36 protein-coding genes and 1 pseudogene are annotated in these 41795 nt (G+C 67.9%); 22 read left to right on the top strand and 15 right to left on the bottom strand.

Features of this window, described 5'->3' with window-relative positions; genetic code table 11:
* From F3J10_RS15230 to F3J10_RS15210, 5 genes are all read right to left on the bottom strand, one after another.
* On the bottom strand, window positions 1–1506 hold a 1506-nt coding region (locus F3J10_RS15230; protein ID WP_167242403.1), incomplete at its 3' end, for an efflux transporter outer membrane subunit.
* Between the two features lie 126 nt (window positions 1507–1632).
* Window positions 1633–2115: a MarR family winged helix-turn-helix transcriptional regulator gene (locus F3J10_RS15225; RefSeq protein WP_013699385.1), complete on the bottom strand. Its 483-nt coding sequence runs from the start codon at window positions 2113–2115 to the stop codon at window positions 1633–1635.
* On the bottom strand, window positions 2112–2558 hold the full coding sequence (locus F3J10_RS15220; RefSeq protein ID WP_167233360.1) for a MarR family winged helix-turn-helix transcriptional regulator: 447 nt from the start codon (window positions 2556–2558) through the stop codon (window positions 2112–2114). The genes F3J10_RS15225 and F3J10_RS15220 overlap by 4 nt, the downstream gene beginning before the upstream one ends.
* 181 nt (window positions 2559–2739) lie before the next feature.
* Window positions 2740–3654 (bottom strand): LysR family transcriptional regulator, encoded by a 915-nt coding sequence (locus F3J10_RS15215; RefSeq protein WP_025096976.1) that lies wholly within the window; start codon window positions 3652–3654, stop codon window positions 2740–2742.
* A gap of 411 nt (window positions 3655–4065) precedes the next feature.
* On the bottom strand, window positions 4066–4839 hold the full coding sequence (locus F3J10_RS15210) for an SDR family oxidoreductase (protein WP_036036172.1): 774 nt from the start codon (window positions 4837–4839) through the stop codon (window positions 4066–4068).
* A 267-nt stretch (window positions 4840–5106) separates the two neighbouring features.
* On the opposite strand from F3J10_RS15210, the gene F3J10_RS15205 reads away from it, so the two are divergent.
* The 7 genes and pseudogenes from F3J10_RS15205 (at window position 5107) to F3J10_RS15175 (ending at window position 13829) form a co-directional block, all read left to right on the top strand.
* Window positions 5107–6429, top strand: a complete 1323-nt coding sequence (locus F3J10_RS15205; protein WP_167242402.1) for a helix-turn-helix domain-containing protein — start codon at window positions 5107–5109, stop codon at window positions 6427–6429.
* A 314-nt stretch (window positions 6430–6743) separates the two neighbouring features.
* Window positions 6744–7503, top strand: a pseudogene (locus F3J10_RS15200) (lytic polysaccharide monooxygenase); the annotation flags it as partial.
* Between the two features lie 236 nt (window positions 7504–7739).
* Window positions 7740–8654 carry a LysR family transcriptional regulator gene (locus tag F3J10_RS15195; RefSeq protein WP_205194270.1) on the top strand — a complete coding sequence of 305 codons (915 nt, stop codon included), beginning with the start codon at window positions 7740–7742 and terminating at the stop codon, window positions 8652–8654.
* Between the two features lie 197 nt (window positions 8655–8851).
* Window positions 8852–9508, top strand: a complete 657-nt coding sequence (locus F3J10_RS15190) for a hydrolase (protein WP_167242401.1) — start codon at window positions 8852–8854, stop codon at window positions 9506–9508.
* Window positions 9509–9591: 83 nt separating this feature from the next.
* Window positions 9592–9837, top strand: coding sequence for a DUF1427 family protein (locus F3J10_RS15185; protein ID WP_167242400.1), 246 nt, complete (start codon window positions 9592–9594; stop codon window positions 9835–9837).
* A 560-nt stretch (window positions 9838–10397) separates the two neighbouring features.
* Complete coding sequence (aspT, locus tag F3J10_RS15180; RefSeq protein ID WP_025096982.1) at window positions 10398–12083, top strand: aspartate-alanine antiporter; 1686 nt, start codon at window positions 10398–10400, stop codon at window positions 12081–12083.
* A 93-nt stretch (window positions 12084–12176) separates the two neighbouring features.
* Window positions 12177–13829: a bifunctional aspartate transaminase/aspartate 4-decarboxylase gene (locus F3J10_RS15175; protein WP_167242399.1), complete on the top strand. Its 1653-nt coding sequence runs from the start codon at window positions 12177–12179 to the stop codon at window positions 13827–13829.
* Between the two features lie 54 nt (window positions 13830–13883).
* Here F3J10_RS15175 and F3J10_RS15170 read toward each other — a convergent pair whose 3' ends face one another.
* Window positions 13884–15431 carry an acetolactate synthase large subunit gene (locus F3J10_RS15170; protein ID WP_167242398.1) on the bottom strand — a complete coding sequence of 516 codons (1548 nt, stop codon included), beginning with the start codon at window positions 15429–15431 and terminating at the stop codon, window positions 13884–13886.
* A gap of 122 nt (window positions 15432–15553) precedes the next feature.
* Between F3J10_RS15170 and F3J10_RS15165 the strand changes: the two genes are divergently transcribed.
* Entirely contained in the window at window positions 15554–16525 is a 972-nt protein-coding gene (locus F3J10_RS15165) for a LysR family transcriptional regulator (RefSeq protein WP_167233365.1), read from the top strand.
* A gap of 168 nt (window positions 16526–16693) precedes the next feature.
* On the opposite strand, the gene F3J10_RS15160 is transcribed toward F3J10_RS15165, so the two are convergent.
* Both F3J10_RS15160 and F3J10_RS15155 read right to left on the bottom strand, forming a co-directional pair.
* Window positions 16694–17296, bottom strand: a complete 603-nt coding sequence (locus tag F3J10_RS15160; RefSeq protein ID WP_167242397.1) for a single-stranded DNA-binding protein — start codon at window positions 17294–17296, stop codon at window positions 16694–16696.
* Between the two features lie 79 nt (window positions 17297–17375).
* Window positions 17376–18563 (bottom strand): MFS transporter, encoded by a 1188-nt coding sequence (locus tag F3J10_RS15155; protein WP_025096987.1) that lies wholly within the window; start codon window positions 18561–18563, stop codon window positions 17376–17378.
* 230 nt (window positions 18564–18793) lie between these two features.
* Here F3J10_RS15155 and uvrA point away from each other — a divergent pair, with 230 nt between their 5' ends.
* Together uvrA and F3J10_RS15145 are read left to right on the top strand one after the other, a co-directional pair.
* Window positions 18794–21667 (top strand): excinuclease ABC subunit UvrA, encoded by a 2874-nt coding sequence (uvrA, locus tag F3J10_RS15150; RefSeq protein ID WP_167242396.1) that lies wholly within the window; start codon window positions 18794–18796, stop codon window positions 21665–21667.
* Between the two features lie 208 nt (window positions 21668–21875).
* The gene (locus F3J10_RS15145; RefSeq protein ID WP_025096989.1) at window positions 21876–22964 is read left to right on the top strand and encodes an AI-2E family transporter; all 1089 of its coding nucleotides are present in this window, start codon (window positions 21876–21878) and stop codon (window positions 22962–22964) included.
* 30 nt (window positions 22965–22994) lie between these two features.
* On the opposite strand, the gene purU is transcribed toward F3J10_RS15145, so the two are convergent.
* The 5 genes from purU to F3J10_RS15120 form a co-directional block, all read right to left on the bottom strand.
* Window positions 22995–23876, bottom strand: a complete 882-nt coding sequence (gene purU / locus F3J10_RS15140; protein WP_166911831.1) for a formyltetrahydrofolate deformylase — start codon at window positions 23874–23876, stop codon at window positions 22995–22997.
* Between the two features lie 78 nt (window positions 23877–23954).
* Window positions 23955–24812 carry a DUF4743 domain-containing protein gene (locus tag F3J10_RS15135; RefSeq protein ID WP_167242395.1) on the bottom strand — a complete coding sequence of 286 codons (858 nt, stop codon included), beginning with the start codon at window positions 24810–24812 and terminating at the stop codon, window positions 23955–23957.
* An 8-nt stretch (window positions 24813–24820) separates the two neighbouring features.
* Window positions 24821–25435 (bottom strand): LysE family translocator, encoded by a 615-nt coding sequence (locus F3J10_RS15130; protein WP_123036050.1) that lies wholly within the window; start codon window positions 25433–25435, stop codon window positions 24821–24823.
* Between the two features lie 110 nt (window positions 25436–25545).
* Window positions 25546–26112, bottom strand: a complete 567-nt coding sequence (locus tag F3J10_RS15125; RefSeq protein ID WP_025096993.1) for an adenine phosphoribosyltransferase — start codon at window positions 26110–26112, stop codon at window positions 25546–25548.
* Window positions 26113–26235: 123 nt separating this feature from the next.
* The gene (locus F3J10_RS15120; protein WP_166911835.1) at window positions 26236–28236 is read right to left on the bottom strand and encodes a monovalent cation:proton antiporter family protein; all 2001 of its coding nucleotides are present in this window, start codon (window positions 28234–28236) and stop codon (window positions 26236–26238) included.
* A 153-nt stretch (window positions 28237–28389) separates the two neighbouring features.
* Here F3J10_RS15120 and kdsD point away from each other — a divergent pair, with 153 nt between their 5' ends.
* The 11 genes from kdsD (at window position 28390) to F3J10_RS15065 (ending at window position 37694) form a co-directional block, all read left to right on the top strand.
* Window positions 28390–29373 (top strand): arabinose 5-phosphate isomerase KdsD, encoded by a 984-nt coding sequence (gene kdsD / locus F3J10_RS15115; RefSeq protein WP_025096995.1) that lies wholly within the window; start codon window positions 28390–28392, stop codon window positions 29371–29373.
* Window positions 29373–29912 (top strand): HAD family hydrolase, encoded by a 540-nt coding sequence (locus tag F3J10_RS15110; RefSeq protein WP_167231217.1) that lies wholly within the window; start codon window positions 29373–29375, stop codon window positions 29910–29912. Before kdsD ends, F3J10_RS15110 begins: the two co-directional genes overlap by 1 nt.
* 3 nt (window positions 29913–29915) lie before the next feature.
* Entirely contained in the window at window positions 29916–30530 is a 615-nt protein-coding gene (lptC, locus tag F3J10_RS15105) for an LPS export ABC transporter periplasmic protein LptC (RefSeq protein ID WP_025096997.1), read from the top strand.
* A gap of 18 nt (window positions 30531–30548) precedes the next feature.
* On the top strand, window positions 30549–31217 hold the full coding sequence (lptA, locus tag F3J10_RS15100; RefSeq protein WP_167242394.1) for a lipopolysaccharide transport periplasmic protein LptA: 669 nt from the start codon (window positions 30549–30551) through the stop codon (window positions 31215–31217).
* Entirely contained in the window at window positions 31214–31990 is a 777-nt protein-coding gene (lptB, locus tag F3J10_RS15095; protein WP_036036197.1) for an LPS export ABC transporter ATP-binding protein, read from the top strand. The genes lptA and lptB overlap by 4 nt, the downstream gene beginning before the upstream one ends.
* Before the next feature lie 190 nt (window positions 31991–32180).
* On the top strand, window positions 32181–33686 hold the full coding sequence (locus F3J10_RS15090; protein WP_025097000.1) for an RNA polymerase factor sigma-54: 1506 nt from the start codon (window positions 32181–32183) through the stop codon (window positions 33684–33686).
* Window positions 33687–33836: 150 nt separating this feature from the next.
* A complete protein-coding gene (raiA, locus tag F3J10_RS15085) occupies window positions 33837–34202 on the top strand; it encodes a ribosome-associated translation inhibitor RaiA (protein WP_013699408.1) in 366 nt (121 codons plus the stop codon).
* A gap of 213 nt (window positions 34203–34415) precedes the next feature.
* Window positions 34416–34928 carry a PTS sugar transporter subunit IIA gene (locus tag F3J10_RS15080; protein WP_025097001.1) on the top strand — a complete coding sequence of 171 codons (513 nt, stop codon included), beginning with the start codon at window positions 34416–34418 and terminating at the stop codon, window positions 34926–34928.
* A gap of 125 nt (window positions 34929–35053) precedes the next feature.
* Entirely contained in the window at window positions 35054–36022 is a 969-nt protein-coding gene (hprK, locus tag F3J10_RS15075; RefSeq protein WP_013699410.1) for an HPr(Ser) kinase/phosphatase, read from the top strand.
* A 110-nt stretch (window positions 36023–36132) separates the two neighbouring features.
* Window positions 36133–37026, top strand: coding sequence for an RNase adapter RapZ (rapZ, locus tag F3J10_RS15070; protein WP_167242393.1), 894 nt, complete (start codon window positions 36133–36135; stop codon window positions 37024–37026).
* A gap of 32 nt (window positions 37027–37058) precedes the next feature.
* Window positions 37059–37694: an LON peptidase substrate-binding domain-containing protein gene (locus tag F3J10_RS15065; protein WP_025097002.1), complete on the top strand. Its 636-nt coding sequence runs from the start codon at window positions 37059–37061 to the stop codon at window positions 37692–37694.
* A gap of 81 nt (window positions 37695–37775) precedes the next feature.
* Here F3J10_RS15065 and mutY read toward each other — a convergent pair whose 3' ends face one another.
* Together mutY and mutM are read right to left on the bottom strand one after the other, a co-directional pair.
* On the bottom strand, window positions 37776–38891 hold the full coding sequence (mutY, locus tag F3J10_RS15060; RefSeq protein WP_167242392.1) for an A/G-specific adenine glycosylase: 1116 nt from the start codon (window positions 38889–38891) through the stop codon (window positions 37776–37778).
* 7 nt (window positions 38892–38898) lie between these two features.
* Complete coding sequence (mutM, locus tag F3J10_RS15055; RefSeq protein WP_013699414.1) at window positions 38899–39726, bottom strand: bifunctional DNA-formamidopyrimidine glycosylase/DNA-(apurinic or apyrimidinic site) lyase; 828 nt, start codon at window positions 39724–39726, stop codon at window positions 38899–38901.
* Window positions 39727–39814: 88 nt separating this feature from the next.
* On the opposite strand from mutM, the gene F3J10_RS15050 reads away from it, so the two are divergent.
* Window positions 39815–41677, top strand: coding sequence for a tetratricopeptide repeat protein (locus F3J10_RS15050; RefSeq protein ID WP_025097005.1), 1863 nt, complete (start codon window positions 39815–39817; stop codon window positions 41675–41677).
* The last annotated feature ends 118 nt before the right edge of the window (window positions 41678–41795 follow it).

Genomic DNA, 41795 nt, shown 5'->3' with positions numbered 1-41795 from the left:
GCCCGGCACGTCCGCGGTGGCGGGCGCAGCCCGCGGTTTCGCGTCGGGTGCCGCGAGCGGCGTGCCGCTTGCGTCGAAGCCGCCGCCCAGCGCGCTGATCAGGCCGATCTGCAGGTCGCGGCGACGCATCACCAGGTTGGTGACGGTCTGCTCCGCGCCCAGGCGGTTGATGTCGGCGCTGAGCACCTGCAACTGCGGCGCGAGACCCGCCTTGTAGCGGATCACGGCGAGATCGTAGGCGCGCGTCTGGGCGTCGAGCGCGCGCTGCGCGTCGCCCATCTGCTTGTCCAGCGCGCGGATCGAGGCGACCTGGGTGGCCACGTCGTTGAGCGCGCCGATCAGCGTTTGGTTGTAGTTCGCCACGTCCAGGTCGAAGTCGGCGTAGCGCCCCTTCAGTTGCGCGCGCAAGGCGCCGGCGTCGAAGATCGGCAGGTGCACGGCCGGGCCGAACTGCGCCTGGCGGCTCGCGAACTTCAGGAACTGGCCCCAGCCGAAGGCATCGAAGCCGAAACCGGCGGCGAGGTTCACGTCCGGGAAGAATTCGGCCTTCGCCTCCTTCACGTCGTGCATCGCGCCCTCGACCTGCCAGCGCGCGGCGATCAGGTCGGGGCGGCGCGCCACCAGGTCGGCGGGAATATTGCCGGGCAGCTCGACCGCGCCGCCGGGCTTGAGCACCGGCGTGGCGATCGACAGCCCCCGGTCGGGGCCCTTGCCGAGCAGGGCCGCGAGCTGGTAGCGCGTGGTGGTGATCTGCCCGTCCAGTTCCGACAGCGAGGATTCGCTGCTGGCCACGTTGCCGCGCGCGGTCTGGCGCTCGACATTGGTGTCGAGCCCGGCGCCCACGCGGCCCTCGGTGATCCTGCCGACCGTCTCGCGATTGCCGATCTCGCGCTGGGCGATGTCGCGCAGCGCGTAGAGCTGGGCCAGCTGGTTGTAGGTACGCGCCACCGAGACCGCCAGCGTCACGCGCGCCTGCTGCACCTCGGCCTGGGCGGCCTTCTGCTGCGAGACCGCCGAGCGCAGCCGCTCGCGGTTCTTGCCCCACAGATCGAGTTCCCAGGAGGCGCTGGCCAGCACGTTGTTCTCGCTGTACCAGTTGCCGCCATAGGGCGGCGGATACAGGCCGTTGCCCGAGTAGAGCTCGCGCGTCCAGGAATAGCTGGCGTCGACCTTCGGCATCAGCGCGGCGCGCGAGGATTCGATGTAGGACGAAGCCTTCGCGAGGCGCGCCTGCGCCTGGGCGATGCTCGGGTTGCCCGCGATCGCCTCGTCGATCAGCTTCGGCAACTGCGGATCGCCGAACTGGCTCGCCCAGTCGAGCGTCGGCCAGTGGCCGCCCTCGGCGGGCAGGCTCTGGCTGGTCTCGAGCTGGGTGGCCGACGTGATCTGCTTGTCGCTGTGGATGCCGATGTAGTTGGCGCAGCCGGCCAGCGCGAAGGCCGCCAGCGCCGCCATCGACGCCGCGCGGATCGCGCGCAGCGAGATCGGAACGGGCTGCGCGATCATCGTGAGACTCCGCGGCGCACCATCCTGCCTGTGACGGTATTCATAGGAAAACGACTCCCTGCATTGATGGACTAGACAACTATTAAAAGACAATAAGAGCGCCCGAAACCGCCCCACACGCCGAACTCAGCCGCCGTTCGCGAGAATCCGCTTCAGCATCCGGACCAGCGCCTCGGCTTCCTCCGCGACCAGCCCGTCGAGGCCCTCGTCGCGCACCGCCTCGAACAGCGCCGGCATGGCCGCCGCGAGTTCGCAGCCCGCCGCGGTGAGCGCCAGCCGCACCACCCGGCGATCCTCCAGCGCGCGCACCCGCTGCAACAGCCCGCGCGACTCGACGCGATCGAGCACGCGCGTGATCGCGCTGGCATCGACGCAGCATTCGCGCGCGAGATCGGCCGCGGTCTCGCAATGGCCGGCCGCCAGCAGGAACAGCACCTTGCCCTGCACGCCCGTCACGCCAAGCTCGGCCAGCGCGCGATGGGTGATCCGCTGCATCATCCGCGCGTGCGTCTGCGTCAGCAGGTAGCCGAGGCTCGCGCCATGCTCGTCGCTGGGCACCGTCAGTGCCTGCGCGGGCAGGTGCAGCGGCTTGCCGGGCGCGCCGCTCATGCCGGCGCGCCGTCCGGCGCGAACTCGCGTGCCAGCTCGGCCAGCGCCTGGTCGAGCGCCTGCGCGCGCGGCGCGCCGAAGCGGCCCTCGAAGGCGGCCTGCGCGGCATGCCAGTGCCGCATCGCCTCCGCCAGGCGGCACTGGCCGGCCGGCGTCAAGGTGAAATGCTGCCGCCGGCCGCCGCCTTCGTCCTGCGTCTGCAACACCAGCGCCTCGCGCAGCAAGGGCTTGAGCGTGCGCACCAGGGTCGTGCGATCGGTCGAGGTGGCGCGCGCCAGTTCGAGCATGGTCGCGCTGGCCTGCGCGCTCAGGAAACGCAGAATGCTGAATTGCGACGGCGTCACGCCGGCTTGCGACAGATACAACTCGTAGAACCGGGAGACATGACGCGCGGCCTGGCGAATCGCAAAACAGTGGTCCGTATCGGGGGGCTCTCTGTGCATGCGCACAGACTAGAGATGGAGGGCCGGGTCATCAACGCCGCCAGACGCAACCCATTATCACTGTCACGACAAGAATCGACACGGCAAGGATTTTAAGCGTCTGCCGGGAATGCCGCGGCGCAACCGGCGAAATGAAAATGAAAGGAGAAGCCGGCGCGAGCGCGCGCCTGGGCGAGCCCGCTCAGCGCGGCAGCGGTGCGTTCGCGCTTTCGAAGAAGCCGACCGTGTGGTCGATGAAGCTGCGCACCTTGGCCGGCAGCAGGGTGCGGGAGCTATAGGCCAGGCGGATCTCGGCGCCCATGTCGACCAGCGGGAAGCCCGCCAGCACCGAGACCAGTTGCCCGCTCTCGAGGTATTCCTCGACCACCGAGGTCGGCAGCATGCCGAGCCCGAAGCCCTTCAGCACCATGCCGAGATTGAAGGGCGCGTTGTTCGATTCGATCTCGTAGCGGAACGGCACCGTGAGCGTCTCGTCGTCGACGCGAAAGCGCATCTCGGGCTTGCGGATCGAGGTCGAGAAGGCCACCACCATGTGGTCGGCGATCTGCGAGGGATGCGTGGGCGTGCCGGCGCGCGCCAGGTACTCGGGCGAGCCCACCAGCTCGAACGGGATCATCTCCATCAGCCGCGTGACCACCGTGTCCGAGGTCAGCATGAAGGGCAGCAGCAGGCCGATGTCGTAGCCTTCGGCCACCAGGTCGACGGGGCGCTCGGCCAGCGTCACGTCGATGCTGACCTTCGGGTACTTGCGCTTGTAGCTGGCGATCAGCGGCAGCAGGCGATGGGTGGTGGCGGTGGCATGCGAGATCACGCGCAGCACGCCGCTGGGCTCGCGCGCCTGGGTCGAGGCGCCCTCCTCGAGCGCGTCGAGATCGGCGATCACGCGCACGCAGCCTTCGTAGAACTGCTCGGCGGCCTCGGTCAGCGAGATCTGCCGCGTGGTGCGATGGAACAGGCGCACGCCGAGCCGCTTCTCCAGCGATGCGACCGCGCGCGAGACGACCGGCGTGGACAGGCCCAGCATGTCGGCCGCACGCGTGAAGCCGCGAGCTTCGACGACCGAACAGAAGATACGCAAGCTATCGATATATTCCATGACGACTTTTCCGGGTAGCGTGCGCGATTCGACACGGATGGCGCGGGATGGCCGCGCGGCCGCCACATCGCCGTCGGTCGGGTTTCGTTCGTGGCGAAACGCATCGTCGCTTGCGGCGACGAGGAACCGTTCGAAAAGGAGGGCGGCGGCGGTATTTTATCGTGTCCGATGGGAGCTCGCCGGGCTTGGCGGCACTGCTTCATCGCGCGATCGAGTGTAACGCCGTGAAGACGTGACTCGCGTGCGAATATTGTGAATCGTCTGGCGAATCATGCACGCGCGACGCGTGCCGATCGAGCCGCGGACGATGCGCGGAAGCGGCGTGGAGGATGCGGGAAGAGACGGCAACGGCCCGGCGGCGGCGCGCGGGCCCTGCCGAGGCAGGCGGCCGGGCCGCCTGCCCGAGCGCACTTACTTGGTGGTGTAGCCGCCGTTGATCAGGATCGTCTGCCCCGTGATCCACCAGCCGTCGCTGACCAGATGCCGGATGAAGGGCACCACGTCCTCGATGTCGGTCAGGCCGGTCTTCGAGAACGGCGAGAGCGCCGCCGCCGTGCGGTGATAGGCGACCGCATCGGCACCTTCGGCGGGATAGAAGAACGGCGTATCCATCGGGCCGGGGCCCACCGCCGTGACCGAGATACCGCGTGCGCCGAACTCCTTGGCCGCCGCGCGCGTGAAGTGCTCGACCGGCGCCTTGGTGCCCGCGTAGGCCGCGTAGAACGGCGTGAAGGCGCCCAGCAGCGAGGTCACCAGGGTGCAGACCTTGCCGTTGTCGCGCACGTGCTTGCCCGCTTCGCGCAGGAACAGGAAGGCCGTCTTGGCGTTGACCGCCGTCATCTCGTCGTACTCGGCCTCGCTGATTTCCGTGAATGCTTTCTTCAGGACCTTGCCGACCGTGTTGATCGCGATGTCGGGCTGGCCGATCGCCGCCACGGTATCGGCGAACAGCTTCTCGACCGCCGCGCCGGTGGTCAGGTCGGCCTGGAAGGCGACCGCCTCGGCGCCGGCCGCGCGGATCGCGGCGACGGTCTCGTCGGCCGCCGCGCGCGAGCTCGCGCTGTTGTAGTGGATCGCCACCGCCCGCGCGCCCTGTTCGGCCAGGTCGCGCGCGATCAGCCCGCCCAGGTTCTTCGCGCCGCCGGCGATCAGCGCCGTCTTGCCCTTGATTCCGTGATCCGCCATCGCTGTTCTCCTCGTGTCCGCAAGGTTCGGGGTCCGGATCAATACCGGGCGCGCCGCGGGACGCGTCGCGCCGGCCGGACCCAGCCAGACCCGCCAGTATAGGAATGAATCGCGGCGGGATTTGTCGGGAATTTCACGCCGGAATCCGATAACGCGGCGGTCGTGGCGCGGCGACGCCGATCTCACCATGCTTGACATTCGTTCCTGCCATTTGCGACTAGCATCGCGCGAAGCGTGGTCGTCCCCCCGCGCCGCACGAGGCATACGATGCAGCCAGCTCCTGTCGAACACCATCGATTCCAGAGCGCCGACCCCGACGAAGTCTCGGCATTCATCAGTCAAATCTACGCGGACAACCGCTTCGCCGCGCATCGCGCCGGCGCGCGCGAGATCAGCATCGCCGGGCAGGCCTGGAACGGCCTCAGCATCTGCGACGTCGACTACGACATTCCGTTTCGCTTCGATTCCGAACTGGCGCGACCGAATTACCTGATCCTGTCCTGCACCCGCGGCGGCGCCCGTTATTCGCGCGGGCGCCTGGCCACCGATTGCGCGCCCGGCGACGTGATCCCGATCTCGTCGACCGGCAATTCCACCTGCATCGCGCACGACGACGGGCTTGCGCATCTGTCGGTCCATGTCGATGCCGGGCAGTTGAACCGCTTCGCCGCGCAATGGCTGGGCGAGCCGCTCGACGCCCCCATCCTGTTCGACCTGAAACCGCTGCGTGCCGATGTTGCCGCGCAATGGAACCTCGCCGCCGGCTGCCTGCGGCAGATGCTGCTCATGGCGCCGGTGCCCGAGGCCGCCGCGCAGGGAATCGTCGAGCACATGATGAAGATGCTGCTCGAAGGCCAGCCTCACGAACATCGCCAGCGTTTCACCAGCCCGCATCCCGTCGACGAGGCGCTGGCGCGCAGCGCCATCGACCTGATCCGCGCCGATCCGCTGCGCTGGAAGTCGATCACCACCCTCGCCCACGCGCTCGGCTGCGCGACCGGAATGCTCGAACACGCGATCCGTCGCCATGCCGGCCGGACCTCGGCCGAGCTGCTCGTCGAGGCGCGGCTCGACCGGCTGCATCGCGCCCTGCTCTCGGCCGGCGGCGCCCAGGGTTTCGTCGAGACCCTGCGCGAACACGGCTTCGCCATCTCGAACCGCTTCCTGCTGGCCTATGAGCGGCGTTTCGGCGAGGCGCCGAGTTCGACCTGGCGGCGCAATCCCAACCGGCCGCTCGATGCGACGCGCGTCGACGCGGGCACGCGAGATCTGTGCGAAGCCAGCATCGATCGCTACATCGACGCCAACCTCTCGCGTCCGATCAGCGTCGGCGATCTCGCCGGACTGGTGGGGCTCAGCGAATACGACACGATCGAGGCCTTCAAGGCCGCCTTCTCGCGCACGCCGAAGCAATACCTGATCGAGCGACGGCTGGCGCACGCGCGGGCCATGCTGCGCGACAGCTCGGCGACCATCCTCGCGATCGCGATGGCCTGCGGCTTCGGCACCCAGAGCCACCTGACCGCGACCATGCGCATGCATTTCGGCGAGACGCCGGGCCAGATCCGCAAGCGCGGCACCGGGGCATGATCGAGGGCGAGAATACCGCCTTCGATCTCGCTCGAAAAACAAAAAGAAAATCGCGGAAAAATATCCTGGTTCATTGACGAGAAATCGTCATTCTCAATGGCTTGATACGAGCCACGTCAATGATCTTCCGGTTTATAAACCAAAGTAAAAATCCCGGATAAATCCATTCCGGCAACAACGCTTTCATATCGCGATCAAAAGCTTGCATCGCGTAATGTTGTTGTGCATATTCCCGAAAGGAGTGCAGGCCGCGTCAAGGCCGTCGATTGATGTCGACACGGTTTCTCACTACGCACTCCTGATCAAAAACACGAATAATTTCCGAGAGAATCCATCATGTCGATCCAATCGTTTTCCAAGGAAGCGAAACACGCCAAATTCGCCCGGATGTTTGCACTGCTGCCGATCTGCGCGGCCGCGCTCACGGCCGGCATGCAGGAAGCCGGCGCGCACGGCGCGATCGGTACGCCGATCGCGCGCCAGTATCAATGCCGGCTCGAGGGCGGCTACTGGGATCCGGCCGACGGCAGCGGCATCCCGCATACCGATTGCCGCGCCGCCTACCAGAACGGCGGCAACTCGGCCTATCCGTTCACGCAGTGGAACGAGTTCTCGGCCAACCCGATCGGCCAGGGCGACGACCTGGAGAAGCTGCAGCAAGCCGTGCCCGACGGCCTGCTCTGCGCGGGCGGCGACAAGAAGAAATCCGGCATCGACGTGCCGGCCGTGGCCTGGCGCAAGACCCGCGTGACGCCGGTGGGCGGCAAGATCGACGTGACCTGGGAAAACACCCAGAGCCACACCCCGTCGGTGATGCGCATCTACCTGAGCAAGCCCGGCTACAACCCGCAGCAGCCGCTGCGCTGGGCCGATCTCGACAAGATCTACGACGCGCCGGCACCGGCTCCGCAGCCGGCCAACGGCGGCGGCCACCTGCCCGGCACCGTCACCTCGTTCTACAAGCTGAGCGTGCCGCTGCCGGCCGGACGCACCGGCGACGCCGTGCTGTACAGCTACTGGCAGCGCCGCGATGCGGGCAACGAGGGCTTCTTCAACTGCAGCGACATCACGATCCTGCCGGGGCGCTGAGCCGCGTCGCCGCTCGCCCGCGCCGAAGCCGGCATGACGCCGGCTTCGGCGCGGCGCGCGCGGTGCATCGCGGCGCAATGATTTCCGCGAGGATGCGGACCACGGCGCAACGGGCGCGTGCTATTGATGAGCGCGCCCGGCCGCGACCCCATGCGACCCTCCTGTCCCGGCGGGCGGCTCGACCTATCATGGTCAACCCCTGTCGCGCTTCGAGGAGCATCATGACGGACCTGTTTCAAAAACCCTCCTGGGACGACCTGAGGATCGTCAAGGCGATCGCCGATCACGGCAGCATCGTCGCGGCGGCCGCCGCGCTCGGCCTCAATCATTCGACCATTTCGCGGCGCCTGGCCGCCATCGAGCAGGCACTCGGCACCGTGCTGTTCGACCGGCGCCGCAACGCCTATGCGACGACCGCCGCCGGCAGCGAGGTGGTCGCGCTGGCCTCGCGCATCGAACTCGACGTGCTGAGCCTGGTGCGGCGCGTCTCGGGGCACGTCCACAGCCACAAAGGCATCCTGCGCGTCACCACCAGCGATGCCCTGGTGCTCGACTTCGTCACGCCGATCATCGCCGACTTCCGGGCCCGCCATCCCGGCGTGCAGATCGAGATGCGGGTCGGCAACAAGGCGCTGAACCTCGCGCGCGGCGATTCCGATATCGCGTTTCGCGCCACCCTGACGCCGCCCGAGAACCTGCTCGGCCGCAAGGTCGCGACCGTGGCCTGGGCGATCTATGGTCGCCGCCTCGACCATGTCGGCGAGCCGCTCGAGGTCGAGGCGCTCTACCAGCGTCAATGGGTGTCCTACGGCAAGGAGCTGGCCGGGCTCAAGGCCTTCGACTACGTCAACGCGCGCGTGCCGCGCGAGCAGATCGTGTTCCGCAGCGATTCGGTGGCGGGCGTGGTCGCCGCCATCCATGCCGGACTCGGCATCGGCTTCCTGCCCTGCATGCACGGCGACCTGGTCAGCGGCCTGGTGCGCATCAGCCCCGTGATTCCCGAGGTCCATGACGAGCTGTGGCTGCTCACGCATCCCGACATCCGCAAGTCGGGGCGCGTCAGCGCCTTCATGCGCCATTGCGCCGACGCGATCCTGCGGCAACGCGATTTCATCGAGGGCAAGGGACGCGCCTAGCACGCGTCGAAGGCGAACGCATGACGCGGCTCCGTGCATTCGCGCGGAGCCGGATGCGCGCAATCGCACCCTCGGGGACGAGGCGGCTCCCTAGAATTTTCGCGAGATCGATGACACGCCGACAGCGCGACGCGTCACCGGTATTTCGCAGGCCATCGGCCGCATTCAACCGCCCCACCGTTTCCAAGAGGTATGCAATGAGCATTCACGCGATCGCCAAGCCCGCCAGCTCGCTGTTGAGCCCGCACGACCACGCCCTGCTCCTGGTCGACCACCAGTCGCAGATGGCCTTCAACACCAAGTCGATCGACATCACCAACCTGCGCGCGAACGCGGGCATCCTCGCCCACGCGGCGAAGGGCTTCGGGGTGCCCACCATCATCTCGACGATCTCGCGCGACAGCTTCGCCGGCCCGCTCTTCAGCGAGATCACCGAAGCCTTTCCGGACGCCGAGGTCACCGATCGCACGACCTCCAATGCCTGGGAAGACGAGAACTTCATCGCGCGCATCAACGCGGTCGGCAAGAACCGGCTGGTGATCGCCGGCCTGTGGACTTCCGTGTGCTGCAATGGCCCGGTGGTATCCGCGCTCGAACAGGGCTTCGAGGTCTACGTGGTCACCGATGCCTGCGGCGACTGCTCGCTGGAGGCGCACGAGCGCGCGGTCGAGCGCATGATCCAGGCCGGCGCGCGGCCGATCACGTCGCTCACCTATCTGCTCGAACTGCAGCGCGACTGGGCACGCGCGGAAACCTACGACATCACCACCGGCATCGCGATGCGACTGGGCGGCGCGTTCGGCGTCGGCATCAGCTACGTCAAGACCATGTTCGATTCGCAAGCCGCGCGTTGAGCGGCCGTGGCCCACCTCGCCGCAAACCCCGCGGCCTGGCGGGCCGACGTTGAAGATCGTCGCTCCATGGCAAGGCAAGCCGCATGAAACCTTATCTGCTCTCGCTCGCCGCCGGCCTGCTGGTCGGCGGCATCTACTCGCTGCTGCAGGTGCGCTCGCCGGCTCCGCCGGCCATCGCGCTGGCGGGTTTGTTGGGAATCCTGATCGGCGAGCAGGCGCTGCCGTGTGCGCAGCGCCTGCTGCACGACGGCAGCCGCACCACGGCCGCCGCTGCCGAACCCGCTCGCGGCACCTCCACGGCCGACCTGCGCCGACACGACAAACGCTGACTCGCGCGCCGATCCCCTCCCGCGTCCCACCATCTCATCACCGGCGGAATCCCGGTCAAACCCTCGCCGATTCGCCGGTTGACAACGCAATTAGCCCGCGATCATTATCTCGAAAATGCCGGCGCGAGAGGCGATGCATCGCCCAGGCCAGGCATGACTGCACGAGGCATGGCCGGCAGCGTCGGCCATGAAGCATGCGGCGGGGATCAGGGCCGTCCCGATCAAGGCACGCCTGCGCGACAGGCATCGAGGCAATGAACATCGAGACGCGAGGATCGCGCGGGCTCGATGCAGCCGGTATCGGATCACGACGGAATGTTGTTCGGCATTTCCGTGGAATCGTTTTTCTTACCGAGCCATTGTTCATCCGTGACGAGCATTCCGCTGCCTGTCCGCCTGTCGCCGTTCGCGCCGGATATCTCCCGATCCCGCGCGGCGGCCATCCGTGGCCGACACCGCGGCCTACTCATCAGGGAGACCCCACCTTACGACTGCCTTCTCGCCACCGAGCGACCCGCCGAGGTCGACGCGGCGCCTTCTCCATTTCGCACGAGGACACCATGAACTGGATTCACGACATCCTTCAGAAGTCCCCCGATATCGCGCTGTTCCTGTCGCTGGCGGCCGGCTACTTCATCGGCCAGATCAACTTCGGCAAGTTCCAGCTCGGCGGCGTCGGCGGCTCGCTGCTCGCGGCCGTGGTGATCAGCCAGGCCGGCGTGACCATCGACGACGGCGTGAAGACCGTGATGTTCGCGGTCTTCATCTATGCCGTCGGTTACGACTCGGGTCCCGGCTTCTTCAATTCCCTGAATCGCAATTCGCTGCGCGAGATCGCCATGGCGGTGTTCCTGGCCGTCTCCGCGCTGGTCACGGTGATCGTCTGCGCGAAGCTGTTCCACCTGAACAAGGGACTCGCGGCAGGCCTCGCGGGCGGCGCGCTGACCCAGTCGGCCATCATCGGCACGGCCGGCGACGCGATCGCCAGGCTCGGCCTGCCGGCCGACCAGGTCAAGTCGATGCAGGCCGATGTCGCCATCGCCTACGCGGTCACCTATGTGTTCGGCTCGCTCGGCGCGATCATCGTCTGCGTGAACGTGCTGCCGAAGTTCATGGGCCAGGGGCTGCGCGAGGCCGCGCTCGATGCCGAGCAGGCGCTGGCCGGCGGCAGGCCCGCGCCGGCCGCGGGACAGGTCGCCGTGCTGCCGGAACTGATCGGGCGCATGTACCGCGTGCGCGGCGGCGCCGGGCGCACCGTGAAGGAGATCGAGGTCGCGCACCAGGACTTCCTGACGATCGAGAAGATCCGGCGCGCCGGCAAGGCGGTCGAGCCGCGTCCCGACGTGATGCTGCGAGCCGACGACGTGGTGCTGCTGGTCGGCCGTCGCGAAGGCATCATCGATGCGGCCGCCACCATCGGCGACGAACTGCCCGGCGGCGACGGCTTCGGCGCGGTGATGCAGACGCGCCAGGCCGTGTTCACGCGCAAGGGCATGAACCACACGACGATCGCGGCGGTACGCGCCAATGTCGATCGCGACCTGCGCCACGGCGTGTTCATCCAGGGCGTGACGCGCGCGGGCCAGCCGCTGCCGATCTTGCCCGAGACCGAGCTGATGCACGGCGACGTGGTGACCTTCTACGGATCGCCGCAGGACACCAGGCGGGCTGCCGACGAAACCGGCTACGAACTGCCCTATACCAACAAGACCGACTTCATCTACATGGGCGTCGGGCTGGTGGTCGGGCTGCTGCTCGGCCTGATCGTGGTGAACCTGGCGGGCATACCGCTCACGCTCGGCTCCGGCGGCGGCTGCCTGCTCGCGGGCCTGCTGTTCGGCTGGATGCGCGGCAAGCATCCGATGTACGGCGTGATGCCCTCGGCCGCCTCGCGGCTGCTGCAGGACTTCGGGCTCGCCGTGTTCGTCGCCGTGGTCGGCCTGAACTCCGGGCTGCAGGCGGTGGCCACGGTCAAGCAGAGCGGCCTGACGATCTTCCTGCTCGGCGTGTTCGTCACCCTGTTCCCCTTGATCCTGACCATGCTGTTCGGCCGCTACGTGCTGCGCTACCGCAACGCGGCGATCCTGGCCGGCGCGCTGAGCGGCTCGCGCAGCGCCAATCCCGCCTTCGGCGGCGTGCTCGACAAGGCAGAGAGCGCCGTGCCGACCGTGCCGTTCGCGATCACCTATGCGATCGCCAACGTGCTGCTGACCCTGCTGGGACCGCTGGTCGTCGGCCTGGTCTGAGCGAGGACGCTTCGATTTTCGTTTTCCACTGTGCCGGCGGCACCGGCCACCAGAGGGCGTGCCCAGGCAGTCACCTAGGATGGAGTCCGTATCATGGCGAAACGCAGGAACAAGCAGGACGACCGGGCCAAATTCGCGGCGCTCAGCCCGTTCGAGCTGAAGGACGAACTGATCAAGGCGGCCGGCGGCGCGGCGGTGGCGCGCCCGGCCAATGCGACCATGCTCAATGCCGGGCGCGGCAACCCGAACTTCCTCGCCACCATCCCGCGCCACGGCTTCTGGCAGCTCGGCCTGTTCGCGATGCGCGAGGCCGAGCGCTCGTTCGCCTACATGCCGGAAGGCATCGGCGGCTTTCCCAAGCACGAGGGCATCGTCGAGCGCTTCGAGCTGTTCCTGCGCGAGGAGAAGGACAAGCCCGGCATCGGCTTCCTGCGCGGCGCCGTGTCCTACGTGCGCGACCAGCTCGGCCTGTCGGCCGGCGATTTCCTCTACGAGATGTGCGAGGGCATCCTCGGCGCCAACTACCCGGTTCCCGATCGCATGCTGACGCTCTCCGAGCAGATCGTCGGCCAGTACCTGCGCCGCGAAATGATCGGCAAGCATCCCTTCGTCGGCGAGTTCGACGTGTTCGCGGTCGAGGGCGGCACCGCCGCGATGACCTACATCTTCAACACGATGCGCGAGAACCGGCTGATCCAGCCGGGCGACACGATCGCGCTGGGCATGCCGATCTTCACGCCCTACATCGAGATCCCCAAGCTCAACGACTACCAGCTGAACGTCGTCAACCTGAACGCCTCGGTCGAGAACAACTGGCAGTACTCGAACGAGGAGCTCGACAAGCTGCGCGACCCGAAGGTCAAGGCCTTCTTCCTGGTCAACCCGAGCAACCCGCCCTCGGTGAAGATCAGCGACGAGAGCCTGCGCTATATCGCCAGCATCGTCGAGGAGCGCCCCGACCTGGTGCTGCTGACCGACGACGTCTACGGCACCTTCGCCGACGATTTCGTCTCCCTGTTCGCGCTCGCGCCGAAGAACACCATCCTGGTCTATTCGTACTCCAAGTATTTCGGCGCGACGGGCTGGCGCCTGGGCACCATCGCGACGCATCGCGACAACGTGCTCGACCGCCTGATCGGCGAGCTGCCGAAGGCGGTGAAGCGCGAACTGCATACGCGCTACGAGTCGATCACCACCGACCCCGACTCGCTGAAGTTCATCGATCGCCTGGTAGCCGACAGCCGCACCGTGGCGCTCAATCACACGGCCGGCCTCTCGACGCCGCAGCAGGTGCAGATGGTGCTGTTCTCGTTGTTCTCGCTGATGGACACGCCCGATGCCTACAAGAACGCGCTCAAGCGGCTGATTCGCAGCCGCAAGCGCGCGCTCTACGAGGAAGTGGGCATCTCGTTCGAGGACGACGATCCGAACCAGGTCGACTACTACACGATCCTCGATCTGGAATTCCTCGGCGAACGGGCCTTCGGACGCGAGTTCGTCGACTGGTTGTTCGAGAACACCGAGCCTTCGGAGCTGCTGTTCCGGCTGGCCAGCGATGCGCGCGTGGTGCTGCTGCCGGGCCGCGGATTCGGCACCGCGCATCCCTCGGGGCGCGTGTCGCTGGCGAACCTCAACGAATCGGATTACCGCAAGATCGGCAAGGCGCTGCGCAGGCTGATCGAGGAATACGTCGAGCGCTTCAATGCCGATACGGGCAGGAAGCTCGATACCGAAACCGTGAAGTAATCCTCATCGCCTTCCAAGGCGGGCGGCCACGACCCATGGGAAGCCGCCCGCGTCTCAGATCACGCATTCGATCAGGCGCGGCCCGCGCTGCTTCATCGCATCGGCGAAGGCCGCCTCGAAGGCGGCCGGCGTCTCCACGCTGAGCGCTTCCACGCCCATGCCTTTCGCCAGCGCCACCCAGTCCAGCGCGGGGTTGTCGAGATCGAACATCGAGGCCGCCAGCGCGCCGTCCGGAGATGCGCCCACGCGCGCGAGCTCGTTGTCGAGGATCCGATAAGCGCGGTTCGCGTAGATCACGGTGGTGACGTCGACATGCTCGCGCGCCTGCGTCCACAGCGACTGGAGAATGTACATCGCGCTGCCGTCGCCCTGCAGGTTGACCACCTTGCGCTCGGGACAGGCGATGCCCGCGCCGGTGGAGACCGCCATCATGCTGCCGATCGCGCCGCCGGTGAGATTGAGGAAATCGTGCGGCGCCGCGGGCTCGGTCAGCGGATAGTGCGCGAAGCCCGACGAGATCGATTCGTCGGCGACGATGGCCTGCTCCGGCAGATGCCTGGCCACCACCTGCATGATCGAGACCGCGTCGAGCGGGCCGTCGCGCCGGACCTCGAAGGGCCGCGTGGCAACCGTGGCGCCGACCGCGGCCTGGGCACCGAGCGCATCGACCAGCGACTCGAGCGCGGCGACGCCGTCCTCGTGCGGATGCGACAGCACCGCGAGACGGCACTGCTCCGGGGTCAGCCAGCTCGGCTTGTCGGGATAGGCGAAGAAGCTCACCGGTGCCTGCGCGCCGACCAGCACGATCAGGTCGGTGCCGGCGAGCGTCTGCGCGACCTGCTCGGCGAAATACGGCATGCGCTCGACCGCGACGCGGCCGGCGCCTCGCTGCATGCGCGGGAAGAAGGTATCGCACATGAGGCGAACCCCCGCCCGGGCCGCGATCTTGCCGGCCGCGCGCAGGCCGCGCTCCTGCAGGCCCTCGCCGCGGATCAGCATCACCGGGCGTCTGGCGCCGCGAATCATCCTGGCGATGCGCTCGACATTCTGCGGCGAGGCCTGGGCGCGCACCGGCTTCGGCAGGGCCGGCGCGACCGCGTCGGCCGGATCCCAGGCGGTATCGGCGGGCAGCACCAGGGTCGCGATCCGGCCCGGCGCTTCGAGCGAGGCCTGCACGGCCCGGGCCGCGTCGGCGCCCACCGTCAGCGCGCTGGTCGAGGTGTGGATCCAGGCCGAAACCGGCCGCGCGAAACCGACCAGGTCCGACGACAAGGGCGCGTCGTAGCGCATGTGCGAAGCGGCGTGGTCGCCGACGATGTTTACGATCGGCGTCTGGGCCTTGCGCGCGTTGTGGAGGTTCGCCAGCCCGTTCGCCAGGCCCGGGCCGAGGTGCAGCAGCGTGCAGGCCGGCCGGCCCGTCATCCGGCCGTAGCCGTCGGCGGCACCGGTCACCACGCCCTCGAACAGCCCGAGTATCGGCCGCATGCCCTCGACCTGGTCGAGCGCGGCCACGAAATGCATCTCCGAGGTGCCCGGGTTCGCGAAACACACCTTCACATCGCTCGCGATCAGCGAGCGCAACAGACTTTCTGCGCCATTCATGATGAGTCGACTCCTAGCCGTGGAACCGGAGCCGCGCGGGACCGCCGCGACTCCACATGGCTGAATCCTATGAGGGCGCGTAATATCGAAATAGATTCAACTATCGCTATCTTTGTTACGTCATGCGCAAGAATCTCGACAATGGCCTGCTGCACGCGATGTCCGCGCTGGTCCGCGTGGTCGACGCCGGCAGCTTCACGGCCGCCGGCGAACAGATGCACCTGACCACCGCGCAGATCTCGCGGCTGGTGTCGGAGCTGGAGAACCGGCTGCAGAGCAAGCTGCTGCACCGGACCACGCGCAAGCTGGCGCTCACCAGCGTCGGCGAGCAATACGTGAAGGAGGCGAGGACCATCCTCGATCTGGTCGCGCAGGCCGAGAACAACGTGGCGGGGATCTCGACGCAGCCGGCAGGGCGGCTGCGGGTGATGTGCATGACCAGCTTCGGCAACCGCTACGTGGTGCCGCTGGTGCCGAAGTTCTGTGCGCGGTTTCCGCGCGTCAACCTGGAATACAGCGCGTCGCAATACGTGCCCGACCTGCTGGCGGGCGGCGTCGACGTCAGCGTCTATCTCTCCCAGCACCTGCCCGATTCGGGCATGATCGCGCAGCGCCTGGGCGTCACCTCGGCGGTGCTCTGCGCGGCGCCGAAATACCTGGCGGCCCACGGCGTTCCGAAGACGCCGCGGGAGCTTGCCGGGCATGCCTGCCTGAGGCTGCTGAATCCTTCGATCTCGTCGAACTGGGAACTGTCGGACGGCAAGACGCTCGAGATCCTGTCGCCGATCGGCCCGGTGCTGGGCGATATCCCGGAAGTCGTCCTGCAAGGCGCGCTCGGCGGCCTGGGCATCGCCCTGCTGCCGCGCTACAACGTGGTCGACGCGCTCAAGCGCGGCACCCTGGTGCGCGTGCTGCCGCGCTGGCAGTCGCCCGAGATCGGCGTGTTCCTGCTGACGCCTTCACGGCATTTCGTCGATGTGAAGACGCGCGAATGGGTGGAATTGCTGAAGCAGGAGATTCCGGCCGCGCTGGCCAGGGATGCGGAGTATTTCGAGGATGCGCAGCCGAAGGCGAGAAGCAGGATCAAGGCTTGAGTCGGCGCAGCCGCCCGGCGGTTCGGCGTGGATTTTGCCTGCTGTCTCGGCAGACGTCGTCAACGACATCCTCGCGTCGATTTCCCAGACAGGCCGAATCCCGCGGATAAAAAGAAACCCCGCACGAAGGCGGGGTTCATCTTTTCTGGCGTTTCCGCTCGGGGAGACTCAGAACGGAATATCGTCGTCCATCTCGTCGAAGCCGCCGCCGCTGGCCGGCTGGCTCGGACGGCTGGAACCGCCACCGCCGCCACCGCTGCGCGCGCCGCCACCGCCCGAGGCACGGCCACCGCCGCCACCGCCGCGCGCCATGTCGCCGCCGCGGCCGCCGCCGTACCCACCACCCCCACCGCCGGGGCCGCCGCCGTAACCACCGCCGCCGCCACCACCGTAGCCATCGTCACCACCACCACCACCACCGCCGCCGCCCGCGCCGCCGCGGCCGCCGAGCATCTGCATCTGGTCGGCGACGATTTCCGTCGAATAACGATCCTGGCCGTCCTGGCCTTGCCACTTGCGCGTGCGCAGGCGCCCTTCGATGTACACCGCCGAGCCCTTCTTCAGGTACTCGTTGACGATCTCGGCCAGCCGGCCGAAGAACGCCACGCGGTGCCACTCGGTCACTTCCTTGAACTCGTTGCTGGCCTTGTCCTTGTAACGATCGGTCGTCGCGAGGCGGATGTTCGCCACCGCGTCGCCGCTCGGCAGGTAGCGCACTTCGGGGTCGGCGCCCAGGTTGCCGACGAGAATGACCTTGTTGACGGATGCCATGTATTTCTCCAAAAGATTCGATGCCGGCCGGGCGGAACCGCCGCGGCGGCCGGCCTGAAACAGCAGCGGCGCGGCGCCCTCAGGCCTTGCGCGGCGGCGGCTTCATGCTGGCGGCGATTATAAGCCACACGGCCACCAGGGCCGAGCACGCATAGAACACCTCGTTGGCGCCGCCCGTCTTGAGCAGCCAGCCGCCCACCACGCCGCCCAGCGCCAGGCCGATCGACTGCGTGGTGTTGTAGACGCCGGTGGCCGCGCCCTTGCGCGAACCCGGCGCGAGCTTCGATACCAGCGAGGGCTGCGAGGCCTCGAGGATGTTGAAACCGAGGAAGTAGACGAACAGCACGGCCGCGACGATCACAATCGTATGCGGGGTGGAGCCGAGCAGCAATTGGCCGATCAGGATAGCCGCCACGCCGCCGAGCAGCACCGGCTTCATCTTGCCGCGCTTCTCGGCCACGATGATGGCCGGCACCATCGCCACGAAGGACAGGCCCATCACCGGCAGGTACACCTGCCAGTGCGAGGCCACCGGCAGGCCGGCATCCACCAGCAGGCGCGGCACCACCAGGAACAGCGCCGTCTGGGTGGCATGCAGCACCAGCACGCCGAAGTTCAGGCGCAGCAGCTCGACGTTGTGCAGCACCTCCGAGAACGGCGCCTTCACGTGCACCGGCTTCGGCGCGTCGGGCACCACCCACAGCACCACGCCGATCGCCAGCAGCGACAACACGCCGACGATGGTGAACAGGCCGCTCATGCCCACCCAGTGGAACACGATCGGCGCGCCGACGATCGCCACCGCGAACGACACGCCGATCGAGCCGCCCACCATCGCCATCGCCTTGGTGCGGTTCTGCTCCGAGGTCAGGTCGGCGATGAAGGCCAGCACGGCCGAGGATACGGCCCCCATTCCCTGCACGACGCGCCCGACGATGATCCAGGTGATGTCGTGGGCGAAGGCGGCGATGAAGGCGCCCAGCGCGAACACCAGCAGGCCGAAGGCGATCACCGGCTTGCGGCCGAACCGGTCGGAAGCCCAGCCGTAGAAGATATAGAGCAGCGATTGCGTGACGCCGTAGGCGCCCAGCGCGATGCCGACCAGCAGGACGTTGTCGCCGCCGGGGATGGTTTTCGCATAGACCGAAAACACCGGCATGATCATGAACAGCCCCAGCATGCGCAGCGCGAAGATCGCCGCGAGCGAGGTAGTCGCGCGCAGTTCGGGCGCGCTCATGCGAACGGGGGAAGCTGACGGATTGGACATCGGGGGAAGCTTGTCGGTATTGAGCGGCATCCGCCCGGCTCGCGGGCGGCGGGAATCCAGCCGGCTCCGAGCGCCGCCGCCGGCTCGCCGCGAACGCACCGGCAAGGTGCGTCTCACGTGCCCCGAACCCGCTGCGCTGCAGGCGGAATCGCGGCCTGGGGGGCCTGAAACGACGGTCTCGAAAAGCCGTTATAGTAGCAGGTTTGGTTTCCTCCTCTTTCGCCAGGTTCATGGAACAGATCCGTATCCGTGGGGCCCGCACCCACAACCTGAAGAACGTCAATCTCGACCTGCCGCGCCACAAACTGGTCGTCATTACGGGCCTGTCGGGATCCGGCAAATCCTCGCTCGCGTTCGACACCCTTTATGCAGAAGGGCAGCGGCGCTACGTCGAGAGCCTGTCCGCCTACGCGCGGCAGTTCCTCCAGCTGATGGAGAAACCCGACGTCGACCTGATCGAGGGGCTCTCCCCGGCGATCTCGATCGAGCAGAAGGCGACCTCGCACAACCCGCGTTCGACCGTCGGCACCGTGACGGAAATCCACGACTACCTGCGACTTTTGTACGCACGCGTCGGCACGCCCTATTGCCCCGACCACGAGATCCCGCTCGAGGCGCAGAGCGTGTCGCAGATGGTGGACGCGGCGCTGGCGCTGCCGGAGGAAACCAAGCTGATGATCCTCGCCCCGGTGGTCGCGAACCGCAAGGGCGAGCATGCCGAGCTGTTCGAGGAGATGCAGGCGCAGGGTTTCGTGCGCTTCCGGGTGCGCTCGGGCGGCGGCACGGCCAACGAGGGCGTGGCGAAGATCTACGAGGTCGAGTCGCTGCCCAAGCTGAAGAAGAACGACAAGCACACCATCGACGTGGTGGTGGACCGCCTGAAAGTGCGCGCCGACATGAAGCAGCGCCTGGCGGAATCGTTCGAGACGGCGCTGCGCCTGGCCGACGGCCGCGCCATCGCGCTCGAGATGGATACCGACCAGGAGCACCTGTTCAGCTCGAAGTTCGCCTGCCCGATCTGCTCCTATTCGCTGCAGGAGCTCGAGCCGCGCCTGTTCTCGTTCAACAACCCGATGGGCGCCTGCCCGGAATGCGACGGCCTGGGCCAGATCACCTTCTTCGATCCGAAGCGGGTGGTGGCCCATCCCTCGCTGTCGCTGGCGGCCGGCGCGGTGAAGGGCTGGGACCGGCGCAACCAGTTCTACTTCCAGATGCTGCAGAGCCTGGCGGCGTTCTACGAGTTCGACATCGACGCGGCCTTCGAGGACCTGCCGGAAAAGGTCCGCAAGATCCTGCTCTACGGCTCGGGCAAGCAGACCATCCCCTTCTCGTACATCAACGAGCGCGGCCGCACCTCGATTCGCGAGCACGTGTTCGAGGGGATCATCCCGAACCTGGAGCGCCGCTACCGCGAGACCGATTCGGCCGCGGTGCGCGAGGAACTGGCCAAATACCAGAACAACCAGCCCTGCCCGTCCTGCGACGGCACGCGCCTGCGCCGCGAGGCGCGCTTCGTGCGCGTGGGCAGCGGCGAGCAGGCGCGCGCCATCTATGAAGTCAGCGGCTGGCCGCTGCGCGACACGCTCGGCTACTTCGACGGCCTGACGCTGGACGGCGCCAAGCGCGAGATCGCCGACAAGGTGATCCAGGAGATCGTCGCGCGGCTCACCTTCCTCAACAACGTCGGCCTCGACTACCTCTCGCTCGAACGCAGCGCCGAAACCCTGTCGGGCGGCGAGGCGCAGCGCATCCGGCTCGCCTCGCAGATCGGCTCGGGCCTGACCGGCGTGATGTACGTGCTCGACGAGCCCTCGATCGGCCTGCACCAGCGCGACAACGACCGCCTGATCGCCACCCTCAAGCACCTGCGCGACCTCGGCAACTCGGTGATCGTGGTCGAGCACGACGAGGACATGATCCGCACCGCCGACTACGTGGTCGACATGGGCCCCGGCGCCGGCGAGCACGGCGGGGTGGTGATCGCCGAGGGCACGCCCAAGCAGGTGCAGGCCAGCAGCGCCTCGCTGACGGGCCAGTACCTGGCCGGCAAGAAGATCATCGAATACCCGGACGAGCGCATCGCGCCCGACGAGGACCGCATGCTGCGGATCGGCGACGCGCACGGTAACAACCTCAAGCACGTCGACCTGGAACTGCCGGTCGGCCTGCTGACCTGCATCACCGGCGTTTCCGGCTCGGGCAAGTCGACCCTGATCAACGACACGCTCTACCAGGCGGTGGCGCGCCACCTGTATGGTTCCTCGGCGGAGCCCGCGCCTTACGAGTCGCTCGAGGGCCTGGAGCACTTCGACAAGGTGATCAACGTCGATCAATCGCCGATCGGCCGCACGCCGCGCTCGAACCCGGCCACCTACACGGGCCTGTTCACGCCGATCCGCGAGCTGTTCGCGGGCGTGCCGTCCTCCAAGGAGCGCGGCTACGATCCGGGCCGCTTCTCGTTCAACGTCAAGGGCGGGCGCTGCGAGTCCTGCCAGGGCGACGGCATGCTGAAGGTCGAGATGCACTTCCTGCCCGACGTCTACGTGCCCTGCGACGTCTGCCACGGCAAGCGCTACAACCGCGAGACGCTGGAGGTGCTGTACAAGGGCAAGAACATCAGCGAAGTGCTGGACATGACGGTCGAGCACGCCTACGAGTTCTTCAGCGCGGTGCCGGTGGTGGCGCGCAAGCTCAAGACCCTGCTCGACGTCGGGCTCGGCTACATCCGCCTGGGCCAGTCGGCCACCACGCTGTCGGGCGGCGAGGCGCAGCGCGTCAAGCTCTCGCTGGAACTGTCCAAGCGCGATACCGGCCGCACCCTCTACATCCTCGACGAGCCGACCACCGGCCTGCACTTCCACGACATCGCCCTGCTGCTGGAGGTGATCCACCGGCTGCGCGACCAGGGCAATACGGTGGTGATCATCGAGCACAACCTCGACGTCATCAAGACGGCCGACTGGGTCATCGACCTGGGCCCGGAAGGCGGCGCCGGCGGCGGCCAGATCATCGCCCAGGGCACGCCCGAGCAGGTCGCCAAGACCAAGGCCAGCTTCACCGGCCGCTATCTCGCCCCGCTGCTCAAGCGCGACAAGAAGAAGTAAGCCACCTCTGCATCCGCCGCGCGATCCGGTCCGGCCGGAATCGCGTCGGCCGGCCCCGCCACCGCCGCCGCGCGCGGCGCGTTCCGCCCCCGTCACTCGGTATCCGCACCGGCTTTTTCGGTCACCAATCGTTGCTATACTCGCGCGATGCGGGCGACGCGCGCCTGTCCACAGCGCGCGAACCGGCCTGCCGGAAACAGGAAACCTCATGGAGAAGCAAACCGAGACGACACGCGACGCCAACCCGTCGCGCGAGCCTCATCTGCGCAGTGTCAGGCTGACCAGCGATTTCAGCCTGCCCAAGCTGTCGGCGATCGAGATCGGCAGCTACCTCCTCGCCCTCGCCGGCCTGTTCCTGGTGCTCCATCTTCATCTGCTGTCCGGCCTGCTGGCCGGGCTGCTCGTCTACCAGCTGGTCCATGCCATCGCCCCCGTCATCGAGCGTCACATGTCGAGCGGGCGCGCGCGCTGGCTGGCGGTGGTGCTGCTCTCGGTGGTGATCGTGGGCGGCCTGGCCGGGCTCACGGCCGCCGTGATCGATCACGTCGAGCACACCGTGCCGAATCTCCAGGGCCTGATGGGCCAGGTCATGCAGCTGGTCGACCAGGCGCGCGGGCGCGTGCCGGGCTGGGTGGCCAACGTGCTGCCGGTGGACGCCGCGCAGATGAAGCTGAAGGCCACCGGCCTGATGTCCAAGCACATGGACCAGCTCCAGCAGGGCGGCAAGAGCGCCGCGCGGATCTTCGGCCATGTGCTGTTCGGGATGATCATCGGCGCGATGATCGCGATCGGCGTCGATCGCAACAAGGCGCGCCGCCCGCTCACCACGGCGCTGCTGGGGCGGGTCGGGGCCTTCGCGGAAGCGTTCCGCCGCATCGTGTTCGCGCAGATCAAGATCTCGGCGATCAACGCCACCTTCACCGCCATCTACCTGCTCGCGGTGCTGCCGGTGGTGCACGTGAAGATGCCGCTCGCCAAGACCCTGGTGCTGGTGACCTTCATCGTCGGGCTGCTGCCGGTGATCGGCAACCTGATCTCGAACACGCTGATCGTGGCGGTGTCGCTGTCGGTGGGGGTGGGCACCGCGATCGCCTCGCTGACCTTCCTGATCCTGATCCACAAGCTCGAATACTTCCTGAACGCGCGCATCATCGGCGGCCAGATCGAGTCGCGGGCCTGGGAATTGCTGCTCGCCATGCTGGTGATGGAAGCGGCCTTCGGCGTGCCGGGCGTGATCGCCGCGCCGATCTTCTATGCCTACATCAAGCGCGAGCTGGCCACGCTGCGCCTGATCTGAGGGCGGCCATCGCGGCCGCCCGCCTCACGCTCAACGGAACACGACCGTCTTCGTGCCGTTCAACAGGATGCGATGCTCGACGTGCCATTTCACGGCGCGCGCGAGCGTCACGCATTCGACGTCGCGGCCGATCGCGGTGAGCTGCTCCGGCGTCATGCTGTGGTCCACGCGTTCCACTTCCTGCTCGATGATCGGACCTTCGTCGAGGTCGGTCGTCACGTAGTGCGCGGTCGCGCCGATCAGCTTCACGCCGCGGTCGAAGGCCTGGTAGTAGGGCTTGGCGCCCTTGAAGCTGGGCAGGAACGAGTGATGGATGTTGATCGCGCGGCCGGCCAGTTGCTCGCAGAGCTGCGGCGAGAGGATCTGCATGTAGCGCGCCAGCACCACCAGGTCGGTCGCATGCTCGCCGATCACCTCCAGCACGCGCGCTTCCTGCGCGGCCTTGGCTTCGGCCGAGGCGCCCGCGGCCAGCGGGAAGTGGTGGAAGGGCACGTCGTAGCTGGCCGCCAACTGGTAGAAGTCCTTGTGGTTCGAGACGATCGCGGCGATCTCGATCGGCAGCTGGCCGGTGCGATAGCGGAACAGCAGGTCGTTCAGGCAGTGGCCGATCTTCGAGACCAGGATCACCACGCGCGGCTTCTTCAGTGCGTCGTGCATCTCCCAATGCATCGCGAAACGCTCGGCGAGCGGCGCGAATTCGTTGCGCAGGGTCTCGAGCGTCGACTCGGCGTCGCTGTTGGTGGTCTGGTCGAAATGCACGCGCATGAAGAATTCGCCGGTGCGGCTGTCGCCGAACTGGGCCGAATCGACGATGTTGGTATCGCGTTCGAACAGGAAACCCGAGACGGCATGCACGATGCCGTGCTTGTCGGGGCAGGACAGTTTCAGGATAAAGCTATGGTCGGTCGACATGACCGCACCTCCATCATTCCAATCGATTGAATCCGTTCGGCGCTCGCGCGGCAGGCCGGCGAGCGTCGCTTGAAGCGTTCAGGCCGCCGCGCCTGGCGGCGCCGCGAACAGCGCGTCGATGCCGGGTACCGCGCCGGGCGCCAGGGCGCGATGGCGCAGCAGGCTGTCGAGGATCGCCAGGCTCGCGTCCATGGTGGCCTGGCCGGCCTCGAGCCAGCGGATCACCTCATCGGCGCCGGCCAGCCGGTGCTCGGCCACCTCGCCGTCCTGGTTGCGCGGCACGAAATCGGCCGGCAGCGGCAGGTCGTAGACGAAGATCTGCTCGGCCTGGGTGCCTTCCGGGATCTCGCAGAGCACGTGCACGGTGCGTCCCGCGATCGCGCGCGCGGCCAGCGCGGCCGGGATGCCGGCTTCTTCCCAGCATTCCTTGGCGAGCGTGTCCTCGATGCCGAGGCCCCAGCCGATCCCGCCCGCCACCACGTTGTCGAGCATGCCCGGGTCGGTGGCCTTGCTCTCGCTGCGCCGGCCGATCCACATCCGCAGCGGCTGCGCGGCCGCGTATTCTACGATGCCGTTCAGGTGCACCGCGTAGGTCATGGTGCCGAACAAGCGCGAGGCGGCGCGCTCGATATAGGCCAGCGGCGGCGCGTCGAATTCGTTGCGGATCGCGTAGATCTCGTTGCGCCAGCCCGGAATCCGCCCCTCGGCGGCCAGCGCGCCGATCACGCTGGCCAGCGCCATGCTGCGCGTATCGGGCGTGTCGAGCGTCTCGGCCAGCATCACACGCCGCGCATCGATCTCGAACACGTCAGGCCAGCGGGCCAGCGCGGCGACGTCGCCGCGCCGAATCCAGCCGACCTGCTGGCCGGCGATCACGAAGGGCAGATGGGCGCCGGCATCGAAGCGGCGCGCGGCGGCAAGGCAGGGGAAGCGCATCGCCGGCCTCAGTCCTTGAGGGCGATGCGCAGGCCCAGGCCGATGAAGGTCGCGCCCGCCAGCCGGTCCAGCCAGACGCCGGCGCGCGGCCGGCGCTTGAGCCAGGCGCCCAGCACGCCCGCGCCCAGGCCGAAGATCGAGAACACCACGGCCGACTGCAGCATGAACAGCACGCCGAGCTCGAACATCTGCAGCGAAACCGCCTGGCCGCCGTGCACGTCGACGAACTGCGGCAGGAACACCACGAAGAACAGCGTCACCTTGGGATTGAGCATGTTGCCGATCACGCTCTGGCGGAAGATCGTGGCGAGCGGCTGCGCAGGACGCGTGTCGGCGGTGGCCAGCCCCTGGCTGCGCAGCGCCTTGATGCCGATCCAGATCAGGTAGGCCGCGCCCGCGAACTTCAGGATATGGAAGGCCACCGGCGAGGACCGCAGCAGCGCGGCCACGCCGAACGCGGCCAGCGTGGTGTGGAACAGCACCCCGGCCGAGAAGCCGAGCGCGGCCACCAGACCCGCGGCGCGGCCCTGCGAGATGCCGCGCGCGAGCACCTGGAGGTTGTCGGGACCGGGCGCGACCGTGATCGCGATCGAGGCGGCGAGGAACAGCAGGAAGTTCGGCATGGCAAGGGCTCGCTGGAACGAGAGGGAGAAACGAATCGATGACGCATCGCGCGGGCGGCACGCGAGCGCGACGCGATCCCGGCAAGCCTGCGGGCCTGCCGGGCGCGGGCTCAGTGGCCCGAGAACTCGGTGACCGTATAGAGCGGCAGGCCGGCGCCGCGCAGCAGCGCCGAGCCGCCCAGCTCCGGCAGGTCGATGATCGCCGCGCCTTCCACCACGGTCGCGCCGAGCCGTTCGAGCAGCTTCTTGCCGGCCATCATGGTGCCGCCGGTGGCGATCAGGTCGTCGACGATGATCACGCGGTCGCCGGGCTTGCAGGCATCCTCGTGGATCTCGACGGTCGCGTTGCCGTATTCGAGCTCGTAGGATTCGGACTGGGTCTTGTAGGGCAGCTTGCCGAGCTTGCGGATCGGCACGAAGCCGACGCCGAGCTCGTAGGCCACGATCGGCGCGATGATGAAGCCGCGCGCGTCGAGCCCCGCCACGTAGTCGAGCTTGGCCTCCACATAGCGCTCGACCAGCAGGTCGACCAGCACGCGCAGCGCCTTCGCGCTCTGCAGGATCGGGGTGATGTCGCGGAACTGCACGCCCGGCTGCGGCCAGTCCGGCACCGTGCGCACGTGGCGGCGGACGAACTCGGCGGGATCGGGCGACACGCCCGATGGCTGGTGGCTCATGAACTTCTCCGAAAAAACGGCGCACGTGGGCCCGCGCGCCGTTCATGACAAGCAAATTGAAAGAAATGACGGGGTCGAAACCGTCGATCCCGCCTGCGCCGCGGGTGGCGGCCGGCGGGACGATCAGGCGGCGGAACCCTCGCGGCGATGGCGCGACAGCCGTTCCTCGGCCATCGACAGCGCCTCCGGCAAGCCGCGCAGCACCAGGATGTCGGCCGCGCGCAGCTTGGTTTCCGGGTCCGGCTCGACGCCACGGATGCCATGGCGGCGGATCGCCGTGACCTCGAGACCGAGCGCGTAGAGCCCGACTTCCTCGAGGGAGCGGCCGACCGCGTCCGAGCGCGCGTCGACCGGCATCGATTGTAGCCGCACCTGCTCGTGGTCGTCGTCGTCCGCGTCGTCGGCGCCGCGGAAATAGCCGCGCAGCAGGCTGTAGCGCTCGTCGCGCATCTCCTCCACGCGGCGCACCACGCGCCGCATCGGCACGCCCATCAGCACCAGCGTGTGCGAGGCCAGCATCAGGCTGCCCTCGACGATTTCCGGGATCACCTCGGTGGCGCCGGCCGCCAGCAGCTTTTCCAGGTCGGCGTCGTCGACCGTGCGCACGATCGCCGGCAGGCTGGGCTCGAGCTCGTGGACGTTGTGCAGCACGCGCAGCGCCGAAGGCGTGTTCGCGTAGGTGACGGCGACCGCCGCGGCGCGGTGGATACCGGCGGCCAGCAGCGATTCGCGGCGCGCCGCGTCGCCGAACACCACCGATTCGCCGGCCGCGGCCGCGGCCGTCACGCGATCCGGGTCGAGATCGAGCGCGACATAGGCGATGCCTTCCTGTTCGAGCATGCGCGCCAGGTTCTGGCCCGCGCGGCCGTAGCCGCAGATGATCACGTGGCCTTGCTGCTTGAGGCTCTGGGTGGCGATGCGCGTCATCTGCAGCGACTGCTGCATCCATTCGGTCGAGGACAGGCGCATCACGATCCGGTCGGCGTTCTGGATCAGGAACGGCGCGGCCAGCATCGACAGCAGCATCGAGGCCAGGATCGCCTGCAGCAGGGTGCTGTCGACCAGGTGGCGGTCGAGGATCAGGTTCAGCATCACGAAGCCGAACTCGCCGGCCTGCGCGAGGCCCAGCCCGGTGCGCATCGCCACGCCCGGCGCGGCGCCGAACAGGCGCGCCAGGCCGGTGATGGTGGCCGCCTTCAGGCCGACCTGGCCGACGAAGAAGCCGATCACCAGGAACGGGTGGGTCCAGATCACGCGCGGGTCCAGCAGCATCCCGGTGGTGACGAAGAACAGGCCGAGCAGCACGTCGCGGAACGGCTTGATGTCCTCCTCCACCTGGTGCCGGTAAGGCGTCTCCGAGATCAGCATGCCGGCGATGAAGGCGCCCAGCGCCAGCGACAGCCCGAAGCGGTCGGTGATGAAGGCCGCGCCGAGCGTGACCAGCAGCAGGTTGAGCACGAACAGTTCCTGGGAGCGGCGCCGCGCCACCACGTTGAACCAGCGCGTCATGAACTTCTGGCCGACGAACAGCAGCAGCGCCAGCGCGATCACGATCTTCACCGCCGCCAGGCCCAGGGTGACCATCAGGTCCTTCGAGGATTCGCCGCCGAAGGCCGAGATCACGATCAGCAGCGGCACCACGGCCAGGTCCTGGAACAGCAGCACGCCGAAGATGTTGCGCCCGTGCGCGGTCTCGATCTCGAGCCGCTCGGCCAGCATCTTCGAGACGATCGCGGTCGAGGACATCGCCAGCGCGCCGCCCAGCGCGACGCTGCCCTGCCAGGTGATGTGCACCCAGCGCTCGAAGACGAAACCGAGCAGCACCGCCACCGCCAGCGTGACCACCACCTGCATCAGCCCGAGCCCGAACACCAGCCTCTGCATCGCCCGCAGCTTGGCCAGCGAGAACTCCAGGCCGATCGAGAACATCAGGAACACCACGCCGAACTCGGCCAGGTGCTCGGCGCGTTCGAGGTCGCCCGCGAAACCGAGCGCGTGCGGGCCGACCACGATGCCGACGGTCAGGTAGCCGAGCATCGGCGGCAGGTTCAGCGAGCGGAACACGACCACGCCCACCACTGAAGCCAGCAGCAGCAGGAGCGTCATTTCGAGCGGGGAAATCACGTGCAAAAGAGTCCTCGTTCGTCAGGGCGTCGCGGCAGGCGGACGCGGGTGGTGCCGCCCCGGGGGCGGCGCGGTGGGCGAGGACATGACTCCGTCGGGAGCGCGGTCCTGGCGCCCGGCGCGGCGAACAAACGCCTTTGCTATACTCCGCGCATGATAGCGAAAATCAATGATGACCGGGCGCTCGCGCTCGCCCGCGACGTGCTCGACATCGAGGCGGACGCCGTACGCGCACTGCGTGACCAGCTCGATGGCGGCTTCGTCGGCGCGGTCGGCCTGCTGCTGAACTGCCGCGGGCGCGTGGTGGTTTCCGGCATCGGCAAGTCCGGCCATATCGCGCGCAAGATCGCCGCGACGCTGGCCAGCACCGGCACCCCCGCCTTCTTCGTGCATCCGGCCGAGGCCAGCCATGGCGACCTGGGCATGGTAACGGCCGATGATGTCTTCATCGCGATCTCCAATTCGGGCGAATCCGAGGAGCTGGTCGCGATCCTGCCGCTGATCAAGCGGCTCGGCGCCAAGCTGATCGCCATGACTGGCCGGCCGCAGTCGAGCCTCGCGCAATTGTCCGATGTTCACCTGTATGCCGGCGTCGAGAAGGAAGCCTGCTCGCTGAACCTCGCGCCGACCGCCAGCACCACCGCCGCGCTCGCGCTGGGCGACGCGCTGGCGGTGGTGGTGCTTGACGCGCGCGGCTTCGGTCCCAACGATTTCGCGCGCTCGCATCCGGGCGGCTCGCTGGGCCGGCGCCTGCTGACCCACGTGCGCGACGTGATGCGCACCGGCGACGAGGTGCCGACCGTGCGCCTCACCGCCACGCTCTCCGACGCGCTGTTCCAGATCACCGCCAAGCGCATGGGCATGACCGTGGTGATCGACGAGCAGGACCGCGTGGCCGGCATCTTCACCGACGGCGACCTGCGCCGCGTGCTGGAGCGCGACGGCGATTTCCGCCGCCTGCCGATCGCCGACGTGATGACGCGCCACCCGCGCAGCATCGCCCCCGATCACCTGGCCGTCGAGGCCGTGGAACTGATGGAACGCTATCGGATCAACCAGATGCTGGTGACCGATGCCGACGGCGTGCTGATCGGCGCGCTCAACATGCACGACCTGTTCTCGAAAAAGGTGATCTGATGTCCGCTGCTCCCGCCACGGCCGCCGAACGCGCGAGCCGCGTCAAGCTGATGATTTTCGATGTCGACGGCGTGCTGACCGACGGCGGCCTGCACTTCACGGCCGCCGGCGACACCATGAAGTCGTTCAACTCCCAGGATGGCCACGGCCTCAAGCTGCTGCGCGAGGCCGGCATCGACACCGCGATCATCACCGGGCGCCGCTCGGAGATCGTCGCGGTGCGCGCCAAGGAACTGAGGATCAGCCATCTGTACCAGGGCGTCGAGCACAAGCTCAGCGCCTTCGCCGAATTGCTGCAGGCCACCGGCCTCAAGTCCGACGAATGCGGCTACATGGGCGACGACTGGCCCGACCTCGGCGTGATGGCGCGCTGCGGCTTCGTGGCCGCGCCGGCCAACGCGCATCCCGACGTGATCGCGCGCGCCCACTGGGTGTCCGAGGCACGCGGCGGCCATGGCGCCGCGCGCGAGGTGGTCGACACCATCCTGCGCGCCCAGGGCCGCTACGAGGCCCTGCTGGCCGCCGCGCTCGGAGCCTGACGCATGTTCCCCCGCCTCCACCTGAGCTCGCTGCTGCCGATCCTCGCGCTGGCCGCGCTGGCCGGCGTCACCTACTGGCTGCTGCAGGCCACCCTGCCGCCGCCGGGCGAGGCGGTGGCGCGCCCGAAGACGCATTCGCCCGACTATTTCGCCGACAACTTCTCGGTCACCGAGCTCGACCAGTCGGGCGCGACCCAGTACCGGCTGACGGCCGCCAAGCTGATCCACTACGAGGACGACGAGACCAGCCAGCTCACCCAGCCGGCGATGCGCGCGTTCCAGCCCGGCAAGCCGGTGGTCACGGCCACCTCCAGGCGCGGCACCGTCAACGGCGACGTGTCGATCGTCGATCTCTACGACGACGCCAGGATCCTGCGCGCGGCCGGCGCCGGCGATCCGCCGATGGAAGCCGATTCCGAACATTTCCGCGTGCTCGTCAACGACGATGTGATCGAGACCGAAAAGCCGGTTAAACTTCAGCGCGGTTTGTCGATCGCCAATGCGACCAACGGCATGAAGTACAACAATGTCACCCGGGTCATCGACCTGTACGGCAACGTCCGCGGCACGATCGCCGCGTCCGACGTGTCCGGCGGCCCTTCCGGCCAATCCAAGTAACCCAGCTTGCGTGACTGCATGAACGAATCGTTCCCTAGTTTTTTCATCGGCGGCGCGCGGCGCGCTGTCCGCGCCGGGCTTGCCGCGGCCTTCGTCGCGCTGGCGCTGCCCGGCGCCGTGTCGCTCGCGCATGCGGAAAAGGCGGACCAGAACAAGCCGATCAACGTCGAAGCCGACAACCTGACCTATGACGACCTGAAGCAGGTCACGGTCGCGACCGGCAATGTCGTGATCACGAAGGGCACGATCCTGATCAAGGGCGACCGCGTCGAGGTGCGCCAGGATCCGCAGGGCTACCAGTACGCGACCGCCACCATGGCGCCGGGCAGCAAGAAGCACGCCTCGTTCCGCCAGAAGCGCGAGGGCCTCGACGAGTACATCGACGGCGATGCCGAGCGCATCGACTACGACGGCAAGCAGGATCTCACCACGCTCACGCGCGATGCCACGGTGCGCCGCCTGCAGGGCCTCACGACGGTGTCCGACACGGTGCACGGCAGCGTGATCACCTACGACGGCCAGCGTGACTTCTACACCGCCAAGGGCGGCAACGACGTGGCCGCGCCGGGCAATCCGACCGGCCGCGTGCGCGCCATGCTGTCGCCCAAGAACGGCGGCCCGGCCCCGCTCAACGGCGCGAGCGCCACGCTCGCGCCGTCGAACTCGATCCAGGAGCCGAACCCGTGAACGCCCTGCCGAACCGCCAGCCAGCCGGCACCACCAGTTCGCTGGTGGTCCGCAACCTGAAGAAGCGCTACGGCTCGCGCACCGTCGTCAAGGACGTGTCCCTCGACGTGAAGAGCGGCGAGGTGGTCGGCCTGCTCGGCCCGAACGGCGCGGGCAAGACCACCTCCTTCTACATGATCGTCGGCCTGGTGCCGCTCGATGCCGGCGACATCTCGCTGAACGGCAGCCCGATCAGCCTGCTGCCGATCCACAAGCGCGCCTCGCTGGGCCTGTCCTACCTGCCGCAGGAAGCCTCGGTGTTCCGCAAGCTGACCGTCGAGGAAAACATCCGCGCCGTGCTCGAGCTGCAGCACGGCGACAACGGCAAGCTGCTCGGCAAGGACGAGATCACCTCGCGCGCCGAGGCCCTGCTCGACGAGCTGCAGATCGGTCATCTGCGCGACAACCCGGCGCTGTCGCTGTCGGGCGGCGAGCGCCGCCGCGTCGAGATCGCCCGCGCGCTGGCCAGCAACCCCAGCTTCATCCTGCTCGACGAGCCCTTCGCCGGCGTCGATCCGATCGCGGTGCTGGAGATCCAGAAGATCGTCAAGTTCCTGAAGCAACGGAACATCGGTGTGCTGATCACCGACCACAACGTGCGCGAGACGCTCGGCATCTGCGACCACGCCTACATCATCAGCGACGGCTCGGTGCTAGCCGCCGGCGCCCCGCAGGACATCATCGAGAACGAAAGCGTCCGCCGCGTCTATCTCGGCGAACATTTCCGCATGTAAGCCGGCGCGTGGCGCCGCGTGCCCGGCGCCGCCCCGCCTGCCGGCCCGCCGGGCATCCGCGCCCGGTCGCAAGCTCCGTGCGCCGTCCCGGCGACCACGCACGGGCCGGCGCATCGCGCGCTTCGTATCATCCCGCCTCCCGCAACGCGCCGCCTACGTGGCAAACTTCAGGTAACGATTCCTTTTTGCCATGAAAGCCAGCCTCCAACTTCGCCTGTCGCAGCACCTCGCGCTCACGCCCCAGCTCCAGCAGTCGATCCGGCTGCTGCAGCTGTCGACGCTCGAACTGCAGCAGGAAGTCGCGATGGCCGTCGCCCAGAATCCGCTGCTCGAGAACGACGAATGGATCGCGAGCCCGCTGCGCGTGGCCGCCGACGGCTCGCTGATCGCGCAGAGCCCGCCTTCCTCGACGCCCGAGCCGATGCACGGCGGCGGCTCGAACGGCAGCGAGGCTTCCGGCGAGCGCGGCGAACGCGACGACTCGCGCAATGGCGACGACTACGACTACAACGCCGACAGCGGCGATTCGGGCCAGTGGAATCTCGACGACTACGGCCGCTCCTCGGGCGCCTCCGACGACGACGACCTCCCGCCGCTGCAGGTGCACGAGGCCTCGACCTCGCTGCGCGAGCATCTGTCCGCGCAATTGCGCGTGACCCAGGCGGGCCCGCGCGACCGCGCGCTGGTGATGTTCCTGATCGAATCGCTCGACGACGACGGTTATCTCGGCGCGGGGCTCGACGAGGTCCTGACCGACCTGCCCGAGGAACTGGAGGTCGAGCTCGACGAACTGGGCGCCGCGCTGGCGCTGCTGCACAGCTTCGACCCGGCCGGCGTGGGCGCGCGCTCGGCATCCGAATGCCTGCGCCTGCAATTGTTGCGGCTCGATCCGTCCCCCACGCGCACGCTGTCGCTCGACATCGTCTCGCAGCATCTCGAGCTGCTGGCCGCGCGCGACTTCACGCGGCTGCGCAAGCAGTTGAAGGCCAACGACGACGAACTGCGCGACGCCCATGCGCTGATCCGCTCGCTGGAGCCCTTCCCGGGCGCCGCCTACGGCAAGACCGAGGCGGACTACGTGGTGCCCGACATCATGGTCAGGAAGAGCGGCCAGAACTGGCTCGCCGAGCTCAATCCCGAGGTGGTGCCGAAGCTGCGCATCAACCACCTGTACGCCAATATCCTGCGCAACAGCCGGGGCGATCCGGGCGCCGGTTCGCTCAAGCAGCAGCTCCAGGAAGCGCGCTGGCTGATCAAGAATATCCAGCAGCGATTCGAGACCATCCTGCGTGTCGCGCAGGCCATCGTGGAGCGTCAGAAGAACTTTTTCGCGCATGGTGAAATTGCCATGCGCCCCTTGGTTTTGCGGGAAATAGCTGATACGCTGGGCCTACACGAGTCGACTGTCTCCCGTGTGACAACCGGCAAGTACATGCTGACCCCGTTCGGCACTCTTGAATTTAAGTACTTCTTCGGATCACACGTGTCGACGGATACCGGGGGCGCTGCCTCTTCCACGGCAATCCGCGCCCTCATCAAGCAACTGATAGGAGCCGAAGACCAGAAATCTCCTCTTTCGGACAGCCGAATAGCCGAGCTGCTGGCGGAACAAGGCTTCGTGGTCGCGCGCCGCACCGTTGCGAAGTATCGCGAAGCCCTCAAGATCCCCGCGGTGAATCTGCGCAAGTCTCTGTAGCCCGCTGCTTGCGGCGGGCGTTTTCCGGCCACCGCGCTGTCGAAGGCATAGTCCGCCCCCGGGGCCCGCTCCGCATCGATCAACGGAGATCGCTCCCGCCGGCAGACGCCGCCTGTAGATACGCCGGGGTCACCTGCATGGAGAAGCACTATGAACCTGAAGATCAGTGGACACCATCTCGAAGTGACGCCTGCCATTCGCGAACACGTGATCACCAAGCTCGATAGGGTGCTACGGCATAGCGACCAGGTGATTGATGGCACTGTGATCCTCTCGGTCGACAACCATAAGGAAAAGGACAAGCGGCAGCGTGCGGAAATCAACCTGCACCTGAAGGGCAAGAAAGAGATTTTCGTCGAAAGCATCAACGGCGATCTGTACGCGGCGATCGATCTGCTGATCGACAAGCTCGACCGCCAAGTGGTCAAGCACATGGAACGTCTGCAGACGCACGCGCACGATCCGATCAAGCATCAACCGGCCATCGTCGACCAGGCCGAACAGCCGCCGCAATGAGCCCGGCGCCTCGCGCGCCCGCCAAACCGCCCGTTCCGACGGGCGGTTTTTCGTTCCACGTCGGCATGGCGTGGCGTACGAACCAGGTCGCTCACGCCGCACCATGCGAACGTCCGTGCTCTATAATGTGCGGGTTATTACCGGGTGGCGTCGGCGCTCCGGCTTGACGTGCACACAAGCCTGCCTCGATCGACGCCTCGCATCCTGCCCGACATGGAAACTTCGTCCAACGCCGCGAGGAGACCCCAGGCCACCCCCTTGCCTGCCAACATGAATCGCCTAGCCAAAATCCTGCCACTGGAGAATGTCGTCATCGACCTCTCCGTCACCAGCAAGAAACGCGTGTTCGAACAAGCCGGCCTGATTTTCGAGAATCAGAACGGCATCGCGCGCAGCATCGTCACCGACAACCTGTTCGCGCGCGAGCGTCTCGGCTCGACAGGTCTCGGCGAAGGCGTCGCCATTCCGCATGGCCGCATCAAGGGCCTCAAGCATCCGCTGGCCGGCTTCGTGCGCCTCGCCGAGGCGATCCCCTTCGAAGCCCCAGACGGCCAGCCCGTCTCGCTGCTCATCTTCCTGCTGGTGCCCGAACAGGCCACCCAGCAGCACCTCGAGATCCTGTCCGAAATCGCGCAACTGCTGTCCGACCGCGACGCGCGCGAACGCCTGCATACCGAACCGGATCGCCACGAGTTGCATCGACTCCTCACTCAATGGCAACCTTGAGCTGATTCGGGCGGAAGCTGCCCCACGACGGGCGGCGTCCACCGCCCGGCCTGCCCGCCCGCAGCCGGTCCCGGCGCCGCAGCGCTGACGCCTCGCCGCACCGGCCATTTGGAGTGACGCAGTCCATGGATACGTCCAGCATCAACGCCCAGAGCATCTTCGACGACAACGCAGCCATGCTGAAATTGAGCTGGCTGACGGGGCATGAAGGCTGGGAACGCGGCTTTTCCGCCGAGACGGTCGGCAATGCGACCTCCAGCGCCGACCTGGTCGGCCACCTGAACCTGATCCACCCGAACCGGATCCAGGTGCTCGGCGAGGCCGAGATCGAGTACTACCAGCGCCAGACCGACGAGGATCGCTCGCGTCACATGGCCGAGCTGATCGCCCTCGAACCGCCGTTCCTGGTGGTTGCCGGCGGCGCCGCCGCCCCGCCCGAGCTGGTGCTGCGCTGCACGCGCTCGTCCACGCCGCTGTTCACCACGCCGATGTCGGCCGCCGCCGTGATCGACAGCCTGCGCCTGTACATGTCGCGCATCCTCGCGCCGCGCGCCACGCTGCACGGCGTGTTCCTCGACATCCTCGGCATGGGCGTGCTGCTGACCGGCGATTCCGGCCTCGGCAAGAGCGAGCTGGGCCTCGAGCTGATCAGCCGCGGCCACGGCCTGGTGGCCGACGACGCGGTCGACTTCGTGCGACTTGGCCCCGATTTCGTCGAGGGCCGCTGCCCGCCGCTGCTGCAGAACCTGCTCGAGGTGCGCGGCCTGGGCCTGCTCGACATCAAGACCATCTTCGGGGAAACCGCGGTGCGCCGGAAGATGAAGCTCAAGCTGATCGTCCAGCTGGTGCGGCGCCCCGACGGCGAATTCCAGCGCCTGCCGCTGGAAAGCCAGACCGTCGACGTGCTGGGCCTGCCGATCAGCAAGGTGACCATCCAGGTGGCGGCCGGCCGCAACCTCGCGGTACTGGTCGAGGCGGCCGTGCGCAACACGATCCTGCAACTGCGCGGCATCGACACGCTGCGCGACTTCATGGACCGCCAGCGGCTGGCCATGCAGGACCCGGACAGCCAGTTTCCCGGCAAGCTGGTCTAGCGCCGAACCGGCGCGCCGGGCGCGCGCCGTCACACCATGCCACGCCCCGCCCTGTCATACAGGGGCGGTAAGCCGGTGCTATGATGAACCGTCTGGATTCCAGCCTTCCCATGCGCATCGTCCTCATCACCGGCATCTCCGGCTCCGGCAAGTCCGTCGCGCTCAACGCGCTCGAGGACTCCGGCTATTACTGCGTCGACAATCTCCCGCCACGCGTGCTGCCCGAGCTCGTCCGCTATATCGCCGACGAAGGCCAACGCCGCCTGGCGGTGGCAATCGACGCGCGCTCGAGCGGCTCGCTCGACGAGATGCCCGGCCTGATCCGCGAGCTGTCGCAGCATCACGACGTGCGCGTGCTGTTCCTCAATGCCAGCACCCAGGCGCTGATCCAGCGCTTCTCGGAAACGCGCCGCCGTCACCCGCTGTCGGGCTCGCCCTCGCATGACGCCGATGTCGGCCTGCTGTCCTCGCTGGAGGAGGCGATCGAGCGCGAACGCGAGCTGGTCGCGCCGCTGGCCGGCTTCGGCCACGAGATCGACACCAGCAACCTGCGCGCGAACGTGCTGCGTACCTGGGTGAAACGCTTCATCGAGCAGCAGAACGACGCCCTGGTGCTGATGTTCGAATCCTTCGGCTTCAAGCGCGGCGTGCCGCTCGACGCCGACTTCATGTTCGACGTGCGCGCGCTGCCGAATCCCTATTACGACCGCGAACTGCGGCCGCTGACCGGGCTCGACCAGCCCGTCATCGCTTTCCTCGATGCGCTGCCGATCGTCCACCAGATGATCGACGACATCGAGAGCTTCCTCGTCAAATGGCTGCCGCATTTCCGCGACGACAACCGCAGCTATCTGACGGTCGCGATCGGCTGCACGGGCGGCCAGCATCGCTCGGTGTTCATTGCGGAGACGCTCGCCGCGCGTCTGTCGCAGCAGGCGAACGTGATTGTGCGGCATCGTGACGCACCGGTGAATGCCGAGGCGTCATCGCGGCTCGTCAGCTAAGGCCCGAGCCGCACCTCTCCAGGAGGCTGCGCATGTCCTCGCTTTCGACGCGGCTCGTCGATCTGCCGCTGTTCCCGCTGCACACGGTGCTGTTTCCGGGCGGCCTGCTGCCGCTCAAGGTATTCGAGGCGCGTTACGTCGACATGGCGCGCGCCTGCCTGCGCGAGAAGCTGCCGTTCGGCGTCTGCCTGCTCAAGAGCGGGCCCGAGGTGGCGCACGACGATGAAGTGGCGGTGCCCGAGACGATCGGCTGCATGGCCGAGATCATCGAATGCGATACCGGCGAATTCGGCATGCTGCTGCTGCGCACGGTCGGCACCCAGCGTTTCGAGCTGCTCTCGCATCGCGTCGAATCGAACGGGCTGCTGGTCGGCATCGCCGAGCCGCTGCCCGAGGACCAGCCGCTCGACGGCGAACTGTCGATCGCGCAGTTCGGCGCCTGCGCGGAAGTGCTGGAACGGATCATCGAGGCGCTGCGCAACGTGAAGTCGGGCGAGCTGCCGTTTCTCGAGCCCTTCCATTTCGACGAGCCGAGCTGGGTTGCGAATCGCCTCGCCGAGGTGCTGCCGCTGGACCTGCGAATGCGGCAGAAGCTGATGGAGTTTCCCGACGTGGGCGCGCGCATCGACGCCGTGCATCAGGTGCTCAAGCGTCACGACTGGCTCTGAGGCTCAGGCCCGCGCCAGGCTCGGCTACCCCTTCAAGCTCGCGCGGCGCCCGTCGGCGCGCCGCGCCCATCTTCCCTCTTCTCAGATCAGCGGCCCGCTCAGGCTGTCGAGCAGCTTGCGCACGGGCGCCGGCAGGCCATAGGCGTCGAGCCGCGCCAGCGGCACCCATTCGGTATCGGCGCTGGCCGCCACCAGCATGCCGCCCGCCGCTTGCGCCGCGCCGATGTCGGCGATGCGCGGCTCGATCTCCAGCCGGAAATGCGTGAAGACATGCGTGAACGGCGCCAGCGGAATCACCGCCTCGGCGCCGAATTCGCGCACGCGCTGCAGGGCCGCCGCGTCGCCGTCGGCCTCGGGCAGGCTCCAGAGGCCGCCCCAGATGCCGGTGGGCGGGCGCCGCTCCAGCAGCACCGTGTCGCCGTCGCGCAGCACCAGCATCCAGGTGCGCCGCGTCGGCACCGCCTTCTTCGGGCGCGCGGCCGGCAGTTCGCGCTGCCGGCCCGTGGTATTGGCCACGCAGTCGGCCGCGAACGGGCAGCGCTTGCAATCGGGCCTGCCGCGCCCGCACAAGGTCGCGCCGAGATCCATCAGCCCCTGCGTGTAGGCGCTGATGCCGGCATCATCGGCTTCGCGCGGGAACAGCCGCTCGGCCAGCGCCCACATCCCGTTCTCCACGCGCTTTTCGCCCGGGAACCCCTCCACGCCGAACACGCGTGCCAGCACGCGCTTGACGTTGCCGTCGAGGATCGGCGCGCGCGCGCCGAACGCGAACGAGGCGATCGCCGCCGCGGTCGAGCGGCCGATGCCGGGCAGCTCGGCGAGCGCCTCGGGAGATTCGGGAAAGCGCCCGCCATGCTCGTTCATCACCACCTGCGCGCAGCGATGCAGGTTGCGCGCCCGCGTGTAGTAGCCGAGCCCGGCCCACAGCGCCATCACCTGGTCGGCCGGCGCGGCGGCCAGCGCGGCGACATCGGGGAAGTGCTCGAGGAAGCGCTGGTAATAAGGCACCACCGTCGATACCTGGGTCTGCTGCAGCATGATTTCCGACAGCCAGATCCGGTACGGATCGCGCGTGTTCTGCCACGGCAGGTCGTGGCGGCCGTGCTCGCGCTGCCAGGCGATCAGGCGGGTGGCGAAGCTCGCTTCGAGCGGTGTCGCGGGCGCGGCCGGCGCCGCTTGGGTACGTGGGGGTTTCAAGATGTTTTCAACGCTGGCAATTCGGACAGAAATAGGTCGACCGCTGGCCCTGCACGATCTGGCGAATCGGCGTGCCGCATACGCGGCACGGTTCGCCCGCGCGATCATAGACGAAGCAGTCGAGCTGGAAATAGCCGCTTTCGCCGTTGCTGCCGACGAAATCGCGCAAGGTGCTGCCGCCGCGCTCGATCGCGTCGGCCAGCGTGGCGCGCACCGCCTCGGCCAGCCGCTCGTAGCGCGGCAGCGAGACCCGGCCAGCCGCCGTGGTCGGCCGGATGCCGGCGCGAAACAGGCTTTCCGAGGCATAGATGTTGCCGACCCCGACCACGATGTCGCCGGCCAGCAGCGCCTGCTTCACCGAAACGGTGCGCCCGCGCGTGCGCCGGTACAGCAGCGCGGCCGTGAAGGCCGGCGAGAACGGCTCCACGCCGAGGCTGGTGAGCAGGTGGTGCTCATGGATGTCGCCCTGCTCGCGCGGGTGCCAGAGTACCGCGCCGAAGCGGCGCGGGTCGCGAAAACGCAGCACGCAGGCGTCGAAGATCCAGTCGATATGGTCGTGCTTGCCGGCCTGGGGCGCGACGCCGCCCGGCAGCACGCGCAAGGTGCCCGTCATGCCGAGATGGACGATGAACCAGCCGGCGTCGAGCTCGAACAGCAGGTACTTGCCGCGCCGCTCGACGCGCAGCACCTCGCGCGACTCGAGCGCCGCCGCGAAATTCTCGGGGACGGGCCAGCGCAGCATCGCGGTGCGCACGTCGACGCGCCTGACGCGGTGCCCGGCGACGAAGGGTTCGATTCCGCGACGTGTAACCTCGACTTCCGGCAACTCTGGCATGGTTTTGTGGTCTGTGGGTGGCTAGGGGCGATGGTGCGCGTATTGTAGCGAGCGCGTTACAATCGTCCGAAACCTCGAACGGATTTCCATGACCTTGTCCTCGACGCTGTCTTCGAAGCGCCCCGCCGCCCACGCGCGCCGTGCGTTCGCCTTCCCGGTCCGCCGCGCACTCGGCGCCGCGCTGCTCGCCGCATGGACGTTCGGCGCCATGCCCGTTCACGCCCAGACGCCCGCCTCCGGCGCCGCCGTCACCGCGCCGGCCGGCGCGGCCGACGACGATGCGCTGACGCAGAGCGCCTTCTCGCCGGCCTTCCCCGACGAAAAGAAGGACCTGCCCGGCGTGACGCTGAGCGCGCAGATCGTCTACCAGGTACTGGCGGCCGAGGTCGCGCTGCAACGCGCCCAGCCGGCGCCCGCCTTCCAGACCTATCTCGCCCTGGCGCGCGATACCAAGGATCCGCGGATGGCGCAGCGCGCCACCGAGATCGCGCTGGCCGCGCAAAGCCCGGCCGACGCGCTGGCCGCCGCGAACCTGTGGCGCGAGTACGCACCCGATTCGAATCGCGCGGCCCAGGTCGATGCGGCCCTGCTGGTGCTGGCCGGCAAGCCGCTCGACGCCGAGCCGCTGCTGGGCCGCGAGCTGGCCCGCACCAACGGCGACAACCGCGGCGACGCGATCCTGGCCCTGCAGGCCCTGATCGCGCGCGGCCCGAACCGCGTGGACGGCCTGACGGTGCTGCAGCACCTGCTCAAGGACGACCTGATCCGCCCCGAGGCGCGCCTGGCGATCGCCCGCCAGCAGCTTGCCGTGGACGACAAGCCGGCCGCCGTCACCTCGCTGAAGCAGGCGCTGGAACTGAAGCCCGACTACCTGCCGGCCGCCCTGATGCTCTCGCAGATGGGCCCCGACGAGCGCGCGATCGGCGTGGCCTCGTTCGAGAAATACGTGCAGCAGAACCCCAAGGCGCGCGAAGGGCGCCTGGCGCTGGCCCAGCTCTACCTGGCCGACAATCGTCTCGACGACGCGCAGAAGCAGTTCGAGACCATGCACCGCAACGATCCGAAGGAACCGGCGCCGCTGATGGCGCTGGCCCTGATCAAGATCCAGCAGAAGCAGCTCGACGACGCCTCCAAGTACCTGAAGCAGTACATCGACGCGGCGCAGAAGCTGCCCGATGCCGATGTCGGCCAGGCCTACGTCTACCTCGCGCAGATCTCGGTCGAGCAGAACAACGACGCGCAGGCCTCGCAGTGGCTCGACAAGATCGACCCGGCCAGCCCGCACTACATTCCGGCGCAGGTCACGCGCGCGCAGATCCTCGCCAAGCAGGGCAAGGTCGACGACGCGCGCAAGGTGCTGGCGGGCCTGCAGGTCAACGATCCGCGCGACGCGGCCGTGATCGCGCGCACCGACGCCTCGCTGCTGTTCTCGGCCAAGCGCTACCGCGAGGCGGCCGACCGGCTCGCCCAGGCCGTCGACGCCTTCCCCGACGATCCCGACCTGCGCTACGACTACGCGATGGCCTCGGAGAAGATCGGCCAGTACACCACCATGGAGCAGCAGCTGCGCGTGCTGATGCGCGCCCAGCCCAACGATCCGCAAGCCTACAACGCGCTCGGCTATTCGCTGGCGGACCGCAACCAGCGCCTGCCCGAGGCGAACGAGCTGATCGAGAAGGCCAGCGCGCTGGCGCCCAAGGATGCCTTCATCATGGACAGCCTCGGCTGGGTCAAGTACCGGCTGGGCGACAACGCGACGGCCGAGAAGATCCTCTCGCGCGCCTACAGCCTGCAGCCGAACGCCGAGATCGGCGCGCACCTCGGCGAGGTGCTCTGGAAGAGCGGCCAGCAGGACAAGGCACGCGACGCCTGGCGCGCCGCGCAGAAGCTCGAGCCCGACAACGACACGCTGGTCAACACGCTCAAGCGCTTCGAGGTACAGGGCCTGTGAGCGTCGCGATCCGATCGATGGGCCGGGGCGCCGCGCTCGCCCCTCTCGCATCCCTTGCCCGCCTCGGCCTGCTCACGCTCGCCGCGGGCGCCCTGCTCGCCGGCTGCGCGACGCAGCG

Source organism: Burkholderia sp. Cy-637 (assembly GCF_011753175.1).
Lineage (GTDB): Bacteria > Pseudomonadota > Gammaproteobacteria > Burkholderiales > Burkholderiaceae > Burkholderia > Burkholderia gladioli.
The sequence above is the reverse complement of the archived record's forward strand: the minus strand, read 5'-3'. Positions and strand labels throughout refer to the sequence as shown.

What these genes read in the sequence shown, in the direction of transcription:
- lptA (WP_167242394.1), top strand. Translation starts at nt 30,549, where the DNA reads ATGAACGAATCGTTCCCTAGTTTTTTCATCGGCGGCGCGCGGCGCGCT.
- F3J10_RS15190 (WP_167242401.1), top strand. Translation starts at nt 8,852, where the DNA reads ATGAGCATTCACGCGATCGCCAAGCCCGCCAGCTCGCTGTTGAGCCCG.
- F3J10_RS15225 (WP_013699385.1), bottom strand. Translation starts at nt 2,115, where the DNA reads ATGAGCGGCGCGCCCGGCAAGCCGCTGCACCTGCCCGCGCAGGCACTG.
- F3J10_RS15110 (WP_167231217.1), top strand. Translation starts at nt 29,373, where the DNA reads ATGTCCGCTGCTCCCGCCACGGCCGCCGAACGCGCGAGCCGCGTCAAG.
- F3J10_RS15145 (WP_025096989.1), top strand. Translation starts at nt 21,876, where the DNA reads ATGGAGAAGCAAACCGAGACGACACGCGACGCCAACCCGTCGCGCGAG.
- F3J10_RS15205 (WP_167242402.1), top strand. Translation starts at nt 5,107, where the DNA reads ATGCAGCCAGCTCCTGTCGAACACCATCGATTCCAGAGCGCCGACCCC.
- purU (WP_166911831.1), bottom strand. Translation starts at nt 23,876, where the DNA reads ATGTCGACCGACCATAGCTTTATCCTGAAACTGTCCTGCCCCGACAAG.
- F3J10_RS15155 (WP_025096987.1), bottom strand. Translation starts at nt 18,563, where the DNA reads ATGTCCAATCCGTCAGCTTCCCCCGTTCGCATGAGCGCGCCCGAACTG.
- aspT (WP_025096982.1), top strand. Translation starts at nt 10,398, where the DNA reads ATGAACTGGATTCACGACATCCTTCAGAAGTCCCCCGATATCGCGCTG.
- hprK (WP_013699410.1), top strand. Translation starts at nt 35,054, where the DNA reads ATGGATACGTCCAGCATCAACGCCCAGAGCATCTTCGACGACAACGCA.
- F3J10_RS15080 (WP_025097001.1), top strand. Translation starts at nt 34,416, where the DNA reads ATGGAAACTTCGTCCAACGCCGCGAGGAGACCCCAGGCCACCCCCTTG.
- F3J10_RS15125 (WP_025096993.1), bottom strand. Translation starts at nt 26,112, where the DNA reads ATGAGCCACCAGCCATCGGGCGTGTCGCCCGATCCCGCCGAGTTCGTC.
- mutM (WP_013699414.1), bottom strand. Translation starts at nt 39,726, where the DNA reads ATGCCAGAGTTGCCGGAAGTCGAGGTTACACGTCGCGGAATCGAACCC.
- F3J10_RS15130 (WP_123036050.1), bottom strand. Translation starts at nt 25,435, where the DNA reads ATGCCGAACTTCCTGCTGTTCCTCGCCGCCTCGATCGCGATCACGGTC.
- raiA (WP_013699408.1), top strand. Translation starts at nt 33,837, where the DNA reads ATGAACCTGAAGATCAGTGGACACCATCTCGAAGTGACGCCTGCCATT.
- F3J10_RS15135 (WP_167242395.1), bottom strand. Translation starts at nt 24,812, where the DNA reads ATGCGCTTCCCCTGCCTTGCCGCCGCGCGCCGCTTCGATGCCGGCGCC.
- F3J10_RS15160 (WP_167242397.1), bottom strand. Translation starts at nt 17,296, where the DNA reads ATGGCATCCGTCAACAAGGTCATTCTCGTCGGCAACCTGGGCGCCGAC.
- F3J10_RS15165 (WP_167233365.1), top strand. Translation starts at nt 15,554, where the DNA reads ATGCGCAAGAATCTCGACAATGGCCTGCTGCACGCGATGTCCGCGCTG.
- lptC (WP_025096997.1), top strand. Translation starts at nt 29,916, where the DNA reads ATGTTCCCCCGCCTCCACCTGAGCTCGCTGCTGCCGATCCTCGCGCTG.
- F3J10_RS15090 (WP_025097000.1), top strand. Translation starts at nt 32,181, where the DNA reads ATGAAAGCCAGCCTCCAACTTCGCCTGTCGCAGCACCTCGCGCTCACG.
- F3J10_RS15210 (WP_036036172.1), bottom strand. Translation starts at nt 4,839, where the DNA reads ATGGCGGATCACGGAATCAAGGGCAAGACGGCGCTGATCGCCGGCGGC.
- rapZ (WP_167242393.1), top strand. Translation starts at nt 36,133, where the DNA reads ATGCGCATCGTCCTCATCACCGGCATCTCCGGCTCCGGCAAGTCCGTC.
- F3J10_RS15185 (WP_167242400.1), top strand. Translation starts at nt 9,592, where the DNA reads ATGAAACCTTATCTGCTCTCGCTCGCCGCCGGCCTGCTGGTCGGCGGC.
- F3J10_RS15065 (WP_025097002.1), top strand. Translation starts at nt 37,059, where the DNA reads ATGTCCTCGCTTTCGACGCGGCTCGTCGATCTGCCGCTGTTCCCGCTG.
- kdsD (WP_025096995.1), top strand. Translation starts at nt 28,390, where the DNA reads ATGATAGCGAAAATCAATGATGACCGGGCGCTCGCGCTCGCCCGCGAC.
- F3J10_RS15050 (WP_025097005.1), top strand. Translation starts at nt 39,815, where the DNA reads ATGACCTTGTCCTCGACGCTGTCTTCGAAGCGCCCCGCCGCCCACGCG.
- F3J10_RS15215 (WP_025096976.1), bottom strand. Translation starts at nt 3,654, where the DNA reads ATGGAATATATCGATAGCTTGCGTATCTTCTGTTCGGTCGTCGAAGCT.
- uvrA (WP_167242396.1), top strand. Translation starts at nt 18,794, where the DNA reads ATGGAACAGATCCGTATCCGTGGGGCCCGCACCCACAACCTGAAGAAC.
- F3J10_RS15175 (WP_167242399.1), top strand. Translation starts at nt 12,177, where the DNA reads ATGGCGAAACGCAGGAACAAGCAGGACGACCGGGCCAAATTCGCGGCG.
- F3J10_RS15170 (WP_167242398.1), bottom strand. Translation starts at nt 15,431, where the DNA reads ATGAATGGCGCAGAAAGTCTGTTGCGCTCGCTGATCGCGAGCGATGTG.
- F3J10_RS15195 (WP_205194270.1), top strand. Translation starts at nt 7,740, where the DNA reads ATGACGGACCTGTTTCAAAAACCCTCCTGGGACGACCTGAGGATCGTC.
- F3J10_RS15220 (WP_167233360.1), bottom strand. Translation starts at nt 2,558, where the DNA reads ATGCACAGAGAGCCCCCCGATACGGACCACTGTTTTGCGATTCGCCAG.